The sequence below is a fragment of the Amycolatopsis sp. NPDC058340 genome (assembly GCF_042723975.1).
Classification (GTDB): domain Bacteria; phylum Actinomycetota; class Actinomycetes; order Mycobacteriales; family Pseudonocardiaceae; genus Amycolatopsis.
In genome coordinates, this window is sequence record NZ_JBHXIB010000055.1 from 1 (window position 1) to 51,666 (window position 51,666).

Below are 51,666 nucleotides of genomic sequence, written 5' to 3' on the forward strand. Positions count from 1 at the left end.
AACGCCTCATGCGCGAGGCCCCGTTCCTGCTCATCGGCGAAGGCACCAGCGAAATCCAGAAGACCATCATCAGCCGCGGCCTGCTCCGCGAATACGGGAGCAATCGCTGACTTGCCCGCCACAACACCTTTCCGGTCTGCCAAAGGACACTCACGCGTGACGCGAACCGAACTACTGCGACCCGAACCGGCGCTGGCTTTGGCCGCCCTGCTGGACATCCCGGTCCCCGATCTCGACCAGGGTCTGCCGCTGTTGTGGCACTGGATCTATTTGCTCGACAGGCCCGCGCAAACGGATCTGGGGCAGGACGGGCACCCGGTCCGCAACACCGTTGTCGCGCCGCCCGGACCGGGACGCCGCCGGATGTGGGCAGGCGGCCGGGTGCGCACTCTCGGACCGTTGCGGTGCGGCGAACCGGCCACCAGGCACAGCGAAGTCCTGTCCTTGACCGAGAAGCAAGGCCGCACAGGGGCGCTGACCATCGTCGTCGTGGGCCACGAGATCCGGCAAGGCGGGCGAGTGGTCGTCAAGGAGGAGCAGGACATCGTCTACCGCGATGCCGATTCCACCGTCCCGGCCCGCGGCGATCGCGGACCGGAACGACCACCAGCGGACGGCGAGTGGTCCGTCGCCGTTTCACCCACGCTGTTGTTCCGCTTCTCCGCCTTGACCTACAACGCGCACCGCATCCACTACGACCGTGGCTACGCCCGCGACGTGGAGGGTTACCCGGGGCTGGTCGTCCACGGCCCTCTGCAGGCGCTGGCGATGGCCGAGATCGCTCGGACGCGAGGCCGCAACGGCGATCAGCGTTTCGACTACCGGCTGATCGAGCCGTTGTTCGACCACCAGGGCCTCGTGGCCTCCGCGGCCGCGGAGGGCGATGCGCTCACCACGGCCGTGCGGGACATCCACGGTCGCCAGACCGCCATCGGAACGTTGCGGAGTGTCGAGAATGGACATTGACGTCGCGAACGCCCGGACGTTGTTGTTCGTGCCGGGACACCGTCCGGACCGCTTCACCAGGGCCGCGGCCAGTGGCGCGGATGCCGTGGTGCTGGATCTCGAGGACGCCGTCGGTGCCGGATCGAAAGCGCAAGCCCGCGCGCATGTGCGTTCTTGGTTGCACCAGGGAAATCGAGCGCTCGTTCGCATCAACGCACCGGAAACTCCCTGGTACGAAGCCGATTGTGAGCTGATCCGCGAATTCGGCTGCCCGGTGATGCTGCCGAAAGCCGAGGACCCGTCCCACGTCGACGGACTGCCCGCGGTCGTCCCGCTCCTGGAAACCGCGCTCGGAATCGAGCACGCGGTCGCCGTGTGCTCCATGCCTGGAGTCATCCGCCCGGCTTTCGGCAGCGTCGATCTGGCCGCGCAGCTCGGCATCGATCACCGCTCGCATGAGGCACTGCGCTACGCCCGCTCGTCGATCGTCCTCGCCGCGGCGGCCGCGGGATGCGCCGCTCCGATCGACGGCGTGACCACGGCGCTGCACGACGAAGCCACCCTCCGGGCGGACCTCGACGAGGCGGTCACCATCGGGTACACCGGCAAGCTCTGCATCCACCCGGACCAGGTCGGCATCGCCAACCTCCGGCTGCGTCCCACCGACTCGGAGATCGAGTGGGCCAGGTCGGTGCTGACGGACGCGACCAACGATTCCGTGACCGTCAGCGATGGTGAAATGGTCGACCGGCCGGTGCTGCTGCGAGCACGAGCGATCCTCGCCCGCGCGTGAAGGCCCGCTGGCCTGGATTGCCGGGCTGGACCGCGGCACGCTGGGCTTCGTCATCGTCGGGATGTTCCTGCTCGCCTGACTCGCCGCGGTGACCGTGTGGCGAGTCGGCAAGGTCGAGCAGCGTGGGCACCCCAGTCCCCCTGTGGAATGACCGGCACCGTGCCTGTTCATCCGCCAGGCCGCGCGGTTTCATCCGTTTGCCGGTCAACCTCCCGGCCGCGCGAGGCGTAAGTGTGTCGTTGCGTCCAGAAGCGAGAGGGTCGCCGGCGAGGGGAATCGCATACGTGGCGGACAACTGGAAAACGATCAACGGCAACCGGGTCAACCTGGGATCGAAGAACGGCGGGAAGGTCGCGGCGGTCGCGGTCGGCCTGGTGATCGCCGGGGTGGGAGGTGCAGGCGGGCTGGGGACGTTGGGCGGCTCTGCCGGTTCCGGCGCGGGCGCCGGAGCGGAGGCCCTCTCGGGGAATACCGGTGGCGTCGCAGACGCGCTGCCAGGCAGGTCACTGAAGACACGGCGGGCCGAAGGCCGGGAATCGGCCAAGCGCGGCAACACCACCGAGGCATGGGGACGGCTGCGATTCAAGGAACTCAGACGGGCACCCCGCAAGGCCCTGCGTCAGGCCGACTGCGTCGCGGCGGCCTCGGACAAAGTCCGGGACTTCCTGATCACCGCACCGTGCACGTCGCTGGACGGAATACTGCTGGCCGTAGGCGACGGCAACGGCAACGCCGCGGTCATTTCCGTGGTCCGCGTCGGGTTCGCCACCAGGAAGCGAGCACGGGACTTCGAGAGGGTCGAAGCGGTACAGGGCAGCGGTGACATCCGGCCGCTCGACGTCGCGACGACTTTGGGGATCACCGGCGTCACCATGACCGGCCATCACTACCATGCCCGGCCGGACGGCACCGGCATGGTCATCGCCGAAGCCGACGCCGCCGACGGCCGCGTCGACAAGGAAACCCTCGACGCCTTGGCCGACGTCGCAGCCCACCTTCCTCTTCGGTAGCGGTCGCCCGGCTCGACTCAGGTGCTCGACCGAGATCCGCTGCGCCTCGACGAACTGTCGAGCATTTTCCAAAGTATGTCAAGTTCTTGCACGATGCCTCCCGTCTGTTGCATGCTCGTATCAGTCGGCGGCACGCCGCCACGATCGCTCCCGTCCCACGACCAGTGGCCCGTTCACTGACTGTCGCTGCCCAGCAAGACCGAATCCACGCTGATCGACCACGTTCGACGACGAGGAGGTCGTTGTATGCGTTCAGTTCACGGCAAGGTGCCTCGGCTCCTGAGCATCGGGTTGTCGGCCACGCTGGGGATCACCCTGCTGACAGGAGCTCAGGCAACGGCCGTCTCCCCCATCGACGCCGCGCCAGGGGAAGGCCGCACCGTGCTCTTGGTGACGGGTGACCGGGTCGAAGTGCGCGAATCCGCCGGGCGGCAGACCGCCGTCGTCCGGCCGCGCGACGGTTCGTCCGAAGCCTTCCTTACCCAGCAAGAAAAAGGCGGCTCGCTGTATGTGATCCCGTCCAGCGCGCTGCCGTATCTCGGCACCACGCTGGACCGTTCGCTGTTCGACGTCTCGGCGCTGGCCCGTGCCGGTCTCACCGACAGTGTGCCCGTCGACATCACGGGAACCGCCCCCGGAGTCGTCGGCGGCGAGATCACCGCCGCCACCGCACCGGCCTTCGGGGCCGCACTCGCCGCACAGGCCGCCGCGGACCGAGGCCGTCCCGGCCACGGAAAGCTCTTCGGCACGGCCGATTTCCTCCGGCTGGCGGGCACGAGCACCCCGGCCGTTGTGACTCCGCGAGCCGATACCCACGCCGTCGGGTTGCTGAGTTACGACGACACCGGCGCCCCGAACAACGTCACGGTCGGAATCACCAACCTGGACGACGTGGGCCGGTACCGGCAGTTCGTGAACACCGTCGACGGCAAGGTGGGGCTCAACCTCCCCGAGGGGCGTTACGAGGCCGCCGCGATCATGCCCCGCTTCGTCGATGGCCGGTTCAGGGTCCGGTTCGTCATCCAGAACTTCACCGTCACCGGGAACCGGACCGTCGTGGTCGACGGGCGAACCGCGACCGTACCGGCGAGCAGCAGCACTCCCGAACCGGCGGACCTGGTCGGCAACTCCGCCCACTACTCCTCCGAGGACGCCGGCGGAATCCTGGGGCTCGACATCGGATTCAACGCAAAGGACTGGGCCGACTACTATTTCTCGCCGGCACCCGCTCCCGAGGTCGGCACCCGCCATGTCGCCATCGGCGAGCACAAGGCATCGCCGGCGAACGCCAAGGAGCCCTACACCTACGACCTGAAATTCAGGGTCAAAGGCGCCCTCGGCGACAACCTGCGGCACACCTACCGGAAGCGCGACCTGGCCTCCTTGCATGTCGCCTACTACGGAGACTTGCCCCACGAGACCGGGCAGGCCCGGATGTCCCTCTTCGATTTCGAAGGCATGGGCGTCGCCTTCTACCGCTACTTCCCAGCACCGGCGCGCCGCACCGAATACGTGGTGGGCTCACCCGATCTGTCCTATCAGGACAACGTCATCGCCACCAGACAGGGCGGCGGGTCGACCCGCGGGCATCTTCGGACCTACCGGCCGGGCAGCACCGAGACGGTGGACTACCACCGCGGCCCGCTGGCGCCGGGGATCGCCACGCCGCCGCCGGGCGACGCGCCCTGGATCTGCGCGGGCTGCCGTCAAGGCGACTCGATGCTGTTCTACCTGGCCCCGCTCCTGGACGCGGACGGGCGCGTGTACCTGTGGGACCGGCCCGGAACCTCCGCCCGCCTGCAACTACTGAAAGAGGACGGAACCGGCCTCATGGACATCGCGGACACCCACGCAGGAAAAGTCACCGTCCCCGCCGAGAACGGGCGCTACCGCGCCGTCATCGACGTCACCCGGGACGGGCCGTGGTTCCGGCATTCCACCGCCAGCCACACCGAATGGACCTTCACGTCCGGCCATGCGGACACCCAGACGGTGCCGGACAACTGGGTCTGCTCCGACAACACGCCGACGAACTGCTCCGTACTACCGCTGATCACCGCGGCGGCCAAACTGGACACCGGGCTCGACGGGACCCTACCGGTCGGCCTGGCACAGATGGGCGTCACCTTCGGCCACGCGCCCAGCTCACCGAAGCAGGCCATCGCCAAAGCCTCGGCCGAGGTCTCCTTCGACAACGGAAAGTCCTGGCGTAAAACGGTCATGATCCCGATCGGCCAAGGCAGGTACACCGCCTACTGGATCAATCCGTCGTCCGCACAAGGGCACGAGGTCGCTCTGCGGTTGAACGCGACAGACGCCGCAGGCAACTCGATCACGCAGTCCGTCACCGCCGCCTACAGCGTCGCCAAGCGCTGAGCCGACGACGGCCGGAGGGAGCCCAGGCTCCCGATCGTCGCCGATCCAGTGCGATCCTCGCCGAACCTTTCGGGAACAACGACCTCTATGTCGCCCTTGCCCGAGCCACCAACCACCCCTGTGACCTGACGGGCCATCAAACTCACGAATCCGCAGTGTTCTGGGCGCGCGAAGGAGCCCCGGACTCAGCGCACGGTCAGATGGCGGCGCGGCCTCCGTCGACGGGAACGATCGCGCCGGTCATGTAGCCGGCCCGATCACTGGCGACGAAGGCGACCACTTCGGCGACTTCAGCCGGGTCGGCGGAGCGGTTGAGCGGCACGGTCCCGCCGTAGCCGCCGAGATCCGCGCCGATCGCCGCGACCGCTTTCGAGGTGTGCATCGGACCGGGCGCGACGGCGTTCACCCGCACCTTCCCTGGCGCGTATTCCGCCGCCCAGGCACGGGTCAGGGATTCCAGCGCGGCCTTGGTCGCGCCGTAGACACCAATGTCGGGCATGCCGATCCCGGCCGCCGTCGAGGAGATGTTGACGATGCTGCCGCCGCCGTTCGCGACCATCTTCGGAGCCAGGGCCGTAGCGAGCAGGAACGGGGCGCGCACGTTGACGGCGAAGACGTCGTCGAATTCGCGGATATCCCGCGCCTCCCCCGTCATCAGAGCCGCGTTGTTGATCAGGATGTCCACCGCACCCACTTCGGTGGCGAGCGCACGAACACTTTCCGGGTCGCCCAGCTCCGCGGCGAGGAACCGGGCTTCGCCTCCGAGAGCGTCGGCGACCTGGACCCCACGCTGCGGGTCGCGGCCGGTGAGCAGCACTTTCGCGCCCCCGGCGGCAAGGCTCTCGGCGATCGCGTGGCCCAGGCCTCCGGCTGCACCCGAACCGGTGATCAGTGCCGTCTTTCCCTTGAACTCCAACGTAATCTCCCTACTGCTTCGCAGCCGCGGCATTGCGGATCCAGCTGCGGAACTCGATCGCCAAGTGTTCGCAATGCCCCGCGATCATCGAGTCCGGCGCCGCGGACGGATAAACGATGCGCACCACCACATCCGCACCGGAATCGGTGTCCCGTGCCTGATGCAGGCAGTACGCGAACGGGGTGCCGTCATCAAGGGTCAGCAGCGCGTTCATCAGCGTTTCCGGATAGGACGGTTCCAGGTATGCCGCGACCGGCGCGGGGAGTTCCCGGGCGACCGAGACCCGGAACCGCGTGAGATGCCCGCCGATCGTCTCCACCATGCCACCCGGATACTGCGGCGGTTCGACGTAGTGCTCGGGGTGCGCGTTCAGGAGCAAGGCCTTGTCCTTAAACCGGCCGGTGGAGGTCTGCGCCCGGAACCAGCTCACCAGCTCCGTGCCACCGAGCCCGCGCACGGTGAATTCCACGCGCGACTCACGATAGGTGCCGCCCGATTCCGCCACGATCCGCTTGTGGAACCGGTCGCCGTCCTCGATCTGCCCGGCCAGCAGATCCATCATCACCTGCCCGCCCGCCACTGTTTTCAGATTCTTCAGGGCTCGGCGCGCCGCCTCGAGCTCCCATTGATCCACAGTGGACTCATCGACCGTCCGGCCCATCGTGCGCACGTCGACCGTCACCGGAGCAGCACCTCGCGCTTCCATCGTGGTTCCCCTTCCTGGAGTACGCCGGCTCTCGACACCGGCCGTAAACCCACGATAAGATGCACTCATGCATCTTACAAGTCTTAGTAAGATGCATCTCAGCATCTTCTGTCGGGGACAGGGGAACCAAGTCGATCAGAAAGGTCGCCCATGGACACCGCGAGACACCCTTGCCCGCCTCGGTAACGGTCGACATCTTCACGCTGGGACAAGCCGTCGATGAGTCCGCTGTGGATCAATGGGAGCTCAGGGCCGCCCGACGAGCGCTGAACAACCTCAGGACGCTGGCCGCCGGACAGAAAATGCTGGATCTGCTGGCCGGGCAGATCCAGGCAGGCGACCGCTTCCACAAGGAGCTCATCGCGACATCGCGCGGAACCCACCGCGAGTCACGCGCCGAGCTGACCGTGCACGGACTCACACCCCGAGCGTTACGTGCAACCGCCGGGCTACACGGGCGGCACGGTCGAGACGATCGGAGGGCACCTCACCCGCTTCAAGGCGTCGATGGCGCCCGAACTACCTTCGGAGATCAGCGAGCACTTCGATCCGGCATACCCACTGACGCTGGCCACCGCCCTGTTGAGTCTCGACGACGACACCCCGTTCGCCTACTGCGTACACCAAGCACGGGACACCGAGACCGGTGCGGAGGCAGTGGTGCGAGTCCTCTGCCCGTCCGCGGCCCCCGATTCGATGATCGAGGAACACTGCGAACACCTGAGCATCGAATTCCGCAACTGGATCCGCAGCGCGGCGGCCGCGATCATCGGGCGGACCTGACTTTCCCCCGCCGCTTCGGGACGAGCAGCGGCAGAAAGATGGTGTCCACGACTTCCTGGATGGCGGCCGGAGACATCGGCTCCAGATTCATCAGCGTTTCGTTCCGCAACAGGTCATAGGGCAAGCGCGCGATACGCGGCGTGAGTTTCGCTTCGTCGATCTCGCCTCGCACGGCAGCCCGGCGCGTCACCGCGTCGATCACCGCCCATCGCTGGTCGATCAAAGACGCACGCAGCTCGGCGACGGTTGTTCCGGTGTCCTCGAAGTAGGCGGCCAACTGCGCTGTCATGGCGGCGGCGAACATCGCGAACGAATCGTTGAGCTGCTCGAGCAGAGCGATGGTGTCGTCCCGCAGCGACCCGGTGTCCGGATCGAGGAGCGGGAACTGATCGCTGGCGCGGATGATCGCGTCGCGGACGAGCGCCGCCTTGGTGGCCCAGTGGCGGTTGACGACCGGACGGCTGGTGCCGGCACGGTCCGCGACCGCCACGAAGGTGAGTGCGGCGTATCCGCGCTCCATCAGCTCCTCCCACGCGGCATCGAGCAACGCGGCCTTCAGTTCCGCACCACGCCGCCGGCGCCGGGGACCCGCCTCACCCGCAAGATACATAGGCGCATCCTAACAATGATCGGTAACCGCTGAAGTCTCCCGTCGCGTTCGCTGGCACGGCCGTACCGGTTCAACGGCCGACGCCGCCGGTGAGCATCGCGGGCAACGGAGCACCATCCGGGGCGGCCTTGAGCAGCTACCAGCTGCGCACCGTGCCGTTTACCACGACGCGAGGTAGCAAGGGCTGCTTGCTGGTCGCACGGCACACCGATAGCGACGAGTTCCCCTTCAAGACAACATACGAAGGCTCGTTCACGATCATCCCGGACATGTTGCGGACCGTGGCGGTCCGCCCCGTACTGAAGGAACACAACCAGGAAACCGGCGCACGGTGGGGATTGTTCCTGGCCGAGGACCACATCCTCGACGGCGACAGTGTCTTCGTCGGGGCGTACAAGTAGATCTGTTCGCGTGGGTGATGGTGGATATCCTCGCCATCACCCACGCAAGGCAAGGAACGTAATGACCGAACCCGTCCTTCTTCTCCGTGAGACCGGAAGCCCCTGGGTCGACTACCACCAGTTCGTGCTGTTCGACGTCGAGTCCACCGAGGCCCGGCCATCAAACCTTGCCCCGGCAGGGGACGGTGCCATCGCTGTCAGCGGCCACGGAGGAGGCAAGTTCTTCACCTTGGGTGAGATGACGGATGTCGTGGTGGACTTCGAAGTCTGGACGGCAGAACCCGCGCCGCCCACGTCTCCGTTCGAAGATCGGTTCGACGGGGCTTTCACCGTGGACACGGGGCGCGTCGTCCTCGGGTCCGTCACCGGCTCGCCGGCGGACGTCATCATCGAACTTCCCGTCCCCGGTCCTTTCCAGCTACGCGCGTTCCGCACCAGCACCCCCACCGTGAACAGCGACTTCCCGGAACTCGACTATCGGCACGAGCGATGGCTGCTCCAGGCCTGGCCATCCAGCGCACAGACGGCACCGACGTAAACCTGCGCGACGGGAACCACCCTTTCGCCGGCTACCCGTATTTTCACGATGGCCAGACATTCCTAGAGGACAGCACGCTGATACGGGCAGGTCCGTCACGGTGCGGAGGCTACGAGCGGCTTCGCCGCCCAGTGTCACGTCCCTGGCTGGCTTCCGTTTCCTGGACCAGGGCCGTGCCATCGCGTCTAGGTGCGGAGGTTGTCGATGACGTACTCGGCGATCTTCGCGACCGCACCACAAGGATCGTTCTGCCAGGGACCCGCTTCCGGCTTTCCGCGGGTGTTGGTCTTGATGTGTACCAGTGTGTTGTCGTCGACGCCGAGAACCAGCCTGCACGCCAGAGGCCCTTCGTCCCGCTTGGTCGCGATGTTCTCCTCGACGTCCACGATCACCGCGGGGTAGCCGTTGATCGTCAGCTCTTCCCAGTGGTTGCCGGTATCGCGGCCTCGGGCGTGGTCGCTGTACAACGTGCTGATGCTCTCCCGCAGCGGCGGGAACCAGGATGTGGTCACGTCGACCGAGCGGCCGAGCACGATCAGGCATTGGCCTTGCCGGGTCTGTTCGTGCTTGCCTTCGCCGAAACCGATGCTCCGCAGCTGCTCCACGGTGATCGCCGAACACGGATCGGCGATGAACTTGTTGCCGTTCAGTTGTGCGGGGATCGGCGGGACCGGCACCGACGGTTCCGGCGGCGTCGGCGGCGGGCTCGTTCCGCAGCCGGCCAGCACCACCATGCCACCGGCCATCAGCAGGGCGAGTCCTCGGGCGAGACGACGTGTCACGAGGGATCGGCTCCCGGTTTGATCCGCCAGCGGCGGGGTTCCCCGACCACCTCGGCACTCGTGCCGACATCCGGGATCTTGGGGAAGGTGGTCTCGATGGCCGTCAGCTCGAGACCGCTCCCGACCAGCGCTCCGATGTTGGTGATCATGCTGGCGAGGAGGGTGTTGCAGTCACGCCAGAACTTCTCGAATGCCGAGTTGATCGCGTCCACGAAGTCCTTGGCAGACAACACCGCCAGCGGCGGGACGACCACGGACCCGAGAACGATCGCGAACTTCCCGCTCAGCTGCGCCAGGTTCGCCGCACAGTTCCCGAGCGCGAGCAACAGGTTCTTGTACGTGTCGATCACCGTCGTCGCGACCGTGCTCACCGTTTTGGTCAGGGTCGTGATGGAGACCTGGCCTTTGTTCAGGCTGTCGACGGCCATCCCGGAATACATGGAGTACTGGTCGAACGCGTCCCCATGCCACGCGGCCGTCAGTGACAGCTTCGTGTCATTGACGATGTCGGCCGCGTCCTTCAGCTTGCTCTCCCTGGCGAACGCCTCAGCCAGCCTCAACGCCTTTTCCAGGTTTCCGGCGACGAACACGCGGAGTTTGTCGAGCAGCCCGATGATCCCGTGCGCGCCGATCAGGTCCGCGTACTCCCGGATCTTCGCGTCCGCGGCCTCCGGATAGGTCATGGTGGTGAGTTCGGCGGCAGCCTGGCCCGGGTCGGAGGTGGTCACTTGATCTCCCCCTCCAGCTTCTTCATCCGCTCATACGCTTCCTGATCCAGCTGCTCATAGTGGTTCGCGGCTTTCCCCAAGGCCGCGCTCAGCACGGCGAGCTGGGTCGAGTTCTCGGCTGTGATCCGCTGAATCGCGTCGATGGCCGCGTTGTACCGGTCCACCGTCCCCAGGCCGTTGAGCCCGGGCATCAGGTTCGTCGCCGTCCCCGGCAAACCGAGGTCGTAGGGGCCGAGCGCGACATTCGCCAAGTCCACCACTACGAATTTCTGCAGCAGTCCCGCCGCCTCCGCGATCGCGTCGGCCGCGGCCCGCAGCTTCTCCGGGTAAACGTGATAGCCCCGACCAGGGCCGGGGTCGAACGGATCCGGAAAGGTCATACCAGCCGCTCCTCATCCCGAACGGCCGCGAGCGCCGTCTCATACCGCTGGGCCGCGGTCTCCTCCGCCCGCTGGATCCCCACCAGCAGCTGACGCGACAGGCTAGCCGCGCTGTAGGCCTTCATCGCGACCACGTCCACCGACACATCGACCAGATCGCCCGCACCGGTCACCGTCACCGACCCCAGCTCCCCCGGCAACGTCCACGTGACACGATCCCGCGCCGCACCGGCCGCGGCCTGCTCAATCGCCACCACGGTCGCGTCGATCTCCCGCGCCAGGTGATACAGCTCGTCCTGGTAACTCACCAGCGATCCCGCCTGTCGTCCTCGAGATCGTCGTCCAGGAAATCGAGCTGATCGAAACTCTCCTCCTCGACCTCACCGGTATCGGGATGCGCTCCACGCGGCTCAGCCGCTGTCGCGGTTCGGGGAGCAGGTGAGGGCGTGACGTCGTTCCCCTGGGTTGCCGCAGTCCCAGGGGCGGGTTCGGGCATCCACTCCTGGTCCTTGTCCACCACCGCGCGGACCTTGGCAACGCCGACCTGGGCGGCCGCACGCCGGGCCGCCGACACCGCCTCCAGCACCGCGGGCCCCAGACGCTGTGGATGCGTACTCCGGATCACCTGATCCGCGATCGTCAGATCCACCAGCTTGCCCTGACCGGACACCACCGCCGACGCGATACCGTCAGTAGATCGCCCGGTAAATCGGGCCTGCTCCAGCTCAGCATCAAGCTCACCAGCCTGCTGCCGCAACCTGGCCACATTCAATGACACGCCGGCTCGCCCTCCCCGTCGCCCGACATACCCCGCAGCCGCCCCCACGGCCTGACCGCTACGCCCGCGATTACTACACGAGCGTAATCGGCCGAGCGGTCAGCGTAGTCGAACCTCACATCAGTGTCTCGTCATTCCCCGCACGCGGCCGGCAACCCACAGGTCGGCACCACGACAGACGGCGGGAACCTCCGCCCGGCACGGTGGCGGTGCGGCTCACCGATGAGCGGGACTATCACCGAATCCGGCGGACGCCCCTGCGGCTGACGAGCGAGAGGGCCTGTCGCGCGGTCTCAGCACCTGTGCTGGAGCAGGCGGCGAAAGGCTGCACACAACCGCTCCCGCGCTGACATTAGTGCAGCTCGCCGACGCGACCCCGTGCGACCGCCCGTGTGACGTCCAGTTGTTGATCACGCCGGTATGCTTCCCGAGAGGGCGACTACGGCTCGTGTCCGACTCGTCGCTTCGTGCAGGAGAATGCAGGTCATCGCTACATGCGCTAAGTGGGGGTAAATGTGCCGGTCGAGACTGAGGACGACGCAGCACAAACCCCCCGGCCGAACTACTTTCGCACCTCTGACCTCGGCGCGATCCTGGCGGGGGTGACATCTGGGGCCGCAGGCGCTTACGCCTACTACAGCGACATGCTGAGGCCACTGGCGCACAGCTTCACCATCTGGATCGTACTGGTCGTCGCGGTAACAGCAGGCGCGCCTCGTCGACGCGCGGCAATCCGGGCGGTCGGAGCGCTGATCGCGGCCGTTCTTGCCTTTTACTGGGGCAAGGCCCTGGTCTACGGCATCAAATATGCGGGCATGCCGTACCAGGTCGATGTGGCGACAACGGTGCTGTGGTGCGCGCTGGCGGTGGCCGGCGGCTTGCTCGCCGGATTCCTGCTGAGCGCGATCGGGCGAACCGATACCCGCGGCACAGTGGCGACCGCCGCGGTAGTCGGCCTGCTGGCTGCTGACGTTGTCCGGCAGTCCGGCCGCTCAGGTATCGGCGTCCTGCTGCTCGCGACGGTAGTCGCGATCGGCTTCGTGGGCTATCGAGGGATTCGCTCGGTGCGCCAAGGCATCCAGGTTGCAGCCTGCGCAATCCCGCTGGGAGGTCTCGGCTTCATGGTTGTGTCGGCGCCGGACATCATCGAGGAAGTCCTGATCAGACTCGAGCACTAGCTCTTACCGCATCAGGATACCTCGTCAAGACCCCGTCAAGACCGGCCCGCGCGAAGCCAACCTTTCGTCCCGATTCGCCACAGCGGATCCCGGTTCCGCCGAGAAACCTCCGTCCAACGAGTCTAAATTAGAGCAATTCGTAGCGAATCAGCTACATGCACTCGTCAATTATAAGAATATGACAAATAGTCTTCAGTGACCCCGATCACACTCGTTCGGTGGTGTTCGGCCATGTTGATCTAGTGGCAGGGTTAATTGATCGCAATTCTTAGCGCGAAGCGGTTCAACTGGGGAGGACTTCCGATGCAAGGTATGCTTGCGCCCTAATCGCACCGCAGCTCATACCAGGTCCATCTGTCGACAACAAAGCTGAGCCTGTTTGAGCTGACTTTATTACGAAAGTCTTCTCTTTAGCTCTTGAGCCACCACTACCCCTGGCTTTCTTTTGTTCACCATGTTCACTGCGCCTGCAGTGGAACATGGAAGTCCTCTCAGGGGTGCGCTATACGGTCAATTTCGAGGGTTGCATCCAATTAAGGTATGTCGAGAGGGTTGAAATGAAGCGCGTATCGAAGATGTTCACCGTTGGCGTGGCGACGCTTGCGCTCGCCGCGCTATGCGGCACCTCCGCGTCGGCGGCCGCCGCGAGCGAGGATTCGGCGGGACGTTACTGCGCCTGGATGGTAGGGCCGGCCGAGAACGGCGACGTGTCGCCCGTCCTGGCGAAGTCGTGCTCCGAGGTATCGCCGGCCGCGGCCGCGGCCGGGCTCGTGTCCCAGGGTGACGGGCACGCCATCTCGGCCATCGCCGAGGCCACTCCCCTGATGTACTGGTACTCGAACGGGAACTACAACCGCAACGCCGCGGGCAGCATGACCACGATCTACGGGAACGCAGGACCGTGCGACTCGGCGGGCTACCGCGTCGAACCCGACTCGTACTGGAAGGCGAACATGTCGTCGATTCTCGGCGACAACAACTGCAGATACGCGCACGTCACCAACCGCGCACTGAACTCGGCACATGACTTCAACATTGACTTCGGAGCCGAAGGCGCTTACTTGGGCCAGTGGGATAACAACGTCGGACTGACCAAGGCACACGCCTAAAAATAGGCTTGAACTGCCTCTATCTGTCCGGATTTCCCGGGCGGATAGAGGCAGTCTGCCGACCGCGAACTCCCGTGCCCCTGGGGGCCACTGGCGAGCATCGAAAACTGCGGCGCGACGGCAATGCTCAGCCCGGTTGATAGGGTCGCTTCGGACGAGCAGGCACTCGCCGTCCGTAGGGGCCGACTTCGTAACGCCTTCAGAATTCATCAACTGGGCCCATGTCCTCCAACCAACGCAGCCAATCCAGGCTCCACCCACGGCCGCCGTCTATCGACCGGTTCTGGCGCGAGAACGGCGGCCAGGTCATCTCCGACCAGCAATCCTCGTCGAGGATTCCGGATACTCTGACCGGCCCACAGCGTGGGCGGTGCAGCAACTCCGCGCCGACCGATTTGCATTATCTACCCGCGACAACGCCGCGGTGACTCATGGCGTCGGTTGTTCGAGCGGCGATCAAACCAACGCCGAGTGGCGTGCACCAATGCAGGACGGCTTTGCCGTCTCGATGGGTGGTGATCAGCCGGGCGTCGCGCAGGGTCCTGGCTTGCATCGAGGCCGCGGGGACTGATATGTGCAGGGTGCGCGCGAGTTCGGTCGTGGTGTGCGGCTTCGTCAGAGCACGCAAGGTGTCCGCTCGTGTGCCGCCCAGCAGTGCCGCGAGAGGATCGCCGACCGTGTCGGCATCGTGCAAGGGAAGCGGTGTGAGGGCCGGGTAGATGATTAACGCCGGTCCGGCAGGCTGTGGCGCCACGAGAACCCGGCCAGTCCAGAACAGTGACGGCAGGAGCACCACGCCTTCGCCGCGCAACGTCACTTCCCTGTCAGTGCCGGGCGAATCGACCTCCAGGCTCATGTCGCGCCATCGCAATCCGGCGGACAGGCTCGTGAAGGTGCGCTCGAGTCCGTGCCGGGCAAGGAAATGCGCGCGCCAGGCCGCTTCGGCGTGGAAGGCGACCCGGAGCCGCGGCCACTCCACGGCCAAGATGTGCCTGTGCGCATCCGTGATGGCGTGCTTGAGGATGCGCCAAGCGTGGCGATCCTGTGCGGCAAGCTGCCGGATCCAGGCGGTCCGCGGCCGGTCGACCGCGCAGATCCGTCGCAATTCTGCCTCGACTACCGCTCGGTCGGTAGCGAGAACCTGAGACAAGCCATCCTCCAGCCCGGCACTCGGCGGGTCGAGGAACAGGGGTCCGATACCGGTAGGAGACAACAACTGCAGTAGCGGCTCGGCCTGCACGGGAAGACCGCGTGCCGTCCGTCTTCGCCAGCCACCGAAGACGTGGCGATTGTCATCGCGCTGCAGAGTCATCAGCGCAAGGACCAGTTCCATCAGCGGAGCGGGAGTGTCCGCCACGGTGACCTTAAGCAGGTCTTTCGCGGTAAAAAACACCTTCAGCACATCATCCCCCAGATACGGCCTCAGCCACACGTTTCAGTTGTGGTTGAACACATGGCAGCGCAGTCGAGAGTGCCAGACACTGGTCGTGCGATCCACTGGATCAAGTTCCCAAGATGGGTTACGCCTCAACTGGAGCCATCGAATTACTTCTTTTCGTCTTCACGGCGACGCATTCACATCGGAAAAGACGGATCGAGAGGGAGAATGATGAGAAAATCGCTAACCCGCACCTTGCTCACACTGCCTGCCGTGGTCGCGGCGACGCTGGTCAGCGTCGGCGGGACAGCCACGGCCGCACCTGCGGGAACGCACACCGAACCTGTGCAGACCATGGACTGCAGTCACGCGCATTCGAACAAGGACAGCGGCTCGGGCCGGACGACAACGGTTCTGCGCTACCGGACCGGGCCGCACACCTCCTGCGAGCCACTGGGACAAGCCAGCAGTAACACGCTGATCTACTACCACTGCTGGACTTCCGGTGAATCCGTCGGCGGCGTGAATACCTGGACTTGGGGACGTGTCGCGGGCACACAGCGCGAAGGCTGGTTCTCCGACAAGTACCTCAGCAACGGTGGCTCCACGAAGAAGTGCTGAGCTGAGACCGTGGTGCCGGGCCCTCAGCCCGGTGCCACGGTCACCACCACTCCGTCGCCGACGAAACTGCACTACGGAACCCGGGCCGTCATCGTGCATGTAATGCCGGTTCGAGAGCTCGCCACAGTGATCACCAACGACGAGACGCAAGGCGCGTTGCAGTCCAGTCAAATCCTCGCTACGCCTCTGAATACGTGCCAGCGCCCAGAGTTCAGTGGAGCAGGGTCACCAGTTGTCCTTGAGGATGGTGCCCGCCGTGGTGCGCGCGGCACGCAGCCGGAATCTCAGCCCGGGGCGCAGGCCGACCTTCTTGATCAGCTTCGTGTAGACCTTCTCGGCCCGCCAGGTCAGATTGCCGGAGAATCCTTTGCGGGCTCTCAGGTGCCCCACCAGGTCGGCGGCAAGCCGGGCCGCCTGCTCCAGGTCTCCACCTCGGCGTTCCCACTCGATGCGCGCCAGGCGAAGTTCAACGACCGGCTCGAGGTCGTAGTCGTCGACGAGGCCATCGGTCTCAGCTGTGACCAGGTCGACGTACTCGTTCGCCTTGGCAATGTCCCCGGTCTCACCGAGGACGTGGGCGTAGTCGATGACCACGGCCCGTGTCCACTGGTTGTCGAGATCCAGTTCGTCGTATCCGGACAGGACGTCTTCACACACCTCGAGACACTCGTCTATCGCGCCGGCTCGCCTCAGCCATGGGGTGGGTCGGCTGTGGTGGACGAAGCTCGCGCGCCCTGTGCGGCCGTCGACCGTTGTAATGCCGGACGTACTCAACGAGAACGGCAGCGCGGCACCGAGCTCAGCGATCGACAGCGAGCTGGTGTTACTGGCCAGCACGGCCTGCTCACCGAGGACCTTCTCCGCGCGGGTCAAGACGTCGATCTTGAGGTCCGGTCGTTCCGGTGCCGCCTCGACGACCAGTTGCGCCGAAACCGGCAGCGCGCTGAGGTCGTCGACGATCGTCACCCGCGCGAGCACCTTGTCCGGGTGTCGGTGAGCTTGCCGCGCTCGGCGCCGACTCTACCGGCGCTTGTTCCGCACGCCGCATAGGAACATCTGGCAGTTCACTTCCGAAAGTCCAAATCGGAACGCCCAGGCCGACCTGGCTTCTGCTCGTACACATCCAGTTGGTGCTTGATCACCTCCAGCGGCCCCCATTCCGGCAGGCACCACATCTAGTGGAGAGGGCTCGTCTGCACCCAGCAATGCTGCCGAAGCCGTCCTGAAACTCAAGTGCCTCGATCTTGGGAAATGGCACGTGTCGATTGCCGGGCTTATCGGCGGGATCGTAACCGTAACCTCGACCGTATAGGCACATCGCCCAAGAGGGGTCGCTTAGAAAGCCAGAAGCCAAGTACGCAATCCAGAAACCGTTGAGATTGATGGGATTCCGAAACTGTTTCGGGTGCTTTCTGCCGTCAACAGCACCATCGTCCCACAGCTCAACGGTCGCGGTGGACACCGCGGCGACGGCATACGTACGGAAACCCGGTCATGAACTCGACCAAGCGATGTTCAGGTGACTTCGGATGCCCGACCTTTTACCCGAGGGCACTCCGGCCACCGATCGCGTACACGAAGTCCGCCGACATGGACCAGGTCTCACCGCCTCAGGTTGTCGAGGTGGTGACAATCTTGTCGTCGCCGGTACCGACCCGCTGGACACTGCGGGTCGAGGTCACGCCGATGCGGATGCTGAAAGGCGGCCCGCGAGATCGCCGGCGCCGTCGCCGGAAAGGCGCGGGAGGGCGGCCAGGCGGCCGGCGCAGACCAGTAGCAGCGCGCTCATCGGGCCGCGGACCTCCGGACCGGCGCCGGTGGCCCAGGAGATGTCGGTGGCGGTCAGCCGGAAGCCGGCCACCTTGCGCGCCGACGGGAGGGGCGGCGGCCAGCGCATGGACAGCACCCTGTCCGCGGCGACGGCCGCCGCGTCCGGTGGCATCTCGTGGCGGAGGCCGAGGGGGATGGCGATGTCTTGGGCGTGGATGAGGATGTCGGTGAGCGTTTCCAGGTAGGTGACGCCGAGGGTGTGCCGCCGCGAGCCGGCCGTCGCGCGGAGCTCGGCGGTGATCCGGGCGGTCGACAGTTCCGCGGCGCGCCGGCGGGCCGCGTCCTGGATGGTCCGGTCCATGCTGCCGCGCCAATGGGCCATTGTCGCGATCAGGTCGCGGAGGCCGAGCTGTTGCAGCGTCAGGTGCGCGGCGACGTCGCGAACGGTCCAGCCGGCGCACAGCGACGGCCGACGCCACTGGTCGTCCGATAGGTCGTCGAGCAGGTCTGCCAGGCTGGTGCGTTGCGCGGCGATGACCCGCCAGATCGCGTCGCTGTCCGGTGCCGGTCGTTTGCCGGTCATGTCGGGACCTCCTCGGAGCGGGGGCGGACGACGCTCGTCACGAGCGCCGCGATCTGCGGGTAGGGGTCGAACGCCGGGTCCGGGATGGCCAGTTCGTGCAGCACGATCCCGGTCCAGTGGTTGGCGATGATGGGCGCGTCACGTCCGGGATCGGTGGACCCGGAGGCGCGCAGCCAGTTCGTGAACCAGGCGTTGACCCGGGCACCGGTGGCCAGCAGCTGTGGCCGCAGCGTGGGGTGGATGCCGGCCTCGACGAGGATCGCGTACCGGGCCAGGGTCAGCGTCCGGTTCGGGCCGGTCGCCTCGAGGGCGAGCCCGGCCATCGCCTGAGCCAGCTCTTCCGGCGTGACCGGGTAGTACGTCGTCGCGAGGGCTTCCCAGCTCGCGCGCTCCCGGTCGGACGTGCGTTCCACGACCGCGTTGAGCAAGGCGTCCCGGGTGCGGAAGTGATTGGAGGCCGAGCCGGTGGGCAGCCCGGCGGCGGCGTCGATGGCGCGGTGGGTCAGGCCGTGGATGCCACGCTCACCAAGGACCGAGATCGCGGCGTCGAGGAGTTGTTCACGTCGTGCAGACACATACGCAGACTACGCTCATAGTAATAGTCACTGCAATAGTAGTGCTGAAGACTACGTACGTAGTAGCCTCCGATACCAGTTCCCTCCGCGCGAGCATGAGCTGTTCCTGTCGTTGGTGCGGGAGGCCGTGACCCGTCACCGCTCCGGCCGGAGGCACTGGCGGACTTTCGAGGAGGTCGGCGCCTGTCGAATCCGCCGTTCAAGCTGGACGACACCAAAGACCGCAAGCTAATTCAGCGATCGTGAATGGCCGGTGGCGGTGTCCCGACACACGTACCTGTGTCGGCCTCCTCGACTCGAGACGAGGGACCGCTCGCCCCGACGGTCCGCAGCAACGCATCGCCGTCGCCGAGGCTGGAATGGGAACGGTCCGACCGAACATGGGAGTCCTTTGGCCAGGACGCTACACAGAGCCGCTGGTCGATGCCGACGTGATCGCCTGCCCCGCCGATGTACTCGTCGCGATAGCGTCTCGCCGCCGCATGGCTACAAGCTAGGCGTCAGCCCACCGGACAGCGCGGTACTGCAACGTGATCGACATCGGCCGGACGATGTGTCCCATTTGGTTCTGTCCGTCGGATGCGACCGCGTTTCTCCGTGACAACCGACCGCACGCGGTTTGGTGAAGAAGCGTGTGTTGACCGCACCCGATCCCGGCGGGTGAGGGCGGGCACTCCGCCTTTCGTTGCAACTTGCTGCCCCTTGGCCGTGGCAGGGCGGCAAGACCAGGTGGCGTTTGCCAGCCGTGGCGAGACCGCCAGGTCGCCAGTCGGTGGATCATCGCCAGGTGATCCACCGAGAGAACATGTTTCAGATCCACCGTGCGGACCGATCATGGTGACGGTGACCGAACATGCCGATTGGCGGACGCGGTCGAAACAGTTCGTCTGCGCGGACGGATGGATTGTGGCGTTCGTGACATTTCGGCGCGGGTGGGAGTCGGCGCTGCCACTGTTCGGCCAGTGACTGGGCGTGGCAGATCGGTGGAGCCGGATCCGTCGACGGGACGAGGTCGAGGCCTTGCACCAGTAGCCGGGGCGGTGACCGCTGGCGCCGGGCTGGCCCTTCAGGCACGGTTGAACGGGGAACTCGGTTCACGGGTGGGCGACGGGATCGCGTCGACGCTGGCGTCGACGCTGGTCGGCCTCGTCCTCCTGCTGGTCTTTGTTCCAGTTCTCCCTGCCGGACGACGTGGACTGGGTCTGATCCGTACGGCGGTGCGCACCGGCGGTGTCCGGTGGTGGCATCTGGCGGGTGGTGTCTGCGGTGCGCTGTTCGTGGCTGGCCAGGGAATCAGCGTCGGGTCCGTCGGAGTGGCCATGTTCACCGTGGCCGCCGTGGGCGGCTCGGCTGTCGGTGGTCTGGTCGTGGACCGGTTCTCGAATGGGCCCGGTGGTCAGCGCCCGATCACGGTGGCGCGGACGGCGGGTGCCGTGGCCTGTGTGGCAGCGGTCGCGGTGGCCGGGCACGATGCGTGGGACAGCCCAGGAACCCTGGCACTGGTGGTATTGCCCGTACTCGCCGGTGCGGCGGTCGCGGTGCAGTCGGCGTTGAATGGGCGAGTCGGAGCAGCCGCCAGGTCGCCGTGGCCGCCCACGCTGATCAATTTCACCGTCGCGGCCGTCTCACTCGCCCTCGCCCTGGCGATCCGCGTCGCGCTCGGCTGGGATCCGCCTGGGCGTCTGCCGGCTGAGCCGCCGCTCTACCTGGCCGGGGTGATCGGCATCGGTGTCATCGCAGTGGCCACGGTCCCCGTCCGGCACATCGGAGTGCTGGTCTTCGGGCTGGCCAGTGTGACCGGCCAGTTGCTCGGCGCGGTCGCGTTGGACGCGCTCACACCCGGCCCGAGGCTCTCCTCCGCCACGTTCGTCGGTGTCGCGATCACGTTCCTCGCACTGGTACTGGCGGCCCACCCACGCTTCCAGCGAGCAGAACCCGCTCCCCCATCAGCCCGCGGTGCGGATGACTGAACGCACTCACTTTGCCGCTCTCGGCGGTTCGGATGCAGTACTCGCCAACCGTGAGCGCGACTTCCGCGCTGCTGTCGGGCATGTGACACAAGTGGAACGACGAGAATGAACGGAGAACAAACGACGCAATGCGGCGCGAGTCAGTTCGCCCTGAGGAGCGTGTAGATCTCGACCCGTTGTGTGCCGGTGCCGGTGGACACCACCAAAGCGCCCTTGACGGTGGTGACGACACCACGGCTCCACTTGCCCAGTTCCCGGACCGGGATCTTCATGGTCCATGGCCGTTCGGTGTCGTCACACATAACGGAGAGGGTGGAATTCCCGTTCGCCGTCGCCTGGAGGGCGCGAAGGATCAACATCCCTTTCGCGTGATGCTTCGTCGGTGTACAGGAAGTCGTGCCGCTCGCCACGAGGATGTGGTCACTTTGGACACTCAGCGACGTCACCGAGACCGCGGAATCGTGCGCGGCAAAACGATCAACCGAAACCGCCAGTTCGGCACAAGCCGGAAACACTGCACGCCGGTCTCGCCGTCCGGCGTGCAGGTGATCGGTCAGGTCACGCACTCCCGAACAGCCGATCCAGATGCACGTCGATCGCGGCGAGCGCGTCCTGGGGCTCGATCACGTCGAGTTCGATCAGGGAGGCGAAGCCGGTGAGGGCGAGGAGCAGGTTGGTCTCGGTCGCCGGGTCGCGGCCGGAGTCGACGTACCCGTCGGCGATCGCCTGGCGGACCGCCTGCTCGACGAGGGCCCGCCCTTCGACGAGGCCGCGGCGCGCATGGTCGTGTACGGCCTCGTCGTGCAGTGCCTCCAGGACGTAGGCGGCGTTCATCCGGCTGGTCGCGCGGGCGTCGGCATGCAGGGGGAGCATTTCCGCGAGCGTCAGCCGCAGCACGTCGCGGGGGTGCGGACGGTCACCGAGCTTTTCGAGCCCCTGGCCTACGCGCACCGCGGTCTGCTCGGACGCGAAATCCATGGCGAAGGAGAGCATGGCGGTCCGGGAGGCGAAGTAGTGCTGCAGCTGCCCGAGTGACATGCCCGCCTCCTGTGCCACCACGCGCATCGTCAGGTGTGTGACGCCGCGCTGCTCCACCACCCGCCACAGTGCGCGGGCGATCGCTTCTCGGCGTCCGCGGTGATCCACCTGTTTCGGCATCGCCGTCCCCTCCCTCGTCCCCCCGGGATCTTTCCAATACAGTTGACATAATACACCTGACCTATAACCCTGGGGTGCACTCGAGGGAGGGAATCGTCATGTCCGAACAGCCAAAGGTACGGACCACGGAGGGCGTGGTGCAGGGGCTCTGGCGGCAGGGGCACGCGGTGTTCCGCGGTATCCCCTATGCCCAGCCCCCGGTCGGAACGCTCCGCTTCGCCGCGCCCGCGCCGCCGCACCGCTGGGAGGGGACGAGGCAGGCGATCGAGTTCGGTCCTGTGGTGCCGCTGTCCCTGCCGATCGACGTGCCCCCGCAGGGCACCGACTGGCTGACGCTCAACGTCGGCACTCCGGATCCCGGCGCGGCGGGTCTGCCGGTGCTGGTGTGGATCCCCGTGGGCGGCTACCTCTCGGCGGCGTCGAGCGATCCGATGTACGACCCGGCGGCGCTGGCCGAGGCGGGAGTCGTCGTGGTGACCATCAACTGCCGCGTGGGCGCGGAGGGATTCGCGTTCCTCGACGACGCGCCACCCAACCGTGGGTTCCTCGACCAGATCGCGGCGCTGGAGTGGGTGCGGCGCAACATCGCCGCCTTCGGAGGCGACCCCGGCCGGGTCACCGTGGGCGGGGTGTCCGCCGGGGCGGGCTCGGTCGCCGCCCTGTTGACGATGAAGTCCGCGCGCGGCCTGTTCCGGCGGGCCATCGCCCATTCGGTGCCGGGGCTGCACAGCACCCCCGCGCTGGCCCGGGAGATCACCGCCGCGTTCGCGGACCGGCTCGGCGCGGCGGCCCCCACCGCCGAGGCCCTGCGCGACATCGACCCATGGCACCTGGCCGCCGAGCTCACCTCCTTCAACGCCGGCCTCCACGCGCACCGGGAGAGCTGGGGACGCCTCACGGAGACCGGCACCGCGCTGTGCCCCGTCGTCGACGGCGAGGTCTTCCCGGAATCGCCCTGGCCCGCGCTGACCGGCGCGCGCACGAGCGGGACCGAACTGCTCGTCGGCCACACGCGGGACGAATTCCGGTACTTCAGCGTCATGAGCGGACGGTACGGAACCTTCACCGAGGAGGACGCCCACGCGGCCCTGGAACTGCTCGCCCCGCGGCCGGACGGCACGCGGGCCTACCGTGCCGCGTTCCCGCAGGCGGGCCCGGAGGAGCTGGTGGAGACGGTGTACTCCGACGCCCTCTTCCGCATGCCGTCACAGAAACTGGCCGAGGCGAACGCCGCGGCGGGCGGCACCTCGTACCTCTTCGAACTGTGCTGGGCCGCCCCGGCCCTCGGCGGCATCCTGGGCGCTTGCCACAGCCTCGACGTACCACTGGCGTTCGGCACACTGGACAGCCCCGTCGGTACCCAGCTCATCGGCGAGGACCCCACTCCCGAGGCCGTCGCGCTCTCCCGCGAACTCCAGGAGGCATGGGTCCGCTTCGTCACCACCGGTGACGCGGGCTGGTCCGCCCACCGGCCCGGCGGGCACCTCACCCGCGTCCTGGACACCGAGTCGAAGACTCTGCCCTATCCCGAACAGGCATCCCGCCAGATCTGGGAGGGTCACTCCCCCGTCCCCTTCGATCTCTTGTGATTGTCCGGGCCGGCTCCCAAAACTGCGACGCGCGGTCACCCGCACGACGACGCTCGCCGTCGCGGTCCGGGCAACGTGAGCGCCACGGCGGCTACGGCCACCAGAAGCCCCGCGATGACCAGGAACGCACGTCCGTAGTCCGCGGCCAGCGCGTCCGGGGTGTCGGCGTCGCTTCCGGCGACAGTGACCAGCACGGCGAGCCCGAGTGCGCCGCCGAACTGTTTGGTGGTGTTCATCAACCCGGAGGCGGCGCCGGCGTCCGCGGCGTCGATACCGGAGGTGACCGTGGTGGTGATCGGGGTGGTGAGCAGCCCGCTGCCGACCGAGAACACGATCGCCGGCCCCAGGATTCCGAGCAGGTAACCACTGTCCGCGGTGATCCGGCTCTGCCACCAGAACCCCGCCGCGGCGATCAGCGCACCGGCGACGATCAACGCCCGGCCCTCGACGTGGCGCATCAACCAGGGCGTCACGCGTACACCGACGACAATGGCCACCACGGTATGCGGCAGAAAACCCAAACCGGTCTGAAGCGGTGTGTAGCGCAAGGACTTCTGCATGTACAAGCTCAGGAAGAACCACATCGGGTTCAGGCAGCCCCCGGCCAGCAGCATCGCCACGTTCCCCGCGGTGAGTGCCCGCGACCGGAACAGGCGCGGCGGGATCAGCGGCGCACGGGCGAACCTCGCCTCCACCACCACGAACAGGACCACCGCGACGGCTCCGGCGGCCAGGGCGACGATCGTCACCGACCCGCCCCAACCGTAGGTGCGGGCCTGGGCGATGCCGTAGGTCAGCGAGGTGAGACCGGTGGTGGCCAGCACCGCCCCGCCGACGTCGAGGCGACGCCCCCGCTCGCGTCCATCGTCTCTGCCAAGGAAGCGAGCCGCCAGGAAGATCACGACGGCGCCGATCGGGACGTTGACCAGCAGAATCGACCGCCACGTCAGGTACTCGGTGAGCACACCGCCCACGAGGTTGCCAGCCGTGCCGCCCGCGATCCCTACAGCGGTCCACGTGGCCAAGGCACGCGTCCGCGCGGTGCCTTCGGTGAAGGTGGCGGTGAGGACGGTCAGGGTGGCTGGAGCGAGCACGGCGGCACCCAGCCCCTGCACCGCACGAGCCACGATCACCAGAGACGCGGAGCCCGCCAGCCCGCCGACGAGGCTGGCACCCGAGAACACGACGAGCCCGAGTCCGAAGATCCGATTGTGGCCGAACAGGTCCGCGAGCCTGCCGCCGAGCAAGAGGAACCCGGCGAAGGTCAGCGCGTAGGCGTTGACGACCCATTGCAGCCCTGCCTCGTCGGTTCCGAGCGCCCGCTGGATCGAGGGCAACGCGACATTGACCACCGAGATGTCGAGCACCACCATGAACTGCGCCGCGCACGCCAGCGCCGGCACGACCCCGCCCGCGGTCCCCGGCTCGTCCTTGCCCGGCATGCCCGCGGCCAGCCGGCTGCCGGAAGTCTCCCGCCGACCCACTGATCCTCACCGCCATCTCGACGACCACCGTTATGATACAGATGTACCATAACGGGGTGTCACCTGCCGGAGGGAGGGCTCGGTGCCGAGGACGGTGGACCACGAGGAGCGTCGTGCGCAGATCGCCGAGGCATTGGTGCGGGTCGCGGGGCGGGACGGCCTGCATGCGGTGACGATGCGGGCAGTGGCCGCCGAGTCCGGGGTTTCGCTGCGGCTGGTGCAGTATTACTTCGCGACAAAGGCGCAGCTCATGCTCGGCGCGTTACGGCATCTGGAGCGCCGGAGTCATCAGCGCTGGGCGCAGCGGCTGGCCGCGTTACCGGACCCGGTTTCGCCAAGGGCGTTCGTCGAGGCCTTCCTCGCCGAGGCATTGCCCACCGACGAGCAGAGCCGCGTATTTCACCTCGTCGGCACCTCGTACGCGGTGCTGGCCATGACCGACCCCGAGCTCGCCGAAGAACCGTTCGTCACCGGGGTGGACAACCTGGAACAGCAGCTCGCGGACGCGTTGGCGCGGGCCCAAGTCGACGGCCTGCTGGCGCCGGAGCTCGACGTCACCGCCGAGGCCGCGCGTCTGCTCGCCCTCAGCCACGGGCTGGGCACCAGTGTCCTGATCGGACAGCGCGGCACGGAAGCCGCTCACTCCGTGCTGCGCTACCACCTGGACCAGCTGTTCGGCTGAGCCCTGATGGCCGCCGCCTCTCGCCGCACGGAATCCGCCTCAGCGGCGCGGGTGCGCTGCCGTGCCAGTCGAAGGCGCCGAACGCGACCAGGACCATCACCGCGAAGAGTGCGGCCACCGGAACGTCACCCTCGCGGCAAATCCCCGGATTTGCCAGCCACAGGACGGAGACCGTCCAGGATGACGCGCAGGTTCCGGCGCCATTGGTCGGGTTTCGCTTCGAGGCCGATGGTGTGGTCGGCGGGTATCGCGGTCGCGAGGACGAACGGGACATCACGCCAGTCGAGGTCATCGCGAATCAGCCCGGCGTGCTGCACCCGTTGGACAAGCCGCCTCATCGCTCGCTGAAGCCGGTCGACCCTGACCGCCAGATCAAGCCCGTCCGCCGCCCCGGACAACGCGTCGTGAAGACCGCAACTCGACACCCGCAACCGCACGTACACGTCGGCGAACTCGGCAAAACCGTGCCACGGGTCAGGATCGTCGACCGCACGCCGGGCACGGTCGGTCATCTCGTCGATGATGTCGGCGAGGATCGCCGCCAGCAGAGCATCCAACGACGGAACCCGCCGATAGAGGGTCCCCAGCCCCACGCCCGCGCGATGTGCGACGTCACGAGTCGTGACAGCGAGCCCCTGTTCATCGAGGGCTTGCCGCGCCGCGGCGATCAACCGCTCGACATTGCGTCGCGCATCCGCCCGCGGACGGGCCTCGCCCTGGGCGAGCAGCATCTCCACTGCCGACTGCATGCCCGCAGCCTAACCAACCGGGTCACCATGTTCCACTTCTGCTATCTTCGCGGAAGTGGAACATGGTGACCCGCTTAAGGAGGTCGTGCGGTGACCAAGCCGATCGGCGTCGGAGTCCTCGGAGCCAGCCCTGATCGAGGCTGGGCCGTGCGTGCCCACCTCCCCGCGATCACCGCGTCGCCCCGCTTCACGCTGGCCGCGGTGGCAACCACCCGGAAGGAAAGCGCGGAAGCGGCGCGCGCACGGTTCGGCGCACTACACGCGTTCACCGACCCTCATGGCCTTGCCGCGCACCCCGACGTCGACCTCGTGGTCGTCACCGTCAAAGTGCCCGCACACGTCGAACTGGTCACCGCGGCGCTCGACGCCGGCAAACACGTCTACTGCGAATGGCCGTTGGCCACAACAGCGGCCGAAGCCGCCGCACTGGCCGCCCGCGCGTCCGCTGCCCGAGTCCGCACCGCCGTCGGCCTCCAAGCACGGTTCTCACCGGCCATCCGCCGAGCACGGGCGATGATCACCCGAGGCGACCTCGGGACCGTGCAATCGGCGACGATCTACAGCTCCCGCGGCAAAGGCAGCACGCGTGACATTCCCGGCTGGACCGCCTACACCTACGACGACCGCAACGGCGCCGGGCTGATGGAGGTACTCGGAGGACACACCCTCGATCTCGTGCAGCACCTACTCGGACCGATCCGCGACCTGTCCGCCAGAACGGCCATCCGCTCCCCCGACCACCGGATCGCCGAAACCGGCGAACCCGTCACAGTCACCGCACCCGACCACTTCCTCGCCACCGCCGCGCTCGGCAGCGGCGCCATCGTGTCCGTTCACCTGCACGACGGCGAAGTGGCCGCACCCAGGACACGCATCGAGATCGCCGGCACCGAGGGAAACCTCGCGCTGACCTCCACGGCGGAAACCAGCCCATGGGCAGCACAGCTGCAGATCGGCCGGCTCGACCTCCACGAAACCCGGCCCGGCAGGCCGGAATGGACCCCTGTCCCGGTGAGCGCGGATCACGCGAGCACACTGCCCGCCGAAGCAGCCAACGTCGCGCGCCTGTACCACCAACTCGCGACCGACCTCCGCGACGGCTCGCACACCGTCCCCGACTTCCACGTCGCCCACTCACTGCACCAACTCATCGAACAGGCGGCGCGTCCCTGACACACCAGCCACGCCCCGTGGAGCACGACCACGACGAGTACGTCGCCCCCGCGGTCACCAAAAGCTCACCGGCTTCTTCGGCGAGCACCTGCCTGAACGAGGACGACATACCCCATTTCGCGGCGGCGCCGTGGCCGACGACCTCTTCAAGCTCACCGACGAGGAGATCGTCACCCGGTTCAGCTCCACCACCGCGTCGTGCCGTTCTGGGCACCCGGCGGACGCGCCTCACTGCCGACGCTGCGCGAACACCTCGGCCCCGTCCACCTTGCCGGCGACTACCAGCTCGACATGCCCTCACTCGCCGACGCGGCCTCGTCAGGCGAGCGGGCCGCCGAGCAGGTTCTGGCGAGCCTGTCCCGCCAGCCGAGCTGACGAAAACGAACCCGCGCCGTCCGCGGGCGGACCGGCAGCCGTCACACCCCCGCCAGGCCTTTCGCCATCTCCTTCAACGACTCCAGCCCCTCTCGGGCACGTGCGTCGTCAGGGTCGCAGACGTACTGCAAAGTCAGGCCGTCCACGCCGGCGACGATCATGCGCGCCAAGTGGTCCAAGGAAACAACGACGGTCTCGCCCGCGCGCTCGGCGGCGCGACGGCACCAGTCGGCGACGACGGCGGCGTACCGCTCGTACTGGTGCCGGGCGAGGTCCTCGTGGCCGGCGGTGCGCAAGGCGTACATGGTGAGTTCGTATTGGAGCAGCTGCAGCTCGCGCCCGTTCCGGACGAGCCTGGCCCAGTACGCGTCGAGCCCCTGCCGGATCGCGTTCGCCAGCCCTCCATCGGTAGCGGCGGACTCGGCGAGGACCTGGGCGATGTCGTCGACGACGCTCTCGATCACGGCACGGAGCAGCTTCTCCTTGGACGGGAAGACGTACTGCATGGTGGCCAGCGGAGCACCCGCCTCGGCGGCGACCACGCGCACCGATGTCTTGGCGACGCCGTGAGCGGCCAGCGCTGTGCGTGCGGCCGCGATGAACTGCTGCCGTCGAACCGCCGCCTCGACGTACGGCATGGCCACCCTCTTTCGGTCGGATGACCGAGATTTTGCCACGAACCCTTGTCAGGTATGCGCGGGCACGCCTAGCCTGAGGCAACTCGGTCACGTGACCGAATCTCCGGAACCAAGGAGCGAATCATGAAGGTCGTGGTCGTCGGCGCGGGGCTGGCGGGACTGTCCGCCGCACGGGAACTCAGCCGGAGCGGAGCCGATGTGGTCGTCCTCGAGGCCCGCGACCGGGTCGGTGGCAGGCTCGAGGGCGGTGAAATCAACGGCCATCCGATCGAACTCGGCGGCACCTGGATCGGCGACGGACACTCCCGGATGTACGAGCTCATCGACGAACTCGGACTCGAAACCTTCCGCACCTGGAACGACGAGGGCAAGGTGCTCATCCGGCTCGGCGGCAAGCGCGCCCTCGTCAGCGGCACCAAAGGCGCCGTGCCCAAGCTCAACCCGGTCGCGCTCGCCGACCTCGCGCAGGGCTTGGCCCGCTTCGGCAGGCTCGCCCGCACCGTCGACCCCGCCCGGCCGTGGGCGCACCCCAAGGCACGCCTGCTCGACGGCCAGACGTTCGAAACCTGGGTACGCCGCACTCTGCGCACCCCGAGCGGGCGGGCCTACTTCAGAGTCGCGACCGAAGCGATCTTCGCCACCGACGCCCACGACCTCTCCCTGCTGCACGCGCTCTTCTACGCGGTCAGCAACACCGACCTCGAAACCCTCGTCGCCGTCGACCGCGGTGCCCAGCAGGACCGTGTCGTGGGTGGCTCGGTCCTGGTGGCCCAACGGCTCGCCGACGGCCTCGACGTCCGGTTGTCCACCCCGGTCGTCTCCGTGGCCCACGACGCCACCGCCGTCACGGTCACCACCCGCGACGGCGAGGACTTCGCCGCCGACCATGCCGTGATCGCCCTCCCGCCGACGCTCGCCGGCCGCCTGCGGTACGACCCGGTGCTGCCCGCCTGGCGCGATCAACTCACCCAGAAACTTCCGGCAGGCACCGTCGCCAAGACCTTCGCCGCGTACCCGACGCCGTTCTGGCGCGAGCAGGGACTCAACGGCCAGATCGTGTCCGACACCGGCCCGGTCAAGGTCACCTTCGACGTCTCCCCGCCGGGCGGCGAGATCGGCATCCTCCTCGGCTTCGTCGAAGGGGGCGACGCCCGACGCTGGCAACGCCTCCCCGATGCCCAGCGCCGCCGGGCCGTGATCGATTCCTTCGTCCGTCACCTCGGCCCGCAGGCGGCCACCCCGGCCGCGTACGCGGAAAAGGACTGGAGCGCCGAGGAGTTCACCCGCGGCTGCTACGGAGCCCACTTCGCCCCCGGCGTGTGGACCGCCTACGGCGACATGCTGCGGCCACCGATCGGCCGGATCCACTGGGCCGGCGCCGAATACGCCGTCCAGTGGAACGGTTACATGGAAGGCGCTGTCCGCTCCGGCAACGCGACCGCACGAGAGATCATCGAGCTCTGACCTGGCTCATGCCGTTGCCGGGGACGTGGTCGGACGGCGCAGCTCGCACCAGGCGGCGTAGAACGGTCATGATCCCGATCGGCCAAGGCCGGTACACCCCTACTGGATCAATCCGTCGTCCGCCCAAGGGCACGACGTCTCCCTGCGCTTGAGCGCGACGGACGCCGACGGCGGCTCGATCACACAGTCCATCACCGCCGCCTACAGCGTCGCCAAGCGCTGAGCCCGCGAACGGAGGGAGGTGTCAGCGGCCCATCGAGTAGAACTCGGCGTTGGGTTTCAGTGCGGTGAGATGGGCGAGGCGGTTCGATGCGGCGAAGAACGCGGTGATGGCCCCGACATCCCAGATCTCGTCGTCGGTGAGTCCCGCCGCGCGGGCCTTGTCGATGTCCTTCTGGCCGAAGAGTTCCGGTTCGCGGGTCAGGGCCAGTGCCACGTCGACGATCGCCCGCTCGCGGTCGTCCAGTTCGGCTCCCCACGGGTTGGTGGCCACTCGGTCGGCCAGTTCCGTGTCCTTGGACCGCACACGCAGGATCGCGCCGTGGGCGACCACGCAGTAGACACAGTGGTTCGCCCCGGACGTGGCCACCACCACCAGCTCGCGCTCGGCTTTGCTGAGCCCGTCCGGCTTCGCCATGAGCACGTCGTGGTAGTCGAGGAACGCGCGGAGTTCGTCCGGCCGATGCCCGAGAGCCCGGAAGATGTTCGGGACGAAGCCGGACTTCTCGGCTATCACCCCGATGCGCTCGCGAAGATCCTCAGGCAGATCTTCGGCCTCGACGACACCGAATCGGCTTTCGGCCATGATTCCTCCTTGGCTATGGGGACCAGGGTACGAAGTTTCCGCGAATGCCCTCGAACACGGTCGGCGGACGGCGACAGGAGGCGACGTACCGGCACCGCGAGGTCCTGTGGTAGATCAAAGGGATGGCCGGTCTCGGTGATTTGGAGAGCCGCATCATGGCGGTGCTGTGGGACACCGACGCGCCGTGCACGGTGCGGGAGGTTCACGCGTCGCTGCAGGCCGAGCGCACTCTGGCCTATACGACGGTGATGACCGTCCTCGACAATCTGCACACGAAGGAATGGGTCGTGCGCGAGCGCGACGGCCGCGCCTGGTCGTACCGCCCGGCCCGCGCGCGTGAGGAGGCAGGTGCCCAGATGCTGCGGGATCTGCTGACCTCGTTGGGTGACCCCCGGGGTGTGCTGATGAGCTTCGCGCGCGACATGAGTTCCGAGGAGTCCGCGTTCCTGCGACAGGCCCTCGACGAGACGGGCACGGAAGAGCGCGGCCGTTCGCGGCGGAAGCCGAAGCGGTCATGACGCTCGCGGTCGGCCTGCTGCTCGCCTCGGTCGTGATTTCCGCCGGAGCACCGCGGTATCTGCGTCCCGGCAGTACGCCGCGCGTCCATCCGTCTCTGTCGCTGTGCGCCTGGCTGGTCGCGGCGCTCGCGATGGTCGGGAGCGCGCTGGCGGCGGCCGTGATCCTGCTGAGCCCGGATCCGGCGGTTCCGGATGGGGCGCTCGGGCTCGCCACCGCCTGCTGGCAGGCGATCGGGGACTCCGCCTTCCCCTGGCTGCTGCTCACCCGGCTGGTCACCGGGGTCACGGTGCTGGCGCTGCTCCTCCGCCTTTCCGGCGTCCTGGCCTCCGATCTGATCGTCGGAGGACGACGACGGCGCGATCACGCGACCAGTCTCCGCGCCGTCGCGCGGGTGACCGACGGCGTCTGGTGGGTGGACAGCGAACTGCCCGTCGCGTTCTCGGTCGGCAAGTACCGCCGTGGTGTCATCGTGGCCTCCACCGCCGTGGAACACCTCGGGAAGGACATCACCGAGGCGGTACTCGCCCACGAACGAGCACATCTGCGCGGGCACCACCACCTCGCGCTCACCCTTGCCAACGCGATGGCCCGCGCGCTGCCCTGGATACCCCTGTGCCGCGCGGCCCCGGCCGCGGTGTCGGTCCTCTGTGAACTGGCGGCCGACGCCGCCGCCGTCAAGACCTGCGGCCGCAACGCGGTCTCCCAGGCCTTGCGGCAGATGGCAGGCGGGGCTTCCCCGCCGGGCGTCGTCGGCTTCGGGGCACATATGCAGGCACGGCTCTCCTGGCTGAACCGGCGGCGTTCGTCGTTGTTTCGCAACAGCGGGCCGATTTCGCGCGGACTCGCCGGGACCGCGGCGCTCATCCCGCCGATGGCCTCCGCCGCCCTCGCCATCACCTCGATCACGGTTCTCTGCCTGAGCCGCACCGGCGGCTGACCCCCGGACGGACACCCGGCCCATCGTCTACTAAGTTCTTAGTAGTAACTACTAACGACTTAGTAGAGAGGTCGCGGAATGGCACGGGGAAACAGCGGCGCGCGACGGGGCCAGGGCGTTCCGAACCTGCTCATCGTCCTGGCGCTGGTGGCCGCCTTGGCCGGGCTCGTCATCTACGCGGCCACATCCTCGAACACCACGACCTCCGCTCCGGCCACCCCCGCCACCTCGCCCGCCAAGCCGCCCCTCGGCCCTCTCGGTGACCTCGCGCGCCGAACGCCGGGCGACCCTCTCGCCGTCGGCCGCGCGGACGCCCCCGTGACCATGGTGATCTTCTCGGACTACCGCTGCCCCTTCTGCGCGAAGTTCAGCCGCGACACCGAACCCACGCTGAGGGCGAAATACGTCGACACGGGCAAACTCCGCATGGAGTGGCGCGACTTCCCCATCTTCGGTGACCAATCCGTGCAGGCGGCCTCGGCCGCACGCGCGGCGGGCCGTCAAGGAAAATTCTGGGAGTTCAACCGTGCGCTCTACGCCGCGGCACCCGACAAGGGGCACCCGGATCTGCCTCCGGACCGGCTGCTCGCCTTCGCCCGCGAGGCGGGCGTTCCCGATCTCGAGCGTTTCCAGCAGGACACTAAATCGCCGGCACTGCTCCAAGAAGTGCAGAACGACCTCAACGAAGGTTCTTCGCTGGGCGTGACCAGCACCCCCGCCTTCTCGGTCAACGGTCATCCGATGCTGGGCGCGCAACCCGTGGAGCTGTTCGAGCAACGGATCGAGCAGTCGCTGGCGGGCCTTTCGTGACCGGCGTCAGCCTGCTCACCGCGTTCCTGGGCGGACTTCTGTCCCTGGTGAGTCCCTGCGCGGCCCTTCTGCTGCCGTCGTTCTTCGCCTACGCGTTCACGAGCGTCGGCACCCTGCTCTCGCGCACCGCCGCGTTCCTGGCCGGGCTGCTGGTCGTCCTCGTGCCGCTGGGTGCGGGCGTGGCCGCCATCGGCGAACTCCTCACGCGCTACCGCGACATCGCCACCACGGCAGGCGGCGCCCTGCTGGTCCTTTTCGGCCTCATGACGATTCTCGGCCTCGGGTTCGGCAGCGCGGCGGCGGGCCGGATCAGCGGAAGGCTGCGGATCTCCGGCACCGTGTCGGTCTTCGCCCTCGGGACCGTGTACGGGCTGGCGGGGTTCTGCTCCGGCCCGCTCCTCGGCGGCATCCTGACCGTCGCCGCGGTCGGCGCGCAGCCCCTTTACGGCGCCGCGCTGCTGGGGGTGTACGCCGTCGGCATGGCCGCTCCCCTGTTCCTGCTGGCACTGCTGTGGGACCGCTTCGACCTGTCCTCGCGACGCTGGCTCCGGGGCCGGGAACTGCGGATCGGCCCCCTGCGGACCCAATCGACGTCGTTGCTGTCCGGCCTGTTGTTCCTCGCCGTCGGGATCCTCTTCCTCGCGACCGACGGCACCGCCGCGGTCGGCGGCGCGCTCGGCGTCGACCAGCAATTCGAGGCACAGCAAGCGATCCAGCACACCCTGGGTCCGATCCCCGACGTCGTGGTGGCACTCGTGCTGGTGGTCGTCGTCCTGTCGGCGATCCTGCTGCGCCGCGCAGTGCGGCAACGAAGCCGTGGCGGCGTGTTGCGAAAGCCACTTTCGCAACGTTGAAGGTTGGGAAAGTGGCTTTCGCAACAGGAACGCCGACGGGGGCCACGAGCGGACCGCTCCAGGTCCGCGACCGCCACAGCTCACCACCCGTCGCGAAGAGCGAGAAGACGGGTCTGCAGCTCGAGCGTGAATCGCTGGACGGGGTCGTCGAGGTCGACCGCGCACAACGTTTCGATGCGCTGGAGCCGGTAGCGAAAGGTGTTGCGGTGCACCTGGAGCGCGGCCGCGGCACGGGTCGCGTCGCCGCCGGCGTCGAACCAGGTCCGTAACGTGTCCAGGTAGTCGACGCCGCGGGGAGACCCGTCGCGGCGCAGCACGTCGAGTGCGCCGGTGAGCAGGCCCGGATGTTCGCCGGCGAGGCAGGCCAGCTCGGCGATCAGGACGTGCGGGCGTAGCTTCGCCAGCTCGGCGGTGGCCGGTAGCGGCCGCCTGACCAGCACGCTCACGGCGTGGCGGAGCGGACCACGTTCGGCGCGGACCTCGTCGCCGGTGGCACAGGGCCGGCCGACACAGGCCACCATCGGCACTCCCGCACTCGCGGAGGCACGCCGTCGCAGACGCTCGGCGAAGTCGGCGGGCCCCGAGCCGGGCATGGAGGGGAACAAGACGAAGACGAGGTCGCCCACGATCGCGGTGGCCGCGCCCGGGTCGAGCATGCGCGCGCAGCGTGCCAGCCCGCTCTCGACGTCCGGCGTCACCGCGGGCGCGTCAGCGTGGGAACCGAGGGCGACGAGGCACCAGTGCCCGCTCGTGCCGAGCCGTTCGGTCAGTGCCTCCAGCGATCCCGAGCCGGTCAGCAGTCCACGCAGCAGTTCGGCCCGGATCGCGTCCTCGTCGGCGCGTCCGGTGGGCTCGTCGATGAACCAGGCCGCGGCGGCCGCCGCCACATCGCTCAGCATCCGCGGCGCGAACTCGGGTGTGTCCGGTCCGGGCGCGAACACCACGTAGCCGCCGACCATCTTGCCCACGTCGACCGGGGCGGCCCACCGAGGCCCCGCGCCGGGGACGTCGAGGGAAGCGACGCCGCGCACCCTCGCGAGCCGCTCCCGCACTACCGCCGGGACTCGGCGGGCGAGGATCGTCTCGCTGGTGAGCCCGTCGGCCGGGCCCCGGTATCCGAAAGCGAGCACACGGAAGGCGGCGTCGGTGAGCACGACGGCACCGTCCAGCGCGAGCGCCGCGCTCTCGGCGAGATCGAAGAGACCACCGGCGGTCGGGTTCGTGCCGCGGGCGCCGAACCGGGTGCCGGACAGCAGAGACCGGACCAGCGTGCGGATCTCGTCCCAGCCGACCCGCTCGTCCACCGCGATCACCGGCACCCCGGGGCTCGCGGGGATCCCGAGTTCCGCTTCGCGCACCACGACCGCGGCGGCGTCCGCTTGACTTGCCGCCGCCAGTGCCGCGACGAGCTCTTCGCCACTCGGACGGGGTGTCGTCACCAGCACCAGATGATGCCGGTCCGGCGGCCGGGTGGGGTCCCAGTCCGTCACCCCGATCAGGGGCCTGTCGAGTCCTGAAGCCGCGTCGAGCACGCTGAACCAGCCCCGCCGCGCTCCGACGAGAAGCGGCAACCGGATCGTCGGCCTCGTCTCCCGCGGTGAGACGACATCGAGCACCGTCATCGGACCGCTCCTTCCGTCCACGCCACGTCGCGTAGGCGGAAGGCTATGCAGCGACCGAAACGCCGTCAGTGGGCACACAGCCCTGTGGAGATCGCTTCCCAGGGCGGTGAGCACTCCTCAGCCCAAGGCCCGCAGCCGGGGCAGGAGATCCTTGCGGGCCAGTTCGAGGAACCGGGCCTGATCCCCGCCGGGGGCGTGCAGCACCAGATCCGTGAAGCCGGCATCGACGTAGGGGCGGATCTTCGCCACGACCTCGTCCGGGTCGGCGGAGACGATCCACCGGGAGGCGATCTGGGACAGCGGGAGCTCGTCGGCGACCCGTTCCATGTCGACGGGATCGGAGATACCGTGTTTCTGTTCTGGAGTCAGGGAAAGCGGCGCCCAGAACCTGGTGTTCGCGGCCGCCGCCCGAGCGTCGGTGTCGTAGGACAGCTTGATCTCGATCGAGCGCGCGACGTCCGCGGGTTCGCGGGCGGCTTGCTCCGCACCGGCGTCGACGGCGGGCTGCAACTTCTCCGTGTAGAGCTCCATCCCCTTGCCACTGGTGCAGATGAAGCCGTCCGCCACCCGCCCGGCGTACTTCGCCACCACCGGTCCGCCGGCCGCGACGTAGATCGGTACCGGCAGCGGCGGGCGGTCGTAGACCGTCGCGTTCTCGGTGCGGTAGTACTCGCCGTCGAACTTCACCCGTTCCTCCGTCCACAAGAGACGGATGAGGTCGATCGCCTCGCGCAGGCGGGCGAACCGTTCCTTGAAACCCGGCCAGTCGAGGCGGGCGACCGCGACCTCGTTGAGGGCTTCCCCGGTACCCAGACCGAGCACGATCCGTCCCGGGTACAGCGCGCCGAGGGTGCCGAATGCCTGCGCCACCACCGCCGGGTTGTACCGGAAGGTCGCGGTGAGCACGCTCGTCCCGAGCCGGATCCGGCCGGTCCGCTCCCCCACCGCGGCGAGCCACGCCATCGAGAACGGCGCGTGCCCGCCGCGGTGCCGCCAGGGCTGATAGTGGTCGCTGACCATCACGGAGTCGAACCCCTGCCGTTCGGCGAGCACGGCCAGCTCCACCAGCTCGCGCGGGGCGAATTGCTCGGCCGACGCCTTGTAGCCGACGGTGATTCCCTCGGTGCGCATGTCCATTCCGGGGAGTCAACCGGCCACGACAGGCCGCGTCATCGTGCACGGTGGCCCGACGTGGAGCCGCCGTCCTGTGCGTCCTGTCAGCCGGGATCGTCCCAGTCGACGTCGACCGCGCGCGTGGCCAGGTGCACGGCCAACCGGTCGTCCGGATCGCCGAGGTCGGCGGGCAGCAGCTCGGTGATGCGTTCCATCCGTTGCATGACGGTGTTGCGGTGCACGCCGAGGACGGCTCCGGCCGCCTTCGCCGAGGATTGGGCGTCGAGATAGCACCGCAAGGTGCGGACGAGTTCCCCGGACGGGTCGGCCTCGTCGAGCGGAGCGAGCAGGTCGGCCGCGGCGCCGCGCAAGGGAGCCGATCCGTACCAGCCCGCGATCAAGCGGCGGGTGCTGCCGGCGTCGATGTGTTCGACGGCTGCCGGGCGGTGCGCGGTGTGGGCGAGCAAAGCCGCTTGGCGGGCCTGTCCCGCGGAGCGGCCGATACCCGCCGTGCCCGCTTGTGCGCGCCCGACGCCCGCGCACAGACGCAGCCCCGGATGCACGGTTTCGACCGCGGCGAGGGTACTGGCGAGCCGCTCGGTCAGCCGTCCGGGATCCGCCGCGTCGGCTTGTGCCTCGGTGGTCGACCAGAACACCCAGCCCTCGGCACGTTCCACGAGGGTGGCGGGAAGGCCGTGTTCGGCGAGCTGTTCCTCCAGTTCCGCGCCGAGGGCGGACATCCGGAGCGCGGCAGGCGCGGCCGAGACCTGGACCTGCACCGCGGTGTGCCAGCCGGCGAGACGCCAGCCGAGGGCGGTGGCCCGCTCGACCGTGCGGCGTCCCGGTTCTTCCGGTTGTTCGAAGATCTCGTTGAGCAGGAGCGATCGCCGCCGGTGTTCCCGTTCGATCCGGACGGCCTCGCCCGCCACGTGCACCGCGAAGGAGAGGGACGCGATCGCGATCGCGTCCCGGACCGGCTCGAGCAGCACCCCGGCCGCGAACCGGGGCCGCCGCACGGCGATCCAGTAGACCGCGGGCCCGGTCGCGTCGATCTGCACCGGCTGCGCCAGCAGGTCACCGCCGTCGGTCTCGACGATGAGGGCGCCCGGGCGCGACTCGCCAAGCCGCTCCGCGCCCAGGTGGGCCGCGAGCAGCGCGTGCACCGCCGGATCGCCCGCCACGAAACGGGATTCCGCGTCGACGAGGGCGACCGGTTCCCCGAGCGTCGCCGCGAGCCGCGTGGTGAGGGCGTCCGCGTCCGCGGGCGGGCGCTGGAAACGGCGGGAGGCGTCACCGAGCACGCGCAACCCCGCGATCTCGGGGGCGCGGACGTAGGGGTCGAACGCGGTGATCACCCCGGCGGGGGCGATGTCGTCGACACCGATGAGCGGCAAGGCGAGCCGGTCGGCGAGGCGGCGGGTGGCGTACGGGATCCGCCGGGGCGGGCGGGCGGCGATGATCCCGGACAGGCCGGAGCTGCCCGCGAGCCGGATCGCGAGATCCGCCGCGAGATCGTCGAGGACCAGCTGCTCACGGCCGAACACCACGACGCCGCACGGCGCGAGCTCGGAGATCTCGTGCACGGTGGAACCGGCGACGACCATCCGGACGGGCCGCCGCAATCCGGCCTCCCCGCCGAGCACCTCGTAGTGCTCGATCAGGTCCAGATCCAGAAGCTGGCCGAGGGTGACCGCCGGGCCGCTCGTCACGGTGTCACCGGTTCCAGTACCGGTCCGACGGCGGTCACCTGCAGCCGTGCGGCCGGGACCGGGACGTAGGTCATCAGCGCCTCCTTCACCGGGGATTCCCGCAGCGCTCGCGGATCGGCACCCGCCAGGATCGCGGCGTCCCTGGCGAGCCGCCGGGCACGGGCCACCGACTCCTCGCGGCCACCGGTGCCCTGCCAGAAGATCCGGTCGACCGTGCCGGCCGCCTCCGCGGCCGCGGCACCGACCGCCGCCGCGAGATCGCCTTCCGGTGGCCGGATCACCGGGACGTCCGGCGGATCGGGCAGGGTGGCCGCCCGGTCGCCGACGATCACGACCGGCAGGTCGTCGGACCCGTACCGCGCGCGGGCGAGCACCGCGGGGAGCCGGGACGGGCCTGAGCGGTCCACCGAGGTCAGCCGCGGGGTACGCAGGCCGGTCCGGACCCCGGCGATTTCCCGGCGCAGTCCCGATTCCGGCAGCAGCCCGCCGTGCGTCGTCCCGACGACCACCCGGCGGGCCGTCACCTCCACCACCGCGGCCGTGCGCGTGCCCGCCAGTCCGGCCGCGCCATTGACGAGTGCCGCACCCGAAGCGCCGAGGCAAGCCGTGGCGTGGCGAAGCGCGTCGAGCGCGGGCAACACCGTCCCGTCGCCTCGGAGGACGTACAGATCCGCGCCGGGATTGAGCGCGCGCACCGCGGCGCCCAGTTCGCCGATCCTGGCGCGGGCGATCCGGGACAGTGCCGCGTCGAGCACCGCGGTGTGCTCCCGCTCCAGCAGGCCGAGCGCCTCCGTCTCGGCTCCCCGGATCACCGGCACGTCCGGCCCGAGTTCGTCGGCGATCACGGCCGCGGCGCGCAGTTCGTGGTCCGGGTTCTCCAGCCCGTGCACCCCGGCCACCGCGACGGCCCCGACGTTCCCGGCGCATCCGCGGGCGAACTCGGCCACGGCGGCGAGATCAAGGGGCGCCGATTCCCGGCCGTCGTACTCGTGCCCGCCACGCACCATCGTCACCGGTCCCGCGAGCGCGCCGGACAGGTGGGCGGGCCAGCCCGCCAGCGGTGGAAGCGCGGTCGCGGCAGGAGCACCGATGCGCAGTACCCCGACGCGTGACCCGGCGACCACGTCGGAGACCGGGTGGTCCGGCAGGATCGCCACGACCCGGTCGACCGCCGCCGCGTCGAGCCCGCCGTCGATCAACGCGCCGAGCAACCGCGAAGGCGAGTCGCCGCCGGGATGTCCACGATGGACCGCCACGATCCGGCCCTGTCCGTCCAGTGCCACCGCGCGGGCCGAGACGGCGTCCACGCCCACCCGCAACCGGCTCGTCATCGGGACCTCGCCGCGAGGCGCGAATCGAACCGGACCGGATCGACGTCGTAGCCGAACGCGCGCGGTCCGACCATCGCGAGCCCTTCGGGTGTGTGCCAGCGTTCGTCGACCGGGCCGGTGATCACGTGCACGTCCTGGCCGACCGCCAGGTCGACGGTCTGCATCAGCGCGCCCGTGTCCGCGTCCGCGAGACCGATGAGGTCCGGCACGGAGGCCAGCACCGTCCCCTCCCGGCTGACGATCAGGTTCTCGTTCTGGAAGTCGATCCGCGCGTACCCGCCGGACGTCCGCAGGGAAACGACGCCGCGCGGCCAGCCGTCGGCGGAGTGCTGAGCGATTTCGGCGACCGTTCCGGAGCACACCAGACGTCCTCCGCAGGCGCTCAGGTACGGGTCGTACCCGTCCGGATGTGCCGGCGAGACGTCGGCGAGCGCCGCCCCGATCCTGGCGCACGCGCTGATCGACCCGACGGCACCGAGCCGGGCGCAGTCCCCGGCGGTCACCCGGTACGCGCTGATCAACGCGACCAGGCCCAGCCCCGGCATGACGGCCCGCACCAGCTCGCCCAGAACGGTGTCGGCGCCGCTGCTGAACTCCGCCACGACCCCGGCGCCCCCGACCACGGTGATGGGCGGGACGGGGTGGCCTGCCAGTCGCAGCAGCGTCATGTCGATCGAAGGCAGGGTGCGGCGCATCAGGTCGAGGTCGAGGCACGGGAGTCCGAGTTCGGCCGCGACCACCAGTGCGACGGCCACGTTGACGCTGCCGAGCTGGACCGGCAGGACCGCCGCGCATTCGCGGCCGGCCCGGGCTTCCACCGCCGACCGGAGTGTCTCCGCTTCGGCGGTGCTGTGTGCCTTCTCGATGAGGGCGTCCGGCGTGCCGCCGGACACCACCGGCAGCACGAGGGCGTCCGCGGCGAACTCCTCCGCGGCCACGAGCGGGACCGGCCCGTGCCGCCGGACGGCCGCGGTCAGGAGCTGCTGACCCAGGTACGGGTCGCCGCCACCGCCGCTCCCGAAGTGGACGGCGCCCCGCACCACGTCGTCGATCGCGGCTTCGGCCACGTGCTTCATGACCGCACCCTAACCGCCGTCGTGGCTGCTCACGCGCCTGTGACACCCCGGAAGGTCGCGTACAGCCTGGCGAACGTGCGTGCGGCGGTGACAAGTTCGCGGATCGGCACGTACTCGTCGGCGGTGTGGGCGACGGTCATCGACCCCGGCCCGTACACCACGGCGGGCATTCCCAGCCCGTTGCGGAGGAAACGGGCGTCCGTGCCGAGCTTCAGCCCGCGGACCGGCGCGTCCCCCGCGGCCCGCCGGACCTCGGCGACGAACGGGTGCCCGGCGTCCAGCTCGGATCCCTCGGCGAACGCGACGACGTGCGTTTCGTAGTCGAAATCGCCGGCGGCGTCGATCAGCCGGGTCAAACTCGCGAGGGCCTGCTCCCGGGTGTGGCCCGGCAAGACACGTCTGTCGACCCGCAACCGGCACTCGGCGGCGACGATGTTGGCAGCGGTGCCACCGGCGATCGTCCCGACGTTGCACGTGGGCGATCCCAGGAACGGATGAGCGTCGGTGCCGAAATCGGCGAGGTGGAGCGCGGACACGATCCGCGCGGCGTCGGCGATCGCGGAACGCCCGGCCGCCGGGTCGCTGCCGTGCGCCGCCCTGCCACGCACCAGGATCTCCACCATCAGCGATCCCCGCTCGGCCACTCCGACCCGCAGCTCGCTCGGTTCGGGAACGACGGCGGCGTCGGCGCGCACGAGCCCGGCGGCGACCAGTGCCTCGGTACCGGCACGACCGCCGGTCTCCTCGTCCGCCACGAAATGGAAGACGAGGTCCGACGGTGGCACGACGCCGGCGTCCCGGCAGGCTCGCAGCCCCTCGATCGCCGCGGCGATCCCGCCCTTCATGTCGCAGGCGCCGCGGCCGTAGAGCAGGCCGTCCCGCACCAGCCCGCCGAACGGGGGCACCGACCAGTCCGCGTCCGACACGGGGACGACGTCCACGTGCCCGTTGACCAGCAGCGTGGGGCCGTCGCCCGAGCCGACGCGGGCCAGCACGGACGGGCGGCCGGCCTCGGGTTCGAAGATCTCGACGTCGGCGCCCAGTTCGCGCAGCACCGCGGACAGCGGTTCGATCACCGGTCGTTCTCCACCGGGCGGATTCCGGGTGTCGCACCGGATCAGTTCCGCCGCCAGCCCGGTCACCCGGTCGGCGCGGACGGCGGCCGCGGCGTTCATACCCGCTCCCCGACGTGCGAGGTGATCGCGGCGAGCGCTTCGTCGTCGAGAAAGCCGAGCGGAGCCAGCCCCCGCGCGAACCGCAGCAGAGCGGGCCGGAAGGCGACGACTTCGGCGAAGAGGTCGGCGGCCTCGCGGCGCCGTCCGGCGCGGGCGAGCAGGACCGCGCGCCAGAAGTCGGCTTCGCGGTTGTCCGGCCCGATCACCTCGGCCGCCGACGCGAGGGCACCCAGGTGTTCGTCCACCTCGTCCGGTTCGACTCCCTCGAACGGCCCGAGCGTGAGCCCGCGGGTGAACATCACGCCGCCGACGGCGCCGAACGCCCGCGAACGGGGCAACAGCCTCGACAACTCGGCGAGCGGGTCGGGATGGTCGTCGACGCGCAGGTCGGTGACCACCTCGTTCCACGGTGCCGGGCCGCGCGTGCCCGACACCACCAGCAACGCGGCCGACTGCGAACCCCGCACGTCTCCCCCGGCGGCCTCCGCAGCTTGAAGACCGGCGAGGAGACGATCGGCGAGTTCCCCGCCGGTGGACTCGAAGGCGGAAAGCGCGGCCTGGCATACCTCGGGAGTGGCCAGCATGTTCCCCTGCACCGCCACCTGATGACCACGGGCGGACGCGGCCTGTGGCGCGCAGGACTCGCCGGTGTGCATGCCTACCGAGCCCCGCGCGTCGACCACACCCAGCTGGCGGTAACCGGAATCCGGGTCCCCGGCCACCAGGAGATCCACAGTGGACGGTGCGGGTACCCCCGCCCGCAGCAGTTCCAGGCCGCGCGGCCCGAAATCGACGTTGACGAACGCCTGGGTCGCCACCGCGCCGACCCCCGGCTCCGCCCACGGCAGCAACGTGCCGACACCGAAGAAGTGGGTCTGCGCGCCGACGCCGAGCTGACCGGTGGCGGGATCGCGTGCGACGATCGAGTAGGTCACGACTCGCCTTCCTCGGCTCTCGCGATGTGTTTCCGGAGAAGGTCGACCACTTGGTCGGGCTCTTCGAGCATCGGCAGATGCCCTGTCCCCTCCAGCTCCCTCGCGATGCCGCCGGTGGCCTCGGCCAGTTCGCGCGACATCGCGGGCGGGCAGGTCGGGTCCTCGGTACCCGCCACCGCCAGCACCGGGATCCCGGCGGCGGCGACCTTGCCCGCCAGATGCCGGATGTCGGCACCGAAGGCGCCATAGAGGATTTCGGCGACCACTCCTTCCGGCCGGACGCCGACCGCCTCCGCCATCACCGCGCTGATCCGGCCGGAGTCCCGGTGCGCCCGCCCGACGATGCCGGGCACCAGATCGGCGAAATACCCGGCGGTTCCCTTGGTTTCGAGTTCGGTCACCATCGCGCGGATCGCGTCGGACGGCACGCCGGTACCCAGCGTCGAGCCGAACGTGGTGATGCCGAGCACCCGTCGCGGATGCAGCGCCGCCAGCGCGACGGAGATCGTCCCGCCGAGGGAACCGCCGCCGAGATGAACCCGGTCCAGCCCGAGACCGTCGAGAACGGCCAGCACGTCCGGGACGTAGCCCTCCTCGACGGTGAACGGGCCGGCCTGCCCGGATTCCCCGTGGCCGCGCAGATCCAGCGCCATGACCGGCCGGTCGAGCCGGGCGGCGACGTCCGCCCAGACCACGGCCGCGGAGTTGATGGGGTGGATGAGCACGAGCGGGACGCCCGGCCGGTCGCCGGTGGTGCGCAGCACCGACAACCGGCCGGTCCGTCCCGCGACGCTCACGCGGTCCAGACCCATCATTCCGTCCCGTACTTGGGCATCTGCGGATCCTGGACGCTGACGTGCATATGCCAGATCCGCCAGTCCGGCTCGCCCTTGCCGTCGTCGCGGCGGAAGAACTCGGTGGTACGGAACGGTGTCGGCACCGCGTCGGACTGTCCCGGTGCCACGACGTCCGCGACCCCTTCGGCGGTGAGCAGCGCGACGTCACCGAAGATCCGGACGTCCGGCCCGACCGTGTCCTTGATCGCGGTGATGTCCAGCCCGATCTTCGCCGCGTTGACCCACAGGCGGTGTTTGTCCAGCACACCGTGGTAGGTGTGGCCGTTGAGATTGAACTGGTGGTAGCCGTCGCCTTCCGGGAAGTACGCCGTCATCCGGTCGGCGACGAGGCCCACGTTCGCCTCGTACCAGCCCTGGTGCACCGCGAGGATCCGCTCGAGGTCACTGCTCATGGTGATTCCCTTTCAGTGGGTGAATTCGCCGGTCAGCTCGCCGACGGCGGCGAGGGTCTCTTCCGCTCCGTCCGCGACGACGGTCGCGATGGCGACGTTGTCCGCGCCCGCGTCGAGGTACTCCCCGATCCGCGTCCGCGCGGCGTCCTGGCCGCCCACGACGCCGAAGACGTCGAGCCATTCGTCGGGCATCTCCGCGGCGACCACCTCGGGACCGCCGCGGGAAAGCATGTCCGCGAGCGCTTCGTTGGCGCCGACCGCGGCGAACAGCGGGCCGGGACCCGTTGCGGCGAGGTAGAAAGCGAGGACCGCCTTGAGCGCTTCACGCGTCGTGGCCACCTGTCCCGGGTCCCGCGTGACGTTGGCGGCGACGAGGACGCTGATCGTGACGCGCTCGTCGCGTCCGGCCGCCAGGGCCGCCGCGTCGAGCTTGCGCCGCGCCGACCGCACGTACTCGACCGGCGCGAGGGCACTGACGAGCAGGCCGTCGGCGAGCTGTCCGGTCAGTTCGAGGCCCTTGTCGCCGAGCACCCCGGTGAACAGCGGCACCCGCTCGGGGACGGGATGGGTGAGCGCGACCCCGTTGAAGGTGGCGAACCGCCCCTCTTCGTCGACCGTCTCCCCACTCAGCAACGCCCGGACACCGATGAGGGTTTCGCGCAGGGCGCTCATCGGCGACCGCTGGGTCAGGCCCATCTGCGCGGTCCAGCCGGGGACGCCGTGCCCGATCCCGGGGATCAGCCTGCCGGGGTAAGCGCGGGCGAGGGTCCCGATCTCCATGGCCAGCAACGCCGGATGGCGGACGACCGAAGACACGACGCCGATGCCGACCGGGATCCGCGACGTGGCACCGAGCGCGAGCGCGGCCCCCGCCACGCCACCGAGGAAGAAATAGTCCTCCGGGAGCCACATCTCCCCGAATCCGGCGGCTTCCGCCGCCGCGGCCTGCTTGCCGATCTGTTCCGGCGGAGTGGTGCTGCCGAGCAACACTCCCAGCCGGCTGCGGACGGAGTGGGTCATCGACGGGCTCCTGTCGTGCGACGGGATCAGGACGTTGCCCTCGACGTTACGAACGTCACCGTGCCCGCTCTTCGGGCACGGTGACGAACCCTGGAGTGGGTTCCTGTGCGCGGTGCACTACACGCGCCGGACCCGCCTTCGCGACTGTCCACAAGGGACACTTTGGCGAGGGATCCGTTCAGGACTGCCCCAAGTACATGAAGGTGTCCGTGAGGGCCTCCTTCCCTACCTTCAGCGTAGGGAAGGAGGCCCTCACGACCCCGGAACAGGCATCAGTCCTATGTGGACGAGCGGCCGCGGATTCCGTCCAGCAGGTAAGTGGTGCGACGGTCGTAGTCTTCCCGCGCAGGCCGCTCGCCGTGTTTGAGGGCGAGGGCGTTGTCGACGACGAGCGCGTGGAGATCGGCCGCCGTGAACTCCGGCCGCAGCGCACGGGCGGCCCGCGCCGCCGCGACGAGTTCTTCATTGGCCTCGCCTCCGACCCGGCAGATCTCCATGAGCTGCTCCGAGTGCGGGTATGTCCGCAACAGGACGTCGTTGACCGCGGGCTGGCGGTACTGCAGATCGCGGATAGCGGTGAGGTAGTACGCGATCCGCTCGCCGATGTCCTCGATGGTCCGTGTGTGGTCGATGACGGCGAACAGTTCGGTCGCGACTACCTCTTCGATGACGGCGTCGATGAGGCCGATCCGCCCGCCGAACCGGTTGAAGATCGTGGCCTTGCTGACCCCCGCCGCCTTGGCGACCTCCTCCAGCGGCACCGTCAGGCCCTGTCCCTGGAAGGCACCGATCGCGGCGGAGCGGATCTGCTCGGAATTGCGCCTGGCGTCGGCACGCAGCCGGGATTCCGAAGGCGCCCCACCGGCCACAGCCCTCACCGTCTCTCATCGTCGTAATTTGACTCCCCTGGTCAGCTTACCTACAGTCGTCGACAGACGCGAAACTGACCAGGAGGGTCAAGTTATTTCGCCCACACAGGAAGAGGTCGAGAAGATGATCGTTGTCACCGGCGCCACCGGCGGGCTGGGCGGCGCCACCGTCGAGCACCTCCTCGAGCGCGTACCCGCCGACCGGATCGGTGTCAGTGTCCGCGACACCGCCAAGGCCCGGCACTTCGCCGACCGCGGCGTGCGCGTGCGGCGGGGTTCCTACGATGACCCGGCCGCGCTGCGCGACTCGTTCGCCGGCGCCGAGCAGGTCCTCCTGGTGTCGGGCAACGATCCGGCCGCCGATTTGGCCGGTCTGCATCGCAACGCCGTCGAAGCCGCGGTCGCGGCCGGTGCCCGGCGGATCCTCTACACGAGCCAGCACGGTGCCGCCCCCGGCAGCCCGTACCGGCCGTCGGACTTCCACCTCGCCACGGAGGCGATCCTCGCCGACTCCGGAATCGCCTGGACCGCGCTGCGCAATGGCGCCTACGGCCCGCTCGACCAGGTGCTCGGCCCCTGGCAGCGGACCGGCCGGATCGCCCTTCCGGAAGACGGCCCCAGCCCGTACACCGACCGCGCCGACATAGCCGAGGCCATCGCGGTCATCCTCGCCGGCGGCCGCTCCTTCGACGGCCCCGTCACCCTCGCCGCGCCGTCCGCCGTCACCTTCGACGATCTCGCCGAGATCGCCTCCGACCTCACCGGTCGCACCATCGAGCGCGTCGTCGTGGACGACGACCAGTGGGTCGCCGACCAGCTCGCGACCGGCGTCCCGGAGCAGATGGCCCGGCTTCTCCTCACCTGGTACCAGGCCGCCCGCGCCGGCCACTTCGCCGAAACCGGCCCGGTGCTGGCCGAACTCCTCGGCCGCGAACCCCGCACGGTCGCCGCCCGGCTCGCGGCCGGCATCGCCGTCTCATGACTCCGAAGACCCCTGCGCGACGACGTGCCGGGGTCCGATGACGGCGAGAAGCCGGAGCTTCTCGTGGCTTTCACTGCCCGGGACCGCGGTGTAGACGAGGAGCATGTGGGACTGGTCGGGATCGAGAAGTGTCTGACAGGTCAATTCCAGCGCACCGACCTCCGGGTGCACGAAGCGTTTGACGCCGTTGTAGTGGACGCCGATCTCGTGATCGTTCCACGCGGTGCGGAATTCCTCGCTGCGGTCCAGCAGGAGCTCCAGGAGGTGCGCGGCCCGTGAGCCGGGCCCGCGGAGGGTGACCATTTCGCGCAGCCCCGCGGTGAAGACGCGCGTGTGCAACGGATGGTCGTCGGGGTGGTAGAGGGACCGGGTGGTCTCGTCGGTGAACCACCGGTAGCCGATGCTGCGGGACGGGCCGGTGTACCGGGTGGTGTCGCCGGTGAGGGCGACGCCGAGCGGGGTCTGCCGGAGCGTCTCGCCGAGTTCGGTGACGATCTCGGCGGGAGTGTCGGTGAGCCGGTCGAAAATGCGGAGCAGGCCCGGGCTGATGTGTTCGCTGGTCGTGCCTCTCGCGGGCGGATTGTGCCCGGCGAGCCGGAAAAGGTGGTCTCGTTCGTCGAGCGACAGATGCAGGCCCTGCGCGATCGAGGCGATCATCGGCTCGGACGGGTGAGGCCCGCGCTCCCGCTCCAGCCGGCTGTAGTAGTCGGTGGAAATGTGGCAGAGCATGGCGACCTCTTCGCGACGCAGACCGGCGGTTCTGCGCCGTCGCCCGCGCGGGAGCCCGACGTCTTCGGGTTGAAGTGACTCGCGGCGACGGCGCAGGAACCCGGCGAGCCCGGCTCGATCGATCACGGCTGCTTCCTCTCTGGTCCCGATGCCGGTTCAGTCTGCCTTCGCCACCGGACGTTTGCCTGGGATCGACAGGCCGTGGTTGCCGTCGCCGATCCGGCGCAGCCTGAGAGGGAACACACCGCCGGCCAGGAGAATCAGGAGCAGCACATGGCACGCACCCGACCGGACATCACCGTTCCCGATCTGTCCGGGAAGCTCGCCGTCGTCACCGGCGCCAGCGACGGGGTCGGACTGGGCCTGACGGCCCGCCTCGCCGCCGCCGGCGCCGAAGTCGTCATGCCCGTCCGCAACCCCCGCAAGGGCGAAGCGGCCATCGCGAAGATCAAACAGCGGCACCCGGAAGCGGACGTCTCCCTCCGGGACCTGGACCTGTCGTCGCTGAGCTCGGTCGCCGCGCTGGGCGCCACGCTGCGCGAGGAGAACCGGCCGATCCACATCCTCGTCAACAACGCGGGCGTGATGACCCCACCGGACCGGCAGACCACCACCGAGGGATTCGAGCTGCAATTCGGCAGCAACCATCTGGGGCATTTCGCTCTCGTCGCCCACCTGCTGCCTTTGCTGCGTGCCGGACGCGCGCGCGTGACCTCGCAGATCAGCGTCGCCGCGAACCAGCACTCGATCAATTGGGACGACTTGAACTGGGAGCGGACCTACAACGGCCGCCACGCGTACAGCCAGTCCAAGATCGCCTTCGGCCTGTTCGGACTCGAACTCGACCGGCGCAGCCGGGCCGGGGGCTGGGGAATCACCAGCAACCTCGCCCACCCCGGCGTCGCCGCCACCAACCTCCTGGCCGCGCGCCCCGAGGTCGGCCGGACACGGGACACCCTCGGGGTACGCGTCATCCGCGCTCTCGCCGGCCGCGGCATCCTCCTCGGCACGGTCGAGACGGCGCTGCTCCCCGCGCTGATGGCCGCGACCTCGCCCGACGCACACGGCGCCGGCCTGTACGGTCCCAGCGGGCTCGGGCACCTGGCGGGCGCACCCGCGGAACACACCGTCTACTCGCGGCTTCGCGGCAAGGACGACGCCGCACGCATCTGGCGGATCTCCGAGGAGCTGACCGACACCGCCTTCCCGGCCGACGAGGGCAGCCACCCCGGCCCGGGATCACCAGGCCGGCCGTAGACCGGGTCGGGAGATCAGTTCGCGGTCGATGTGGGCCCTGACGTTTGCGTTTGCCACCGGTGGGTACCCCGCCTTCATTGCGCGATGTATCCAAGTTGTCGCCTACAACCGAAGGCGGGTGGGACGGATGTCGACACAACAGGGGATTTCTCCGCGCAATGAGCCGAAATCCGGCGACGTGGCCTACGACCTGGAAACAACCCTGAACCGGGACGTACGCGCCGGGGTCCGCCGATTGCTGGGGCACTACAGCGGCCTCACCGTCGACGACGCGGTACTGGTGACCGACGAACTGGTCAGCAACGCCAACCGGCACGGTGAGGAGCCTCGAACCTGCCGCCTGGGACTGAGGAACGGCGGCAGGAGCCTGCTCATCGAGGTCGACGACTCCTCCGCGCACCAGCCGCGGATCCGGCCTCCGCACGCGGGCGGCGGACGGGGGCTCGTCCTGGTCGACCGGCTGGCCACGACCTGGGGAGTACGCAACCACGCCGAGCACAAAACCGTCTGGGCGGAACTGACCCTCGACCGTGACGGCAGCAGCGGCCACGCGCGGCACCTGCGGGTCGCCGGCGCCTGGGCCACTCCGGAGTCGGCCCCATGACCACCTACGGGACCCGGACCGGCGAGGCACCTGGCGCACTCGCCGGTCCGGCACCGGTGAACCCACCCTCTCCGGACGACATGGACGTCGTCAGCCGTCAGCTGGACGGTCACGCACTGGTGACCGCCACCGGTGAAGTCGACGTCGACACCGCACCCAGGCTCCAGGCGGCGCTCGACGACTCTCACGGCCAGGCCTGCCTCCTGGATCTGACCCGAGTGTCCTTCCTCGACTCCGCGGGTCTCGCCGTCCTGGTGACCGCCCACAGCCACGCGGAAGCACGCCGCGAGCCACTGCGCGTCGTCGTCGACTCCAACAGCCCGGTCATCCGGCCGATCGAAATCACCGGGCTCGACGTCGTACTCCGCCTTTACCACACCGTCGACGAGGCTCTCGATGCCGCGAACCAGCCGCCGAGGCCTTGAACCACAGGCGCCCGCGCACGCCAGCCGTCTCCAGGTGATCCGGCTCTCCGATCGGGAAGGGCTCCGGGTGATCGGCGAGGTGGACCTGTGCACCAGGGAGATCTGGCGGACCGCGCTGGGTCCGGTGGCAGGCAACCGGGTGCCGGGGCTGGACCTGTCCCGGCTCTCGTTCATCGACGCCCACGGGACGACGATGCTCATCGCCGCCGCACAGCACCGGCCCGGCGCGGCCCCTCTCACCCTCACCCGCCCACCGAAGGTTCTGCTGAAAGTGTTGCCGCTCCTCTGCCCGGCCGAGACGGCGAACGTCGTGATCGATCTCCAAGGCGCGTCATGACCACGCCGTCCGATCCGTTCATCCACCCGGCGCTGTTCTACCGCGGTCCCGACGAGTATCTGGCCGGGACAGTCCCTTTCGTGCTGGACGCGCTCGCCGCGGGCGAACCCGTGGCGGTCGCCGTGCCCGGGGACAACCTCGCCCTCCTGCGCGCCGGACTCGGTCCCGACGCCGGCCGCGTGCGGCTGCTGGACATGAACACCGCCGGGCGAAACCCCGGTCGGATCATTCCCGGTGTACTCCGCGCCTTCGCCGACGCCCACCCCGATGGGCCCGTCCGCATCATCGGCGAACCGATCTGGCCCGACCGCACCGACCACGAATACCCAGCCTGCGCCCAGCACGAGGCCTTGATCAACCTCGCCTTCACCGGCCGGGATCTCACCATCCTTTGCCCTTACGACACCGAAAACCTCTCCACGGCGGCACTGGCCGACGCCGAAGCGACCCATCCGCTCCTCATCGACGTCACCGGACGGCGGACCAGTACCGCCTACGATCCCCAGCGCGTCATCGACCGCTACAACCAGCCGTTCCCCGAACCCGCCGAGGCCGCCGAAGTCACCGTCGACGCCACCAACCTCGCCGAGGCCCGGCATCTCGCGCGGCTCCACGCGCACCACGCGGGCCTTTCCGAGGACCGCACCGCCGACGTGGAACTGGTCGTCACCGAACTCGTCACCAACAGCATCGACCACGGCGGAGGCTCCGGCAGGCTGCGGATCTGGGCCACCGGAGAACACCTCGCCTGCGAAGTCCACGACGACGGCACCCTGACCGATCCCCTCGCCGGAAGGCATCCGGCCACCCCTGGCCAGCTGCGCAACCGCGGACTGTTGCTGGTCAACCACATGGCCGACCTCGTGCGCCTCCACACCGGCCCCCGTGGCACCACCCTGCGGACCTATTTCGGGCTGTGACCGGCCGCGGCGTTGGCCGGCCCGCGCGTCACTCACTGAGAGACCTCATCGCCCAAGCCGGCGTGTTGCGAAAGCCACTTTCGCAACGTTGAAGGTTGCGAAAGTGGCTTTCGCAACACGAACGGCACGAGGCCGCACCCCTCAAC

At 68.8% G+C, this 51,666-nt stretch carries 57 protein-coding genes; 27 read left to right on the forward strand and 30 right to left on the reverse strand.

Annotated features, from left to right (window positions below; translation table 11 throughout):
- From ACFWIW_RS35670 to ACFWIW_RS35690, 5 genes are all read left to right on the forward strand, one after another.
- Positions 1-110: acyl-CoA dehydrogenase family protein (locus ACFWIW_RS35670; RefSeq protein ID WP_378372554.1), on the forward strand; the 110-nt coding region annotated here is incomplete at its 5' end.
- A gap of 46 nt (positions 111-156) precedes the next feature.
- Positions 157-966: a MaoC family dehydratase N-terminal domain-containing protein gene (locus ACFWIW_RS35675; protein WP_378372498.1), complete on the forward strand. Its 810-nt coding sequence runs from the start codon at positions 157-159 to the stop codon at positions 964-966.
- The gene (locus tag ACFWIW_RS35680) at positions 956-1,738 is read left to right on the forward strand and encodes an HpcH/HpaI aldolase/citrate lyase family protein (RefSeq protein ID WP_378372499.1); all 783 of its coding nucleotides are present in this window, start codon (positions 956-958) and stop codon (positions 1,736-1,738) included. Before ACFWIW_RS35675 ends, ACFWIW_RS35680 begins: the two co-directional genes overlap by 11 nt.
- 284 nt (positions 1,739-2,022) lie before the next feature.
- Entirely contained in the window at positions 2,023-2,748 is a 726-nt protein-coding gene (locus ACFWIW_RS35685) for a hypothetical protein (protein ID WP_378372500.1), read from the forward strand.
- A 246-nt stretch (positions 2,749-2,994) separates the two neighbouring features.
- Positions 2,995-5,124, forward strand: coding sequence for a hypothetical protein (locus ACFWIW_RS35690; RefSeq protein ID WP_378372501.1), 2,130 nt, complete (start codon positions 2,995-2,997; stop codon positions 5,122-5,124).
- A gap of 196 nt (positions 5,125-5,320) precedes the next feature.
- Here ACFWIW_RS35690 and ACFWIW_RS35695 read toward each other — a convergent pair whose 3' ends face one another.
- Both ACFWIW_RS35695 and ACFWIW_RS35700 read right to left on the reverse strand, forming a co-directional pair.
- A complete protein-coding gene (locus tag ACFWIW_RS35695) occupies positions 5,321-6,040 on the reverse strand; it encodes an SDR family NAD(P)-dependent oxidoreductase (RefSeq protein WP_378372502.1) in 720 nt (239 codons plus the stop codon).
- Positions 6,041-6,050: 10 nt separating this feature from the next.
- Positions 6,051-6,722: a hypothetical protein gene (locus ACFWIW_RS35700; RefSeq protein WP_378372503.1), complete on the reverse strand. Its 672-nt coding sequence runs from the start codon at positions 6,720-6,722 to the stop codon at positions 6,051-6,053.
- A gap of 459 nt (positions 6,723-7,181) precedes the next feature.
- Between ACFWIW_RS35700 and ACFWIW_RS35705 the strand changes: the two genes are divergently transcribed.
- Positions 7,182-7,529: a hypothetical protein gene (locus ACFWIW_RS35705; RefSeq protein ID WP_378372504.1), complete on the forward strand. Its 348-nt coding sequence runs from the start codon at positions 7,182-7,184 to the stop codon at positions 7,527-7,529.
- Here ACFWIW_RS35705 and ACFWIW_RS35710 read toward each other — a convergent pair.
- Positions 7,513-8,139 (reverse strand): TetR/AcrR family transcriptional regulator, encoded by a 627-nt coding sequence (locus tag ACFWIW_RS35710; RefSeq protein WP_378372505.1) that lies wholly within the window; start codon positions 8,137-8,139, stop codon positions 7,513-7,515. The genes ACFWIW_RS35705 and ACFWIW_RS35710 overlap by 17 nt on opposite strands.
- Positions 8,140-8,267: 128 nt before the next feature.
- Here ACFWIW_RS35710 and ACFWIW_RS35715 point away from each other — a divergent pair, with 128 nt between their 5' ends.
- Positions 8,268-8,540, forward strand: a complete 273-nt coding sequence (locus ACFWIW_RS35715; protein ID WP_378372506.1) for a hypothetical protein — start codon at positions 8,268-8,270, stop codon at positions 8,538-8,540.
- A gap of 124 nt (positions 8,541-8,664) precedes the next feature.
- Entirely contained in the window at positions 8,665-9,078 is a 414-nt protein-coding gene (locus ACFWIW_RS35720) for a hypothetical protein (protein ID WP_378372507.1), read from the forward strand.
- A 185-nt stretch (positions 9,079-9,263) separates the two neighbouring features.
- Here ACFWIW_RS35720 and ACFWIW_RS35725 read toward each other — a convergent pair whose 3' ends face one another.
- From ACFWIW_RS35725 to ACFWIW_RS35745, 5 genes are read right to left on the reverse strand one after another with little or no spacing between them, the layout of a single operon-like run.
- A complete protein-coding gene (locus ACFWIW_RS35725; protein WP_378372508.1) occupies positions 9,264-9,860 on the reverse strand; it encodes a DUF3558 domain-containing protein in 597 nt (198 codons plus the stop codon).
- Positions 9,857-10,588 (reverse strand): hypothetical protein, encoded by a 732-nt coding sequence (locus tag ACFWIW_RS35730; protein WP_378372509.1) that lies wholly within the window; start codon positions 10,586-10,588, stop codon positions 9,857-9,859. Before ACFWIW_RS35730 ends, ACFWIW_RS35725 begins: the two co-directional genes overlap by 4 nt.
- Positions 10,585-10,968 (reverse strand): hypothetical protein, encoded by a 384-nt coding sequence (locus ACFWIW_RS35735; protein WP_378372510.1) that lies wholly within the window; start codon positions 10,966-10,968, stop codon positions 10,585-10,587. The genes ACFWIW_RS35730 and ACFWIW_RS35735 overlap by 4 nt, the downstream gene beginning before the upstream one ends.
- Positions 10,965-11,276, reverse strand: a complete 312-nt coding sequence (locus ACFWIW_RS35740; RefSeq protein ID WP_378372511.1) for a hypothetical protein — start codon at positions 11,274-11,276, stop codon at positions 10,965-10,967. Before ACFWIW_RS35740 ends, ACFWIW_RS35735 begins: the two co-directional genes overlap by 4 nt.
- A complete protein-coding gene (locus ACFWIW_RS35745; RefSeq protein ID WP_378372512.1) occupies positions 11,273-11,746 on the reverse strand; it encodes a YbaB/EbfC family nucleoid-associated protein in 474 nt (157 codons plus the stop codon). The genes ACFWIW_RS35740 and ACFWIW_RS35745 overlap by 4 nt, the downstream gene beginning before the upstream one ends.
- Positions 11,747-12,261: 515 nt before the next feature.
- Here ACFWIW_RS35745 and ACFWIW_RS35750 point away from each other — a divergent pair.
- Both ACFWIW_RS35750 and ACFWIW_RS35755 read left to right on the forward strand, forming a co-directional pair.
- The gene (locus ACFWIW_RS35750) at positions 12,262-12,924 is read left to right on the forward strand and encodes a hypothetical protein (protein WP_378372513.1); all 663 of its coding nucleotides are present in this window, start codon (positions 12,262-12,264) and stop codon (positions 12,922-12,924) included.
- A 479-nt stretch (positions 12,925-13,403) separates the two neighbouring features.
- Complete coding sequence (locus ACFWIW_RS35755; RefSeq protein ID WP_378372514.1) at positions 13,404-14,033, forward strand: hypothetical protein; 630 nt, start codon at positions 13,404-13,406, stop codon at positions 14,031-14,033.
- Between the two features lie 400 nt (positions 14,034-14,433).
- Here the strand turns inward: ACFWIW_RS35755 and ACFWIW_RS35760 are convergent, their stop codons facing one another.
- A complete protein-coding gene (locus tag ACFWIW_RS35760) occupies positions 14,434-15,435 on the reverse strand; it encodes a DUF5937 family protein (RefSeq protein ID WP_378372515.1) in 1,002 nt (333 codons plus the stop codon).
- Positions 15,436-15,642: 207 nt separating this feature from the next.
- Between ACFWIW_RS35760 and ACFWIW_RS35765 the strand changes: the two genes are divergently transcribed.
- The gene (locus ACFWIW_RS35765) at positions 15,643-16,032 is read left to right on the forward strand and encodes a hypothetical protein (RefSeq protein WP_378372516.1); all 390 of its coding nucleotides are present in this window, start codon (positions 15,643-15,645) and stop codon (positions 16,030-16,032) included.
- Positions 16,033-16,257: 225 nt separating this feature from the next.
- Here the strand turns inward: ACFWIW_RS35765 and ACFWIW_RS35770 are convergent, their stop codons facing one another.
- The 3 genes from ACFWIW_RS35770 to ACFWIW_RS35780 form a co-directional block, all read right to left on the reverse strand.
- Entirely contained in the window at positions 16,258-16,998 is a 741-nt protein-coding gene (locus ACFWIW_RS35770) for a 3-hydroxyacyl-CoA dehydrogenase NAD-binding domain-containing protein (protein ID WP_378372517.1), read from the reverse strand.
- A 712-nt stretch (positions 16,999-17,710) separates the two neighbouring features.
- Positions 17,711-18,385: a maleylpyruvate isomerase family mycothiol-dependent enzyme gene (locus ACFWIW_RS35775; protein ID WP_378372518.1), complete on the reverse strand. Its 675-nt coding sequence runs from the start codon at positions 18,383-18,385 to the stop codon at positions 17,711-17,713.
- A complete protein-coding gene (locus tag ACFWIW_RS35780; RefSeq protein WP_378372519.1) occupies positions 18,382-18,960 on the reverse strand; it encodes a TetR/AcrR family transcriptional regulator in 579 nt (192 codons plus the stop codon). The genes ACFWIW_RS35775 and ACFWIW_RS35780 overlap by 4 nt, the downstream gene beginning before the upstream one ends.
- Positions 18,961-20,000: 1,040 nt before the next feature.
- On the opposite strand from ACFWIW_RS35780, the gene ACFWIW_RS35785 reads away from it, so the two are divergent.
- Positions 20,001-20,930, forward strand: a complete 930-nt coding sequence (locus tag ACFWIW_RS35785) for a DMT family transporter (protein WP_378372520.1) — start codon at positions 20,001-20,003, stop codon at positions 20,928-20,930.
- A 140-nt stretch (positions 20,931-21,070) separates the two neighbouring features.
- On the opposite strand, the gene ACFWIW_RS35790 is transcribed toward ACFWIW_RS35785, so the two are convergent.
- Positions 21,071-21,232, reverse strand: a complete 162-nt coding sequence (locus tag ACFWIW_RS35790) for a hypothetical protein (protein WP_378372521.1) — start codon at positions 21,230-21,232, stop codon at positions 21,071-21,073.
- A gap of 256 nt (positions 21,233-21,488) precedes the next feature.
- Positions 21,489-22,088, reverse strand: a complete 600-nt coding sequence (locus ACFWIW_RS35795) for a TetR/AcrR family transcriptional regulator (RefSeq protein WP_378372522.1) — start codon at positions 22,086-22,088, stop codon at positions 21,489-21,491.
- A gap of 98 nt (positions 22,089-22,186) precedes the next feature.
- Between ACFWIW_RS35795 and ACFWIW_RS35800 the strand changes: the two genes are divergently transcribed.
- The gene (locus ACFWIW_RS35800; protein ID WP_378372523.1) at positions 22,187-23,677 is read left to right on the forward strand and encodes a carboxylesterase/lipase family protein; all 1,491 of its coding nucleotides are present in this window, start codon (positions 22,187-22,189) and stop codon (positions 23,675-23,677) included.
- Between the two features lie 35 nt (positions 23,678-23,712).
- Here ACFWIW_RS35800 and ACFWIW_RS35805 read toward each other — a convergent pair whose 3' ends face one another.
- Complete coding sequence (locus ACFWIW_RS35805; protein ID WP_378372524.1) at positions 23,713-25,161, reverse strand: MFS transporter; 1,449 nt, start codon at positions 25,159-25,161, stop codon at positions 23,713-23,715.
- 82 nt (positions 25,162-25,243) lie between these two features.
- Here ACFWIW_RS35805 and ACFWIW_RS35810 point away from each other — a divergent pair, with 82 nt between their 5' ends.
- Entirely contained in the window at positions 25,244-25,843 is a 600-nt protein-coding gene (locus tag ACFWIW_RS35810) for a TetR/AcrR family transcriptional regulator (protein ID WP_378372525.1), read from the forward strand.
- Between the two features lie 125 nt (positions 25,844-25,968).
- Here the strand turns inward: ACFWIW_RS35810 and ACFWIW_RS35815 are convergent, their stop codons facing one another.
- Complete coding sequence (locus ACFWIW_RS35815) at positions 25,969-26,592, reverse strand: TetR/AcrR family transcriptional regulator (RefSeq protein ID WP_378372526.1); 624 nt, start codon at positions 26,590-26,592, stop codon at positions 25,969-25,971.
- A gap of 90 nt (positions 26,593-26,682) precedes the next feature.
- Here ACFWIW_RS35815 and ACFWIW_RS35820 point away from each other — a divergent pair, with 90 nt between their 5' ends.
- Both ACFWIW_RS35820 and ACFWIW_RS35825 read left to right on the forward strand, forming a co-directional pair.
- Entirely contained in the window at positions 26,683-27,765 is a 1,083-nt protein-coding gene (locus tag ACFWIW_RS35820) for a Gfo/Idh/MocA family protein (protein WP_378372527.1), read from the forward strand.
- Positions 27,766-27,963: 198 nt separating this feature from the next.
- Positions 27,964-28,140 (forward strand): hypothetical protein, encoded by a 177-nt coding sequence (locus ACFWIW_RS35825; RefSeq protein WP_378372528.1) that lies wholly within the window; start codon positions 27,964-27,966, stop codon positions 28,138-28,140.
- A gap of 41 nt (positions 28,141-28,181) precedes the next feature.
- Here the strand turns inward: ACFWIW_RS35825 and ACFWIW_RS35830 are convergent, their stop codons facing one another.
- On the reverse strand, positions 28,182-28,778 hold the full coding sequence (locus tag ACFWIW_RS35830) for a TetR/AcrR family transcriptional regulator (RefSeq protein WP_378372529.1): 597 nt from the start codon (positions 28,776-28,778) through the stop codon (positions 28,182-28,184).
- Positions 28,779-28,901: 123 nt separating this feature from the next.
- Between ACFWIW_RS35830 and ACFWIW_RS35835 the strand changes: the two genes are divergently transcribed.
- Positions 28,902-30,242 (forward strand): flavin monoamine oxidase family protein, encoded by a 1,341-nt coding sequence (locus tag ACFWIW_RS35835; protein ID WP_378372530.1) that lies wholly within the window; start codon positions 28,902-28,904, stop codon positions 30,240-30,242.
- A gap of 244 nt (positions 30,243-30,486) precedes the next feature.
- On the opposite strand, the gene ACFWIW_RS35840 is transcribed toward ACFWIW_RS35835, so the two are convergent.
- Positions 30,487-31,047, reverse strand: a complete 561-nt coding sequence (locus ACFWIW_RS35840) for a peroxidase-related enzyme (RefSeq protein ID WP_378372531.1) — start codon at positions 31,045-31,047, stop codon at positions 30,487-30,489.
- Between the two features lie 122 nt (positions 31,048-31,169).
- On the opposite strand from ACFWIW_RS35840, the gene ACFWIW_RS35845 reads away from it, so the two are divergent.
- The 4 genes from ACFWIW_RS35845 to ACFWIW_RS35860 all read left to right on the forward strand — a co-directional run bounded on the left by ACFWIW_RS35845 (position 31,170) and on the right by ACFWIW_RS35860 (position 34,167).
- Positions 31,170-31,565: a BlaI/MecI/CopY family transcriptional regulator gene (locus ACFWIW_RS35845; protein WP_378372532.1), complete on the forward strand. Its 396-nt coding sequence runs from the start codon at positions 31,170-31,172 to the stop codon at positions 31,563-31,565.
- The gene (locus ACFWIW_RS35850) at positions 31,562-32,503 is read left to right on the forward strand and encodes a M56 family metallopeptidase (RefSeq protein ID WP_378372533.1); all 942 of its coding nucleotides are present in this window, start codon (positions 31,562-31,564) and stop codon (positions 32,501-32,503) included. The genes ACFWIW_RS35845 and ACFWIW_RS35850 overlap by 4 nt, the downstream gene beginning before the upstream one ends.
- A gap of 78 nt (positions 32,504-32,581) precedes the next feature.
- Entirely contained in the window at positions 32,582-33,313 is a 732-nt protein-coding gene (locus ACFWIW_RS35855; protein ID WP_378372534.1) for a DsbA family protein, read from the forward strand.
- Entirely contained in the window at positions 33,310-34,167 is an 858-nt protein-coding gene (locus ACFWIW_RS35860; RefSeq protein ID WP_378372535.1) for a cytochrome c biogenesis CcdA family protein, read from the forward strand. Before ACFWIW_RS35855 ends, ACFWIW_RS35860 begins: the two co-directional genes overlap by 4 nt.
- An 80-nt stretch (positions 34,168-34,247) precedes the next feature.
- On the opposite strand, the gene ACFWIW_RS35865 is transcribed toward ACFWIW_RS35860, so the two are convergent.
- The 11 genes from ACFWIW_RS35865 to ACFWIW_RS35915 all read right to left on the reverse strand — a co-directional run bounded on the left by ACFWIW_RS35865 (position 34,248) and on the right by ACFWIW_RS35915 (position 46,275).
- Positions 34,248-35,789, reverse strand: a complete 1,542-nt coding sequence (locus ACFWIW_RS35865; protein ID WP_378372536.1) for a PucR family transcriptional regulator — start codon at positions 35,787-35,789, stop codon at positions 34,248-34,250.
- A gap of 117 nt (positions 35,790-35,906) precedes the next feature.
- The gene (fgd, locus tag ACFWIW_RS35870; RefSeq protein WP_378372537.1) at positions 35,907-36,926 is read right to left on the reverse strand and encodes a glucose-6-phosphate dehydrogenase (coenzyme-F420); all 1,020 of its coding nucleotides are present in this window, start codon (positions 36,924-36,926) and stop codon (positions 35,907-35,909) included.
- Positions 36,927-37,006: 80 nt separating this feature from the next.
- Entirely contained in the window at positions 37,007-38,611 is a 1,605-nt protein-coding gene (locus tag ACFWIW_RS35875; protein ID WP_378372538.1) for a helix-turn-helix domain-containing protein, read from the reverse strand.
- Positions 38,608-39,942 carry a hydantoinase/oxoprolinase N-terminal domain-containing protein gene (locus ACFWIW_RS35880; RefSeq protein ID WP_378372539.1) on the reverse strand — a complete coding sequence of 445 codons (1,335 nt, stop codon included), beginning with the start codon at positions 39,940-39,942 and terminating at the stop codon, positions 38,608-38,610. The genes ACFWIW_RS35875 and ACFWIW_RS35880 overlap by 4 nt, the downstream gene beginning before the upstream one ends.
- Positions 39,939-41,018 carry a DUF917 domain-containing protein gene (locus ACFWIW_RS35885; protein ID WP_378372540.1) on the reverse strand — a complete coding sequence of 360 codons (1,080 nt, stop codon included), beginning with the start codon at positions 41,016-41,018 and terminating at the stop codon, positions 39,939-39,941. The genes ACFWIW_RS35880 and ACFWIW_RS35885 overlap by 4 nt, the downstream gene beginning before the upstream one ends.
- Before the next feature lie 29 nt (positions 41,019-41,047).
- Positions 41,048-42,193, reverse strand: a complete 1,146-nt coding sequence (locus ACFWIW_RS35890; RefSeq protein WP_378372541.1) for a M20 family metallopeptidase — start codon at positions 42,191-42,193, stop codon at positions 41,048-41,050.
- Positions 42,190-43,128: a DUF1028 domain-containing protein gene (locus ACFWIW_RS35895; protein ID WP_378372542.1), complete on the reverse strand. Its 939-nt coding sequence runs from the start codon at positions 43,126-43,128 to the stop codon at positions 42,190-42,192. Before ACFWIW_RS35895 ends, ACFWIW_RS35890 begins: the two co-directional genes overlap by 4 nt.
- Entirely contained in the window at positions 43,125-43,940 is an 816-nt protein-coding gene (locus ACFWIW_RS35900; protein WP_378372543.1) for an alpha/beta fold hydrolase, read from the reverse strand. Before ACFWIW_RS35900 ends, ACFWIW_RS35895 begins: the two co-directional genes overlap by 4 nt.
- The gene (locus ACFWIW_RS35905) at positions 43,940-44,377 is read right to left on the reverse strand and encodes a nuclear transport factor 2 family protein (protein WP_378372544.1); all 438 of its coding nucleotides are present in this window, start codon (positions 44,375-44,377) and stop codon (positions 43,940-43,942) included. The genes ACFWIW_RS35900 and ACFWIW_RS35905 overlap by 1 nt, the downstream gene beginning before the upstream one ends.
- A 12-nt stretch (positions 44,378-44,389) precedes the next feature.
- Positions 44,390-45,397, reverse strand: coding sequence for an LLM class flavin-dependent oxidoreductase (locus tag ACFWIW_RS35910; protein ID WP_378372545.1), 1,008 nt, complete (start codon positions 45,395-45,397; stop codon positions 44,390-44,392).
- A 278-nt stretch (positions 45,398-45,675) separates the two neighbouring features.
- Positions 45,676-46,275 carry a TetR/AcrR family transcriptional regulator gene (locus ACFWIW_RS35915; RefSeq protein ID WP_378372546.1) on the reverse strand — a complete coding sequence of 200 codons (600 nt, stop codon included), beginning with the start codon at positions 46,273-46,275 and terminating at the stop codon, positions 45,676-45,678.
- Positions 46,276-46,390: 115 nt separating this feature from the next.
- Here ACFWIW_RS35915 and ACFWIW_RS35920 point away from each other — a divergent pair, with 115 nt between their 5' ends.
- Positions 46,391-47,248, forward strand: coding sequence for an NAD(P)H-binding protein (locus tag ACFWIW_RS35920; protein ID WP_378372547.1), 858 nt, complete (start codon positions 46,391-46,393; stop codon positions 47,246-47,248).
- Here the strand turns inward: ACFWIW_RS35920 and ACFWIW_RS35925 are convergent.
- Positions 47,243-48,103 carry a helix-turn-helix transcriptional regulator gene (locus ACFWIW_RS35925; protein ID WP_378372548.1) on the reverse strand — a complete coding sequence of 287 codons (861 nt, stop codon included), beginning with the start codon at positions 48,101-48,103 and terminating at the stop codon, positions 47,243-47,245. The genes ACFWIW_RS35920 and ACFWIW_RS35925 overlap by 6 nt on opposite strands.
- A 147-nt stretch (positions 48,104-48,250) precedes the next feature.
- Here ACFWIW_RS35925 and ACFWIW_RS35930 point away from each other — a divergent pair, with 147 nt between their 5' ends.
- From ACFWIW_RS35930 to ACFWIW_RS35950, 5 genes are all read left to right on the forward strand, one after another.
- Positions 48,251-49,234: an SDR family oxidoreductase gene (locus ACFWIW_RS35930; protein WP_378372549.1), complete on the forward strand. Its 984-nt coding sequence runs from the start codon at positions 48,251-48,253 to the stop codon at positions 49,232-49,234.
- Between the two features lie 127 nt (positions 49,235-49,361).
- A complete protein-coding gene (locus tag ACFWIW_RS35935; protein WP_378372550.1) occupies positions 49,362-49,838 on the forward strand; it encodes an ATP-binding protein in 477 nt (158 codons plus the stop codon).
- Complete coding sequence (locus ACFWIW_RS35940) at positions 49,835-50,263, forward strand: STAS domain-containing protein (protein WP_378372551.1); 429 nt, start codon at positions 49,835-49,837, stop codon at positions 50,261-50,263. Before ACFWIW_RS35935 ends, ACFWIW_RS35940 begins: the two co-directional genes overlap by 4 nt.
- Entirely contained in the window at positions 50,235-50,600 is a 366-nt protein-coding gene (locus tag ACFWIW_RS35945; protein WP_378372552.1) for a hypothetical protein, read from the forward strand. The genes ACFWIW_RS35940 and ACFWIW_RS35945 overlap by 29 nt, the downstream gene beginning before the upstream one ends.
- The gene (locus tag ACFWIW_RS35950) at positions 50,597-51,520 is read left to right on the forward strand and encodes an anti-sigma factor RsbA family regulatory protein (protein ID WP_378372553.1); all 924 of its coding nucleotides are present in this window, start codon (positions 50,597-50,599) and stop codon (positions 51,518-51,520) included. The genes ACFWIW_RS35945 and ACFWIW_RS35950 overlap by 4 nt, the downstream gene beginning before the upstream one ends.
- The last annotated feature ends 146 nt before the right edge of the window (positions 51,521-51,666 follow it).

What these genes read in the sequence shown, in the direction of transcription:
- fgd (WP_378372537.1), bottom strand. Translation starts at nt 36,926, where the DNA reads ATGGACATGCGCACCGAGGGAATCACCGTCGGCTACAAGGCGTCGGCC.
- ACFWIW_RS35845 (WP_378372532.1), top strand. Translation starts at nt 31,170, where the DNA reads ATGGCCGGTCTCGGTGATTTGGAGAGCCGCATCATGGCGGTGCTGTGG.
- ACFWIW_RS35885 (WP_378372540.1), bottom strand. Translation starts at nt 41,018, where the DNA reads ATGAAGCACGTGGCCGAAGCCGCGATCGACGACGTGGTGCGGGGCGCC.
- ACFWIW_RS35865 (WP_378372536.1), bottom strand. Translation starts at nt 35,789, where the DNA reads ATGACGGTGCTCGATGTCGTCTCACCGCGGGAGACGAGGCCGACGATC.
- ACFWIW_RS35945 (WP_378372552.1), top strand. Translation starts at nt 50,235, where the DNA reads ATGCCGCGAACCAGCCGCCGAGGCCTTGAACCACAGGCGCCCGCGCAC.
- ACFWIW_RS35940 (WP_378372551.1), top strand. Translation starts at nt 49,835, where the DNA reads ATGACCACCTACGGGACCCGGACCGGCGAGGCACCTGGCGCACTCGCC.
- ACFWIW_RS35775 (WP_378372518.1), bottom strand. Translation starts at nt 18,385, where the DNA reads ATGACCGGCAAACGACCGGCACCGGACAGCGACGCGATCTGGCGGGTC.
- ACFWIW_RS35910 (WP_378372545.1), bottom strand. Translation starts at nt 45,397, where the DNA reads ATGACCCACTCCGTCCGCAGCCGGCTGGGAGTGTTGCTCGGCAGCACC.
- ACFWIW_RS35950 (WP_378372553.1), top strand. Translation starts at nt 50,597, where the DNA reads ATGACCACGCCGTCCGATCCGTTCATCCACCCGGCGCTGTTCTACCGC.
- ACFWIW_RS35710 (WP_378372505.1), bottom strand. Translation starts at nt 8,139, where the DNA reads ATGTATCTTGCGGGTGAGGCGGGTCCCCGGCGCCGGCGGCGTGGTGCG.
- ACFWIW_RS35900 (WP_378372543.1), bottom strand. Translation starts at nt 43,940, where the DNA reads ATGGGTCTGGACCGCGTGAGCGTCGCGGGACGGACCGGCCGGTTGTCG.
- ACFWIW_RS35765 (WP_378372516.1), top strand. Translation starts at nt 15,643, where the DNA reads ATGAGAAAATCGCTAACCCGCACCTTGCTCACACTGCCTGCCGTGGTC.
- ACFWIW_RS35855 (WP_378372534.1), top strand. Translation starts at nt 32,582, where the DNA reads ATGGCACGGGGAAACAGCGGCGCGCGACGGGGCCAGGGCGTTCCGAAC.
- ACFWIW_RS35790 (WP_378372521.1), bottom strand. Translation starts at nt 21,232, where the DNA reads ATGTGTGACGACACCGAACGGCCATGGACCATGAAGATCCCGGTCCGG.
- ACFWIW_RS35930 (WP_378372549.1), top strand. Translation starts at nt 48,251, where the DNA reads ATGGCACGCACCCGACCGGACATCACCGTTCCCGATCTGTCCGGGAAG.
- ACFWIW_RS35890 (WP_378372541.1), bottom strand. Translation starts at nt 42,193, where the DNA reads ATGAACGCCGCGGCCGCCGTCCGCGCCGACCGGGTGACCGGGCTGGCG.
- ACFWIW_RS35690 (WP_378372501.1), top strand. Translation starts at nt 2,995, where the DNA reads ATGCGTTCAGTTCACGGCAAGGTGCCTCGGCTCCTGAGCATCGGGTTG.
- ACFWIW_RS35800 (WP_378372523.1), top strand. Translation starts at nt 22,187, where the DNA reads ATGTCCGAACAGCCAAAGGTACGGACCACGGAGGGCGTGGTGCAGGGG.
- ACFWIW_RS35850 (WP_378372533.1), top strand. Translation starts at nt 31,562, where the DNA reads ATGACGCTCGCGGTCGGCCTGCTGCTCGCCTCGGTCGTGATTTCCGCC.
- ACFWIW_RS35840 (WP_378372531.1), bottom strand. Translation starts at nt 31,047, where the DNA reads ATGGCCGAAAGCCGATTCGGTGTCGTCGAGGCCGAAGATCTGCCTGAG.
- ACFWIW_RS35905 (WP_378372544.1), bottom strand. Translation starts at nt 44,377, where the DNA reads ATGAGCAGTGACCTCGAGCGGATCCTCGCGGTGCACCAGGGCTGGTAC.
- ACFWIW_RS35880 (WP_378372539.1), bottom strand. Translation starts at nt 39,942, where the DNA reads ATGACGAGCCGGTTGCGGGTGGGCGTGGACGCCGTCTCGGCCCGCGCG.
- ACFWIW_RS35935 (WP_378372550.1), top strand. Translation starts at nt 49,362, where the DNA reads ATGTCGACACAACAGGGGATTTCTCCGCGCAATGAGCCGAAATCCGGC.
- ACFWIW_RS35680 (WP_378372499.1), top strand. Translation starts at nt 956, where the DNA reads ATGGACATTGACGTCGCGAACGCCCGGACGTTGTTGTTCGTGCCGGGA.
- ACFWIW_RS35920 (WP_378372547.1), top strand. Translation starts at nt 46,391, where the DNA reads ATGATCGTTGTCACCGGCGCCACCGGCGGGCTGGGCGGCGCCACCGTC.
- ACFWIW_RS35755 (WP_378372514.1), top strand. Translation starts at nt 13,404, where the DNA reads ATGGAAGTCCTCTCAGGGGTGCGCTATACGGTCAATTTCGAGGGTTGC.
- ACFWIW_RS35830 (WP_378372529.1), bottom strand. Translation starts at nt 28,778, where the DNA reads ATGCCGTACGTCGAGGCGGCGGTTCGACGGCAGCAGTTCATCGCGGCC.
- ACFWIW_RS35835 (WP_378372530.1), top strand. Translation starts at nt 28,902, where the DNA reads ATGAAGGTCGTGGTCGTCGGCGCGGGGCTGGCGGGACTGTCCGCCGCA.
- ACFWIW_RS35795 (WP_378372522.1), bottom strand. Translation starts at nt 22,088, where the DNA reads ATGCCGAAACAGGTGGATCACCGCGGACGCCGAGAAGCGATCGCCCGC.
- ACFWIW_RS35815 (WP_378372526.1), bottom strand. Translation starts at nt 26,592, where the DNA reads ATGCAGTCGGCAGTGGAGATGCTGCTCGCCCAGGGCGAGGCCCGTCCG.
- ACFWIW_RS35735 (WP_378372510.1), bottom strand. Translation starts at nt 10,968, where the DNA reads ATGACCTTTCCGGATCCGTTCGACCCCGGCCCTGGTCGGGGCTATCAC.